48 protein-coding genes, 3 tRNA genes, 1 other RNA gene and 1 pseudogene (1 of these 53 running past the window's edge) are annotated in these 57,671 nt (G+C 40.4%); 24 read left to right on the forward strand and 29 right to left on the reverse strand.

What is annotated here, in order from left to right; genetic code table 11:
• Positions 1-406 precede the first annotated feature (406 nt).
• Positions 407-601: non-coding RNA, 6S RNA (gene ssrS, locus FHK89_RS01870), on the forward strand.
• A 214-nt stretch (positions 602-815) separates the two neighbouring features.
• On the opposite strand, the gene FHK89_RS01875 is transcribed toward ssrS, so the two are convergent.
• Entirely contained in the window at positions 816-1,448 is a 633-nt protein-coding gene (locus tag FHK89_RS01875) for an FxsA family protein (RefSeq protein WP_230656049.1), read from the reverse strand.
• 286 nt (positions 1,449-1,734) lie between these two features.
• Here FHK89_RS01875 and ruvC point away from each other — a divergent pair, with 286 nt between their 5' ends.
• The gene (gene ruvC, locus FHK89_RS01880; RefSeq protein ID WP_230656051.1) at positions 1,735-2,319 is read left to right on the forward strand and encodes a crossover junction endodeoxyribonuclease RuvC; all 585 of its coding nucleotides are present in this window, start codon (positions 1,735-1,737) and stop codon (positions 2,317-2,319) included.
• Between the two features lie 349 nt (positions 2,320-2,668).
• On the opposite strand, the gene FHK89_RS01885 is transcribed toward ruvC, so the two are convergent.
• The 5 genes from FHK89_RS01885 to FHK89_RS01905 all read right to left on the reverse strand — a co-directional run bounded on the left by FHK89_RS01885 (position 2,669) and on the right by FHK89_RS01905 (position 6,768).
• Entirely contained in the window at positions 2,669-3,502 is an 834-nt protein-coding gene (locus tag FHK89_RS01885) for a DUF4377 domain-containing protein (protein WP_230656053.1), read from the reverse strand.
• Positions 3,503-3,815: 313 nt separating this feature from the next.
• Positions 3,816-4,460, reverse strand: a complete 645-nt coding sequence (locus FHK89_RS01890) for a glutathione S-transferase family protein (protein ID WP_230656055.1) — start codon at positions 4,458-4,460, stop codon at positions 3,816-3,818.
• A gap of 272 nt (positions 4,461-4,732) precedes the next feature.
• Complete coding sequence (locus FHK89_RS01895) at positions 4,733-5,371, reverse strand: peroxiredoxin (protein WP_230656057.1); 639 nt, start codon at positions 5,369-5,371, stop codon at positions 4,733-4,735.
• Between the two features lie 319 nt (positions 5,372-5,690).
• Positions 5,691-6,311: a GNAT family N-acetyltransferase gene (locus tag FHK89_RS01900; RefSeq protein WP_230656059.1), complete on the reverse strand. Its 621-nt coding sequence runs from the start codon at positions 6,309-6,311 to the stop codon at positions 5,691-5,693.
• Between the two features lie 46 nt (positions 6,312-6,357).
• Entirely contained in the window at positions 6,358-6,768 is a 411-nt protein-coding gene (locus tag FHK89_RS01905; protein ID WP_230656061.1) for a rhodanese-like domain-containing protein, read from the reverse strand.
• Between the two features lie 196 nt (positions 6,769-6,964).
• On the opposite strand from FHK89_RS01905, the gene FHK89_RS01910 reads away from it, so the two are divergent.
• The 3 genes from FHK89_RS01910 to FHK89_RS01920 all read left to right on the forward strand — a co-directional run bounded on the left by FHK89_RS01910 (position 6,965) and on the right by FHK89_RS01920 (position 11,941).
• Positions 6,965-8,113: a CPBP family intramembrane glutamic endopeptidase gene (locus FHK89_RS01910; protein WP_230656063.1), complete on the forward strand. Its 1,149-nt coding sequence runs from the start codon at positions 6,965-6,967 to the stop codon at positions 8,111-8,113.
• A 116-nt stretch (positions 8,114-8,229) separates the two neighbouring features.
• Positions 8,230-9,939, forward strand: coding sequence for a molecular chaperone HscC (locus FHK89_RS01915; protein ID WP_230656065.1), 1,710 nt, complete (start codon positions 8,230-8,232; stop codon positions 9,937-9,939).
• Positions 9,940-10,000: 61 nt separating this feature from the next.
• Positions 10,001-11,941 carry a J domain-containing protein gene (locus tag FHK89_RS01920; RefSeq protein WP_230656067.1) on the forward strand — a complete coding sequence of 647 codons (1,941 nt, stop codon included), beginning with the start codon at positions 10,001-10,003 and terminating at the stop codon, positions 11,939-11,941.
• Positions 11,942-11,991: 50 nt separating this feature from the next.
• Here the strand turns inward: FHK89_RS01920 and FHK89_RS01925 are convergent, their stop codons facing one another.
• On the reverse strand, positions 11,992-13,002 hold the full coding sequence (locus FHK89_RS01925) for an alpha/beta hydrolase (protein WP_230656069.1): 1,011 nt from the start codon (positions 13,000-13,002) through the stop codon (positions 11,992-11,994).
• Positions 13,003-13,368: 366 nt separating this feature from the next.
• Between FHK89_RS01925 and FHK89_RS01930 the strand changes: the two genes are divergently transcribed.
• The 4 genes from FHK89_RS01930 to FHK89_RS01945 all read left to right on the forward strand — a co-directional run bounded on the left by FHK89_RS01930 (position 13,369) and on the right by FHK89_RS01945 (position 21,240).
• Positions 13,369-14,145, forward strand: a complete 777-nt coding sequence (locus FHK89_RS01930) for a hypothetical protein (protein WP_230656071.1) — start codon at positions 13,369-13,371, stop codon at positions 14,143-14,145.
• A 640-nt stretch (positions 14,146-14,785) separates the two neighbouring features.
• Positions 14,786-17,092 (forward strand): TonB-dependent receptor, encoded by a 2,307-nt coding sequence (locus FHK89_RS01935; protein WP_230656073.1) that lies wholly within the window; start codon positions 14,786-14,788, stop codon positions 17,090-17,092.
• Positions 17,093-17,142: 50 nt separating this feature from the next.
• A complete protein-coding gene (locus tag FHK89_RS01940) occupies positions 17,143-19,689 on the forward strand; it encodes a leucine-rich repeat domain-containing protein (protein ID WP_230656075.1) in 2,547 nt (848 codons plus the stop codon).
• Positions 19,690-19,803: 114 nt separating this feature from the next.
• Positions 19,804-21,240, forward strand: coding sequence for a hypothetical protein (locus FHK89_RS01945; RefSeq protein ID WP_230656077.1), 1,437 nt, complete (start codon positions 19,804-19,806; stop codon positions 21,238-21,240).
• A 331-nt stretch (positions 21,241-21,571) separates the two neighbouring features.
• Here the strand turns inward: FHK89_RS01945 and ureG are convergent, their stop codons facing one another.
• The 3 genes and pseudogenes from ureG to ureE all read right to left on the reverse strand — a co-directional run.
• Positions 21,572-22,228: an urease accessory protein UreG gene (ureG, locus tag FHK89_RS01950; protein ID WP_230656079.1), complete on the reverse strand. Its 657-nt coding sequence runs from the start codon at positions 22,226-22,228 to the stop codon at positions 21,572-21,574.
• A gap of 104 nt (positions 22,229-22,332) precedes the next feature.
• The gene (locus tag FHK89_RS01955) at positions 22,333-23,142 is read right to left on the reverse strand and encodes an urease accessory protein UreF (protein WP_230656082.1); all 810 of its coding nucleotides are present in this window, start codon (positions 23,140-23,142) and stop codon (positions 22,333-22,335) included.
• Positions 23,143-23,291: 149 nt separating this feature from the next.
• Positions 23,292-23,798 (reverse strand): annotated as a pseudogene (gene ureE, locus FHK89_RS01960) (urease accessory protein UreE); the annotation flags it as partial.
• 212 nt (positions 23,799-24,010) lie between these two features.
• Here ureE and FHK89_RS01965 point away from each other — a divergent pair.
• The gene (locus FHK89_RS01965; RefSeq protein WP_230656085.1) at positions 24,011-24,607 is read left to right on the forward strand and encodes a DUF4291 domain-containing protein; all 597 of its coding nucleotides are present in this window, start codon (positions 24,011-24,013) and stop codon (positions 24,605-24,607) included.
• A 289-nt stretch (positions 24,608-24,896) separates the two neighbouring features.
• On the opposite strand, the gene FHK89_RS01970 is transcribed toward FHK89_RS01965, so the two are convergent.
• The 7 genes from FHK89_RS01970 to FHK89_RS02000 form a co-directional block, all read right to left on the reverse strand.
• Entirely contained in the window at positions 24,897-25,502 is a 606-nt protein-coding gene (locus FHK89_RS01970; protein ID WP_230656357.1) for a DUF2238 domain-containing protein, read from the reverse strand.
• 150 nt (positions 25,503-25,652) lie between these two features.
• Positions 25,653-26,927, reverse strand: a complete 1,275-nt coding sequence (gene pncB / locus FHK89_RS01975; protein WP_268992910.1) for a nicotinate phosphoribosyltransferase — start codon at positions 26,925-26,927, stop codon at positions 25,653-25,655.
• A 220-nt stretch (positions 26,928-27,147) separates the two neighbouring features.
• A complete protein-coding gene (gene ureC, locus FHK89_RS01980) occupies positions 27,148-29,295 on the reverse strand; it encodes an urease subunit alpha (RefSeq protein ID WP_230656360.1) in 2,148 nt (715 codons plus the stop codon).
• Between the two features lie 118 nt (positions 29,296-29,413).
• A complete protein-coding gene (gene ureA / locus FHK89_RS01985) occupies positions 29,414-29,716 on the reverse strand; it encodes an urease subunit gamma (protein ID WP_227430045.1) in 303 nt (100 codons plus the stop codon).
• 226 nt (positions 29,717-29,942) lie between these two features.
• Complete coding sequence (locus tag FHK89_RS01990) at positions 29,943-30,911, reverse strand: urease accessory protein UreD (RefSeq protein WP_230656087.1); 969 nt, start codon at positions 30,909-30,911, stop codon at positions 29,943-29,945.
• 184 nt (positions 30,912-31,095) lie between these two features.
• Complete coding sequence (locus FHK89_RS01995) at positions 31,096-32,775, reverse strand: purine-cytosine permease family protein (protein ID WP_230656090.1); 1,680 nt, start codon at positions 32,773-32,775, stop codon at positions 31,096-31,098.
• Positions 32,776-33,057: 282 nt separating this feature from the next.
• Complete coding sequence (locus FHK89_RS02000) at positions 33,058-34,071, reverse strand: GNAT family N-acetyltransferase (protein WP_230656094.1); 1,014 nt, start codon at positions 34,069-34,071, stop codon at positions 33,058-33,060.
• Positions 34,072-34,263: 192 nt separating this feature from the next.
• On the opposite strand from FHK89_RS02000, the gene hflX reads away from it, so the two are divergent.
• The 3 genes from hflX to FHK89_RS02015 are packed head-to-tail and all read left to right on the forward strand — an operon-like array spanning position 34,264 to position 36,880.
• The gene (gene hflX, locus FHK89_RS02005) at positions 34,264-35,670 is read left to right on the forward strand and encodes a ribosome rescue GTPase HflX (protein WP_230656097.1); all 1,407 of its coding nucleotides are present in this window, start codon (positions 34,264-34,266) and stop codon (positions 35,668-35,670) included.
• 46 nt (positions 35,671-35,716) lie between these two features.
• Positions 35,717-36,175: a CidA/LrgA family protein gene (locus tag FHK89_RS02010; RefSeq protein ID WP_230656100.1), complete on the forward strand. Its 459-nt coding sequence runs from the start codon at positions 35,717-35,719 to the stop codon at positions 36,173-36,175.
• Between the two features lie 12 nt (positions 36,176-36,187).
• Positions 36,188-36,880, forward strand: a complete 693-nt coding sequence (locus FHK89_RS02015) for an LrgB family protein (protein ID WP_230656103.1) — start codon at positions 36,188-36,190, stop codon at positions 36,878-36,880.
• 62 nt (positions 36,881-36,942) lie between these two features.
• Here FHK89_RS02015 and FHK89_RS02020 read toward each other — a convergent pair whose 3' ends face one another.
• Both FHK89_RS02020 and FHK89_RS02025 read right to left on the reverse strand, forming a co-directional pair.
• The gene (locus FHK89_RS02020; protein ID WP_230656106.1) at positions 36,943-37,500 is read right to left on the reverse strand and encodes a DUF2059 domain-containing protein; all 558 of its coding nucleotides are present in this window, start codon (positions 37,498-37,500) and stop codon (positions 36,943-36,945) included.
• Positions 37,501-37,686: 186 nt separating this feature from the next.
• A complete protein-coding gene (locus FHK89_RS02025; protein ID WP_230656109.1) occupies positions 37,687-38,232 on the reverse strand; it encodes an acyl-CoA thioesterase in 546 nt (181 codons plus the stop codon).
• A 290-nt stretch (positions 38,233-38,522) separates the two neighbouring features.
• Here FHK89_RS02025 and FHK89_RS02030 point away from each other — a divergent pair.
• From FHK89_RS02030 to FHK89_RS02040, 3 genes are all read left to right on the forward strand, one after another.
• Positions 38,523-38,598, forward strand: a tRNA-Asn gene (locus FHK89_RS02030).
• 330 nt (positions 38,599-38,928) lie between these two features.
• A tRNA-Asn gene (locus FHK89_RS02035) sits at positions 38,929-39,004 on the forward strand.
• 218 nt (positions 39,005-39,222) lie between these two features.
• A complete protein-coding gene (locus tag FHK89_RS02040; RefSeq protein ID WP_230656111.1) occupies positions 39,223-39,543 on the forward strand; it encodes a CopG family transcriptional regulator in 321 nt (106 codons plus the stop codon).
• 195 nt (positions 39,544-39,738) lie between these two features.
• On the opposite strand, the gene FHK89_RS02045 is transcribed toward FHK89_RS02040, so the two are convergent.
• From FHK89_RS02045 to FHK89_RS02060, 4 genes are all read right to left on the reverse strand, one after another.
• Positions 39,739-40,008: a Uma2 family endonuclease gene (locus FHK89_RS02045; protein WP_230656114.1), complete on the reverse strand. Its 270-nt coding sequence runs from the start codon at positions 40,006-40,008 to the stop codon at positions 39,739-39,741.
• Entirely contained in the window at positions 40,005-41,786 is a 1,782-nt protein-coding gene (locus FHK89_RS02050) for a PepSY-associated TM helix domain-containing protein (RefSeq protein ID WP_230656118.1), read from the reverse strand. The genes FHK89_RS02045 and FHK89_RS02050 overlap by 4 nt, the downstream gene beginning before the upstream one ends.
• An 89-nt stretch (positions 41,787-41,875) precedes the next feature.
• The gene (locus tag FHK89_RS02055; RefSeq protein WP_230656121.1) at positions 41,876-42,145 is read right to left on the reverse strand and encodes a hypothetical protein; all 270 of its coding nucleotides are present in this window, start codon (positions 42,143-42,145) and stop codon (positions 41,876-41,878) included.
• A gap of 103 nt (positions 42,146-42,248) precedes the next feature.
• Complete coding sequence (locus FHK89_RS02060; protein WP_230656124.1) at positions 42,249-44,441, reverse strand: TonB-dependent receptor; 2,193 nt, start codon at positions 44,439-44,441, stop codon at positions 42,249-42,251.
• A gap of 275 nt (positions 44,442-44,716) precedes the next feature.
• Here FHK89_RS02060 and FHK89_RS02065 point away from each other — a divergent pair, with 275 nt between their 5' ends.
• Positions 44,717-45,463, forward strand: coding sequence for a hypothetical protein (locus FHK89_RS02065; protein WP_230656128.1), 747 nt, complete (start codon positions 44,717-44,719; stop codon positions 45,461-45,463).
• A gap of 135 nt (positions 45,464-45,598) precedes the next feature.
• A tRNA-Ser gene (locus tag FHK89_RS02070) sits at positions 45,599-45,689 on the forward strand.
• Between the two features lie 81 nt (positions 45,690-45,770).
• Here FHK89_RS02070 and FHK89_RS02075 read toward each other — a convergent pair.
• The 5 genes from FHK89_RS02075 to FHK89_RS02095 form a co-directional block, all read right to left on the reverse strand.
• Complete coding sequence (locus FHK89_RS02075; protein WP_230656131.1) at positions 45,771-46,346, reverse strand: hypothetical protein; 576 nt, start codon at positions 46,344-46,346, stop codon at positions 45,771-45,773.
• A 93-nt stretch (positions 46,347-46,439) separates the two neighbouring features.
• Complete coding sequence (locus FHK89_RS02080; RefSeq protein ID WP_230656134.1) at positions 46,440-47,444, reverse strand: hypothetical protein; 1,005 nt, start codon at positions 47,442-47,444, stop codon at positions 46,440-46,442.
• A 185-nt stretch (positions 47,445-47,629) separates the two neighbouring features.
• A complete protein-coding gene (locus FHK89_RS02085) occupies positions 47,630-48,307 on the reverse strand; it encodes a hypothetical protein (protein ID WP_230656137.1) in 678 nt (225 codons plus the stop codon).
• Positions 48,308-48,624: 317 nt separating this feature from the next.
• Entirely contained in the window at positions 48,625-49,785 is a 1,161-nt protein-coding gene (locus FHK89_RS02090) for a type I glyceraldehyde-3-phosphate dehydrogenase (protein ID WP_230656363.1), read from the reverse strand.
• Between the two features lie 256 nt (positions 49,786-50,041).
• The gene (locus FHK89_RS02095; protein WP_230656140.1) at positions 50,042-51,859 is read right to left on the reverse strand and encodes an AAA family ATPase; all 1,818 of its coding nucleotides are present in this window, start codon (positions 51,857-51,859) and stop codon (positions 50,042-50,044) included.
• Positions 51,860-52,194: 335 nt separating this feature from the next.
• Between FHK89_RS02095 and FHK89_RS02100 the strand changes: the two genes are divergently transcribed.
• The 5 genes from FHK89_RS02100 (at position 52,195) to FHK89_RS02120 (ending at position 56,293) form a co-directional block, all read left to right on the forward strand.
• Positions 52,195-53,361 (forward strand): hypothetical protein, encoded by a 1,167-nt coding sequence (locus FHK89_RS02100; protein ID WP_230656143.1) that lies wholly within the window; start codon positions 52,195-52,197, stop codon positions 53,359-53,361.
• A gap of 105 nt (positions 53,362-53,466) precedes the next feature.
• The gene (folP, locus tag FHK89_RS02105; protein ID WP_442966548.1) at positions 53,467-54,366 is read left to right on the forward strand and encodes a dihydropteroate synthase; all 900 of its coding nucleotides are present in this window, start codon (positions 53,467-53,469) and stop codon (positions 54,364-54,366) included.
• 133 nt (positions 54,367-54,499) lie between these two features.
• Complete coding sequence (locus tag FHK89_RS02110; protein WP_230656148.1) at positions 54,500-54,775, forward strand: FAD assembly factor SdhE; 276 nt, start codon at positions 54,500-54,502, stop codon at positions 54,773-54,775.
• Positions 54,776-54,782: 7 nt separating this feature from the next.
• Complete coding sequence (locus tag FHK89_RS02115) at positions 54,783-55,265, forward strand: hypothetical protein (protein WP_230656151.1); 483 nt, start codon at positions 54,783-54,785, stop codon at positions 55,263-55,265.
• 356 nt (positions 55,266-55,621) lie between these two features.
• Positions 55,622-56,293, forward strand: coding sequence for a YidB family protein (locus FHK89_RS02120; RefSeq protein ID WP_230656154.1), 672 nt, complete (start codon positions 55,622-55,624; stop codon positions 56,291-56,293).
• A 222-nt stretch (positions 56,294-56,515) separates the two neighbouring features.
• Here FHK89_RS02120 and FHK89_RS02125 read toward each other — a convergent pair whose 3' ends face one another.
• Positions 56,516-57,310, reverse strand: a complete 795-nt coding sequence (locus tag FHK89_RS02125; RefSeq protein WP_230656157.1) for an MBL fold metallo-hydrolase — start codon at positions 57,308-57,310, stop codon at positions 56,516-56,518.
• A 291-nt stretch (positions 57,311-57,601) separates the two neighbouring features.
• On the opposite strand from FHK89_RS02125, the gene tsaB reads away from it, so the two are divergent.
• Positions 57,602-57,671, forward strand: the 5' portion of a protein-coding gene (gene tsaB / locus FHK89_RS02130; RefSeq protein ID WP_230656160.1) for a tRNA (adenosine(37)-N6)-threonylcarbamoyltransferase complex dimerization subunit type 1 TsaB. The gene runs 611 nt beyond the window's last position; the window shows 70 of its 681 coding nt (coding positions 1-70); it begins with the start codon at positions 57,602-57,604; the stop codon falls past the right edge of the window.

Genomic DNA, 57,671 nt, shown 5'->3' on the forward strand with positions numbered 1-57,671 from the left:
TAATAATACCTCACTCTCAACTTATTTTACTAATTTGATATATGACCCCTCCCATACCCTCCCCTTGAAGTAAGGGGAGGACTTAAAAGCCAGTTTCTCCCTCTTTTTTAAGAAGAAGGCTAGGAGGGGGTTGAAGTTGAGAGTGAGGTTAATAATAGAAATATAAGGTGCTAATTCTACCACAGAACAGCCATTTTTTATAAAATAGACACGTTTAGGCGACACAATATAGCGTCATCGCAGCGTGTGGGTAAAAATTTATCTATCAATTTAATTAATACATACAAAAAGATAGGTGATAATAATAAAATCAATAACAGAAACAATGGGTTGTTTTGATATGGCTAGCAAAACCCGTACCCATAAAGCAACAGTTGCAATTATGGTTATTTTTCGCTAACATAATATTAATCTGGAGTGTTCGCCAGTGGATGATATTCCCTGAGCCGATAATGTAACACATGGATGCGCTGACTACCGTTTTAACAGATAGGTCTGCGCTGCTTGCAGCGTTTCAGAAAATCTAATGAAGCGGTGACGTATCCGCCCTGAACTTCACGGTTCATGGGTTCCCATCCAACAGCGGCACTCTGGTGCTTATATTCAACGTATATATTAACCACAAAGTACCAATAAAAAAGCCCTTTATTTATAAAGGGCTTTTTTATTGGCTATACTATATCTATTTGTACAACTCAATTATTAACACTTTAATAACGCTACTAACGCTCTCTTAGCATCTATATACATAATCCAGAATTAGGATTTTTCTAAGCAAAAAGCCACCATTCATTGTAAATTGTTCATACAGATTCTTATTCATCATTGGCAGGTTTGGCAATTTTTTTGACATCTTTGGGTACAGGTTTGGCAGACCCATCAACGGTGGTATGCTGCTTAAACATATCGCCAAAGGAACTGGTATTACCGCCACTAGCACCACCAAATGGGTTTTGACCACCAAACGGATTGCTATCACCAAATGGGTTTTGTGCATTGCCACCCATGCCGCCCATACCACCAAATGGATTTTGTCCACCCATCTGTTTTGCCATCATCTCCATCATTTTTTGTTGATTGTTCATAACATAGTTGTTTGCCATCTCTTTAAGCTTTTTTTGCACAGGTGGCAAAATAACCAACAAGGCTAATATATCTGACAAAATACCAGGAATTAATAGCAAAAATCCAGCCACTGCCATAGCAACTGATTTAATGAGGGTATCTTCTGGAGGACGCATCGCAGGATTCATCATCCCACCCGCTTTCATTTGCTGTGCCATTGGGTTGAGTGTCGCTATACCACGGCGAAGTAAAGTTACCCCGATGATGGCTGCCACAACAAACCATGCAAATACCCACCAACCACTGATATACTGAGCAATCAGATACCACAGTAACATCTCAATGATAAACCATACGATGGCAATGCCAACTATCTGACCCATAAAACATCATCCTATATGTATTAAAAATAAAAAATTATCCATTAAAATCAATCAGGTTTGAAATGCTTACAAAATTATTTTCACAAACCCTTCATACCTATCATCTCTATAATCTTGTATATCCCATCATAATGTCAGTTTAACCACATCGTGCCATAACTGTCTATTATTTTTGCACTCTACTGCTATATATGGGGATAGCTTGTTATACTATCAAATAAAATAAGGATTTTTAAATTGATACTCAATGCTAAGTCATTAATATAGTAAATAATAGGTAACATATATGGCAATTATCATCGGTATTGACCCTGGCTCACGTATGACTGGCTATGGCATTATCCACCAAGCAGGTGACAAATTACGTTATCTAGACGCAGGAACTATTCGCACTGAAACTAAGCAGATGCCTGAGCGTCTCAAACGGATATTTAACGGCATCACTCGCATCACTGAATATCATCTTAAATATGCCAATGAGCCTATCCATGCAGCCATTGAACAAGTATTTATGGCAGAAAATCCCGATTCTGCCCTCAAACTTGGTCAAGCCCGTGGTGCTGCCATTGCAGCATTGGTTGCGCTTGATTTGGAAGTATCCGAATATACAGCACGTCAAATTAAGCAATCAGTCTGTGGCTATGGTGCTGCTAGTAAAGAGCAAGTACAAGAGATGGTATGCCGTATTCTACAGCTCGATGTCACCCCTCAAGCGGATGCCGCTGATGGTCTAGCATGTGCCATTTGTCATGCCCACTCTAGCCACTCAATGAACAAACTGTTAATGAATAACGCCTTGCGTGGTCGAGGCAGCTCTAAGAAAAAAGGACGCTGGCGACTTACTGAGGAGGATGTGGCTAATCTACGCTAGGGTCTGTTGAACATTCATCTTCATAGGAAAAATTGAGAAAAATTTGTCTTAGTCAAGGCAATGAACGCAGGTAGCTTTTGTTAATAACAGCAGGATATTAACCAGTTCATTAACGCAGAATAAGGCAAATTTAGCCAATTTTTACATGAAAGCAAAAAACAGCTGTATACCTTGTGGATATTAGCCTTACGGGGTGAAAGTTCAACAGACCCTAGTTTGAAGTATAAAAAAAGACGCTGACTATAAATTGGCAAACAGGTTACAGGTTACCAATTTATGCCGAGCGTCTTTTAGTTTTAAATGGCCTAAAACTTAAATCTTGATTGGCTTAATTCAACTCATGGCTTGCTTATTGTGCTACTGAACTTTCAATAACAGAGTCTAGTACATAAGCATACTGCTTACCTTTAACATGCGGTGCATTCACCACATAACGGGTCAATCGTAATACTTGATCGTTGCCTTGATTATGCTCATAACCCTCAATGGTGCCATTAAACAATTGCCATTGTCCTTGAGCGGTTTTTTGTCCTTGCTGATTATAGCTAAGTGGCTGAATTTGTAGGCAAGGTTTTGTGCCACCAAAACCATCTGCACACGTTTTAGTATTGCCTTTGACTGCCCAATATACTGTATCACCTTGCTGATTGTACTTCGCTTGTGCTGTTAGCTCACCTTGCCATGTCAATGTGGTATGATTCGCCGTCACTTGGGTCAAAATAGGCGTATTACCTGACTGCCAGCTTAACTGACTACTCCCTTGCATGAGTGTATTCAATAACCGTTCAGCTGAGTCTAAATCTTGGCACAGCATTTGGGTACTCATCACATCATTAACTTTTATGACATTATTTGCTAATTGATAACCAGCACCCATTGTATTACAGCCCACACTAAAATTGAGTAATTGGGTATTTTTTTGCTGAGTAAACTTCAACTGTACTTGATTTTTAATAGCAGTTAATGGCTTTAATTGTCGATTTTGAGAATCTGTCGCCTGCACCAATGTCCAGTTATAACGCTGTAACTCAGCTACAGTGATATTTTGTGACTGACTGACACTTGGCTGCGTGGCGGTTTGCTTGGTCTGATTACCTGTTTGGTTCATGGTATTTTGACACCCTGTAATGGTAGCGGCAGCAGCAATCATTGTTGTCAGCAATAAAGCTTTAGAATGTCTCATAATAAGACCTCCTCAAATAAAAAAGTGTTAAATTAAATTTTATTAGCCAATTAACTTTATCTGTAAACGATACCAGCAAAAGTAATAACACAACACTTTAAGCTTTAAGAATAGAAACCTATCTTCCACAGCATCAAGCGTTTTGTCACCTTTAACTAAAACTAAGTTAACCCCTAAAACTTTAGGGCGTGTTAACTATAAGTAGTCAAGTAGTCGTTTGGTTTTAATACAGATAAAGCTATTTGTTTAATACGCTGACTATAACGCTTTTTTGATTTATCTTTTATTTATCATTGTTATGAATGACGTATCTTTATGTTGCAGGATTCATTTTTTTTAAACCAAACTGTTCATTCATACGTTGATAGAATCGAGCCAGTCCTTCACCCTGTGCTGTGGGATCAACTTTAAGCACTTTACTAAAGTCTAATGCCAGATAAAGGACAATATCAGCATAGCTGAGCTGATTATCTACCAAATAATCTTGGTCTTTGAGCACATTTTCAAAATATGTTAGCGCATTTACTGCCCACTGTACGGATTTAGGCGCAAACTCAGGTACTTGATCAACCCGATGTGCTTTAGATGGGTGACTGTGTTGAAACGCCATCATCAATGGATACAATACTTCCAACTCTGCAGCGCGGCGCATTGAGCAGATTTTGGCACGTTGCACCACATCATTACCCATCACTGAACGCTCACCATAGACACGGTCAAGATATTCGCAAATTGCTTGTGAGTCATTTAATACTGTGCCATCTTCTAACACCAACACGGGCACAAGCTTTAGCGGATTAATCTTGGCAAACTCTTCACTCATCTGCTCCCCTTTAGAAAAATCCACCTCAATCACTTCAATATCATGAACTTCATCAATATTGATACCTTTGGCTGCCATAAGTATGATTGGTTTACGAGGGTTTGGTGCCATACGTGATAAATATAATTTTTTCATTACTGTTTCCTTTTGTTAGTTATTTGCTTGTTCCTTTACATTTGCATTGGCTTTACACTTGTACTGAAATTTTGTAGATATTCTGGGCTGTATAAACCCTAAATTTCTATCATTTTTCATCATAGCAAATGATTGAATAGGATTACTTAGTATAAACGTAAAAAAACCCTACAAAATATGTTTGTAGGGTTTTTTAATTTAAATAACACAGTTGTCTATCTATGTTAGAAAAAAAGACACCACTGTAGGTTATGAATACAGGTTCTTATATATTACTTATTAGGCGCAGGTGTTGTACGTAAATAAGGTTTGATTTCTGTATGCCCTTTAGGATAGTTGGCAGGGATATCTTCATTTTTCACACTGGGTGGAATAATCACATCATCACCATCTTGCCAATCTACTGGTGTGGCAATATTGTATTCATCAGATAGTTGTAGGGCATCAATCACTCGTAAGATTTCATTGAAATTACGACCACAGCTGGCAGGATAAGTCAGCGTTAAACGTACTTTTTTATTTGGGTCAATAATAAAGACGCTACGCACAGTTGCGGTATTATCTGCATTTGGGTGAATCATGTCATAAAGTTCAGCGACTTTACGATTTTCATCAGCAATGATTGGAAAGTTCATTTCTGTACCTTGTGTCTCGCCAATATCTTTACACCATTCTTTGTGGTCTTCAAGGTTATCGACTGAGATACAAATGGGTTTTACTCCACGCTTTTGAAATTCGCCATTGAGTGCAGCTGCACGACCAAGCTCAGTTGTACAAACTGGCGTAAAATCAGCAGGGTGTGAAAATAAAACTACCCAATTATCACCCGCCCACTCATGGAAATTAATATCCCCTTCAGTGGTTGCCGCATCAAAATTAGGGGCGGTGTCACCTAAACGTAAATGTGCCATAATTCATATCCTTGTTTTTGTGTTGTTTATTAGTAGTGGTTAACTATTAAGTAGAGTGACTAATCTATATAAGATAATTAACTATATATAGAATAAAAAGTAAATTAGTGATATTTATCAACTAATTGACTCATCAGCCCTACCAATCGCTACCTATACTACCAAACTTAATACAGGATAATATGTGAAGGTTTGCATATTCAATATTCTATTTTTGAATATTAGAAAGCTTGTACTGGCTAATTTTTGACTACCTTATTCTTGCGTAATTTTATTTTAGCAACAATGATATCTCCAATATCAGCATATCAATACGTTATCATTTAGCCAATACCATTAACTTTAGTCCTTGTTGTAATGGTTCGCCATTGTTACCATCTTCAGGGAATGGGACAGTCTTGCCTGTGAGTTGATAGCCCCGACGCTGATAGTAGGCAAGTAATTCGGGACGTTGCTCAAGCACGCTCATTTGTAATTGATAGGCTGGCTTGCCCTTGCCCTTGCCCTTGCCCTTGCCCTTGCTATCATTATGACCATTGCCGAGATGTCGGTGGGCAAAGGTTTCTACCGCTTGTAGTAAGGTATTACCCACCCCTTGCCCTTGATGCTCAGGGTGGACGGCAAACATACCAATATAGGCAATGGACAAATTTTCAGAGTTTTTTGTAGCAGGCTCAAACTTTACACCAATACATGCCAATATCTCACCTGTTTCAACGCCATCTCGCTGTCCATTATGCGTTTTGGGATAGACAAACAAATAGTGGTTGGCTTCATCTATAACTTGCTGTAGCTGCACTTGGGTAGTACGAATACCTGCTATTAGATGCGCTTCATTTGTCCAACCTTGGTCACTGCGATAGCATTGATTTAACAACACTTCGATAGCAGCAATGTCTGCATGAGTGGCAGTGCGTAAAAATACGGGCATAACGGACATAATAAATCACCTCTGCTGACTACTTGTAGTTTATACAACCAACCCATTAATCGTCTTGACTGTCCTCACTATCATCACTATTGTCATTGTCATCACTCACTTTGACCGCACCAGTCTCTGCCAAATCATCAAATCCACCTAAATTTTGCACATCAGTATAGCCTGCGTTCAATAATGACTGTCTGGCAATGCCTGCACGATGCCCCGAGCGGCAATACAATAATAAGGTATCATCTTTAGCATAGCCTTGGGTGGTGGCAAGACTAACGATGTCTTCATGCGGTAGATTGTCGGCACCCAGCACATGACCTGTGGCAAACTCTTCTGGACTACGCACATCTACCCATACTGTTTGGGCATAGGCAGTTAGGGTGGTACTGGTAATGGCAATCATACTACTGACTAACAGTGTACTTTTTAAGGCTTGTTTTAAAGCAGATGCTGTGGCTATTTTCATACCATTCTCCTGTGTTTACTAAATAGGTTTATCTATTTGATATTTATAGTTAATTTTTGCATAAGCACAAGGGTAAAAATACATTATTACACCTTGCCTATCCTCTGTATTATAAACGACAATACTAAACATTATGAGTATAAAATATTAATTTTAATCAATGGATTTATACGTTGATATCCAAACTGGGGCAAATATGAAAACAACTACTAAACAAAGCACCAATATTAATATCAATCCCCATCAATATACCCCTTATCCACTGATTAACTGGCTACGTCTGTATCGTCGTGCGACGATTCACCCCATTGTTGCTTGTATTTTGACTTTTGTTTGGTCGATAGTGGGTGGTTTTGCTTATATGCTCACTTTTTTGTTACCCCTTCCTGATAGTGATATTGGTCGTGGTTGGCTATTTTATACTGGTCCTATCCTACAGTTTATAACACAGTTACTGCTGTTATGGCTTTGGTGGCAAGGTTGGATCTGGCTACGTAGCAGAAAAAGCCAGTCACTACTTGGCAATCCACCAACAAAACCCTCAATAGACACTGCTAAGATGACACATTCTGCCAACCATAGTCATTCTGCTGGCATACCGCGGTATCTCACTCAACCTCGTATTGACTTTTTACAGCGCATTGGTTTGTCTCCACTCAGACCGATGTCTACAAAATATCGGCGTAAGCCTTATGGACGCTTACCAAAGTTTTTACTTGGAGCCGTATTAGGCTTTGTTAGTTTGAGTATCCCACTGATAATATTACTTGTTATTTATGGTAGTGAGGCGGTATATTTTACTAGCAATTTACCAGTACTTACTGGCTCTTGGTGGATACTACTGGCATTTACTCTGGTGATGTTTATCTTTCAAGGTGGCGTGGAAGAGGTTATCAGTCGTGGATTTTTATTGCCTGAGATTGCCAGCCGTTGGGGCGTCATTGCAGGGGTAATTGGCAATGCGTTGCTATTTGTGCTGTTTCACCTTGCCAATCCTGATTTGAACTGGATACCACTGCTGAATATTTTTTTGGCTGGAGTGCTATTCTCCTTGCTATATTTGCGTTTTAATAGTTTATGGGTCAGTATTGGCTTTCATGGGCTATGGAACTGGACACAAGCGAGTCTTTATGGCTTTGCGGTCAGTGGTATCGCCATGCCTGTGAGTGTGCTGAATGCCAACGTCAACCCTGACTTGCCAGCTTGGCTAACGGGTGGACACTTTGGGCTAGAAGGCAGTATATTAAGCTTGTTGGTACTGGCTGCGCTGATTGTGTGGTTATTGTGGTCGATACGTGGTTATAGCCACAATACGGCATCATTCAAAAACCATCGAACTATTTAATTTAGTTAACGTATGTAATAACATTTAAGTGACTTCAAATATTAAAATAAACTTAAAATCTAGCAAAAATAAAGTTAATATTACCTTTCTAACCTTGTGTATATTTGGATATTGTTATGATTATTGGCATTGACCTTGGTACAACCAACAGTTTGGTGGCTATTTGGCAAAACGGACAAGCCACCTTGATTCCTAACTCACTTGGTGAAAAACTAACACCATCGGTGGTGAGTGTTGATAAAGATGGGGCGATATTGGTCGGGCAATCTGCCAAAGAACGCTTAATTAGTCACCCCGAACAAACTGCCAGTGTGTTTAAACGCTTTATGAGCAGTCAAAAAAACTTCCGTTTGGGTACATCGCATCAATTTAGTGCAGAAGAATTATCTGCATTGGTACTAAAATCGCTCAAAGCCGATGCCGAAGCCTATTTGGGCGAGGTTGTGACTGATGCAGTGATTACCGTACCTGCCTATTTTAATGACCACCAACGTCAAGCCACCAAAAATGCGGCACAAATGGCAGGATTAACGGTACGCCGCCTACTCAATGAACCCACCGCTGCTGCCATGGCGTATGGACTACACGAACAAAACGATGATTGTAAATTTTTGGTGTTAGATTTAGGTGGTGGCACCTTTGATGTCACCTTGTTAGAGTTGTTCTCAGGCATTATGGAAGTGCGTGCCAGTGCAGGCGATAACAGCTTAGGCGGGGAGGATTTCACTGAGCTGTTAATACAAGGTTTTATTAAGCAGCAACAAGATACAGATGCTGCATTTTGGCAGCCTTATTTATCCTTATTGCATGGTGAAGCTGAAGCCTGCAAACGCAGCTTAACGCACAATAAACAAGCCACCATGTCCATCACCATTGATGAGACACTGTATTCGTGGCAAATAACGGATAGCAAATTTGAAAAATTATGTGAGCCTTTATTCCAACGCTTTCGTGACCCCATTGAGCGTGCCATTCGTGATGCTAAGCTACGCATTAAATCACTCGATGAGGTGGTGTTGGTCGGTGGCGCGACCCGTATGCCCGTGTTTCGTCAGTTAATGACCCGCTTACTAGGGCGGTTTCCTGCGGTCAATCTCAATCCTGATGAAACCATTGCCATTGGTGCAGCCATTCAAGCAGGTTTGGTAGCAGAAGATGCTGCCCTTGACGAAGTGATTTTGACCGATGTTGCTCCCTATTCTATGGGAGTTGATACCACGTTAGAAATCCGTGAAAATCAATATCAGCATGGGGTATTCTCCCCCATCATTGAGCGCAATACGGTAATTCCGACCAGTAAAGTACACACCTTTTATCCGATGCAGGATAATCAGACCGAAGTACAGTTTAATATTTATCAAGGCGAAGCACGGCTAACCCGTGACAATATTAAGCTTGGTGAATTAACGGTTGCCATTCCTGCCAGTCATCGTGGTAAAGCACGACAACTGCCCATTGATGTGCGCTTCTCTTATGATGTTAATGGTCTGCTTGAAGTCGATATTAATCTTAGCGACAGTCAAGAGAACTATAATCTGCTGATTCAAAATGGGGCAAAACAACTAAGCAGCAAAGAGATTGAAAACTCTCGTGATAAGCTTGCCAATCTAAAAACCCACCCACGTGACCAAGCACAAAACCGCAGTATTTTGGCTCGTGCTGAGCGTCTGTATGCACAGCGTCTTGGCTTTGAACGTGACCAACTTGCGCGCCTGATTGGGTGGTATGAGACGGTGTTAGATAGTCAAGACCCACAACAAATTCGTAAAGCCAATAGTGAGATTAGCAAAAGCTTAGAGCAGTTTGAACGTGATGACTGGTTTTAATGCTGGTTTTGGCAGTGGTTTTTGGCGCTATTTAGCAGCTATTGAATAATAGGTATGATTTATGAGTAATGACTCTTGTTGGCAAACACTGGGAATTGAGCCAACCAATGATGAATCGGTCATCAAAAAAGCCTATGCCAAACAACTCAAGCATAATAAACCTGATAAAAATCCTGAAGGTTTTCGGCAACTGCGCGCTGCCTATGAGCAAGCACTAGAAGCTCGCTATTGGTATGACTTTGCAGATGAAGAATATGATGATGAGTTTGATAATGAGTTTGGTGATGAGACAAACAATGCAGTTAGTGACGAGATTAGTGAAGATATAAACAATCATCTCAACAATAGCAATCCAGATAAGATAGCCTATGATGGTGATGGTATTGCTAACACTGACAATGTTTACACTCATATTGAGACAATAGATGACCGTTTATTAATTAATGAGCACAGCAGCCATCATCATAATGACCCTGCTGATAATGACAGTCCTGAGATTTATAATGCAACGCTAACTGACGATACCAACGCTGATTATCAAACCATTCCTAATACGGCTCACTGGCAACAAGCATGGCAACACATTGTTGCTAAGCAAACAACTTCCGATACCCCTTCTTATAGTTCGCTTGACCAACAGCTACAGCAATTATTAATTGAGCAATTAAATGAACTGCAACAGCAGCCGCTAGATATGCAAACTGAGTTTGAAGAGGATTTATTAATTTGGTTTTCTGAGCAATCAATTATCTTTGCTGACAGTTACCAATTGGCAAAATCACACTTTGCTTGGGACAAGCATCTCAATGAGTGGCAAAATTTTGAATATCCTTGGTTTCACTTATCCTATATTGATAGGCAATATCAACAGTTCACCAACTTTCAAACCCCTGGCAATTGGCTAAAATATTTAGCCAGTTATTATCCAGACGTTTATCAACATTGGGAGTTAAAGCCAAATGGAGAATTTCGTGCGCCCAATCGTTTGATATTTATGGATATCATGCATTTTCCTTATAAAATACAACCACTTGCAATACAGCTTGAAGCGCTAAATAACGAGCTACAAATATACCAACAACAAGAGAGCGAACAAGAATTTAAAATCAGCTCAAACTCTTCTGAGATGGCTGTGTTGACCGCCTCTTATTGGCTGGAACACCCACAAATGCAAGCGTTGAATCGTTGGACATTTGGGTGGGTGATACGCCCCTATGATTTTATCATTTTAGCAACGATAAGCATTGGGGTGCTGATGCTGATTTGTCTATTGGTTAATAGCCAGTGGCAGCAGCCGTATTTTTACGATGGCATTGGTGTATTTTTAACGATTGCCACCACCTATCTATTTTGGCAATTTTTAATTGGCTTTTTTGCACAACCACAGCGTTTTTTTCATAAAAATCACTTTGCTTATGGCTGGCTAGCGTCCAGTATTATGCTGTACCTTGTTTTTTATTCATTATGGATTCAGCTTACTGCTGATATCACAGCCAGCGACATGCTATATCAGCACACGGCAACTTATCTTGCCTGCCACCTTGCTGGGTTTAATTTATTTTTAGCCAGCAATAATCAAGAAGAAAACTCAGTCATTACCTTTCTTACTTGCAATTTTTCTTTATTATTGTTGGTTGCTGCACTCATATTGCCAGTCTTTACCACCATCATTACGTCAATGACACTTATTGATGAAGAGGCCATTGCCTTTAGCCCGATATTTTGGTTATTGCCTGTTGCCCCAACTTTAATTATTGCGGCGGGTGAAAGGCTGACAAAAATCCATTCTATTTTTGCTTTTATTGACAAAATTGGTTATTTCTTCTTAGGCATTTTAGCGCCGTGGGGTGTACTGTTGCTAAGTTTTATTATATACGCCTACTGTGTAGACATATTACCTGATATTCATTTTGGCTTTACTGCCATCGCTATTCTTATTTGTTTTGGCATACCTTTATTAGTCAATTACTTTATGACACTAAATAAGCATTTTAATACTTAGCTACTTTAACATTAGTCATTTAAAACCATCACAGTCTGCTCTCTTTACATTTAAAAATCACTGAGCATATCTAGTAACCCTGTATTAAACAATTGTCCATGTGACTGCTGATATACCTGATAGCTACACCTTGCTTTACTAGCTGCTGTGCTGTCCTGTTGATGGTTATGGTGATTTATTGTCTGCCAGTCACGACACAGCATGTTGCCAAAATCTTCTTTGCTATTGCTGTTTGCCTGACGCACCGCACTGTCACTAAATGTCAGCCGTAAATAGAGCATCTCATCTTGGGTAGACAGCTTTTGTTTTGCTGTTTGGTACTGCTTAATAATTTCACCCTCTTGCCACCATAGCGAGGGGTCAACACTGTAATAACGATTAAATGCCTCAGGGTGGTGGAACAAAGTATATAACACAAATAAACCACCATAAGAGTGTCCCCACAATGCTTGCTGACTTGGTGTATACCCAAGCTGCTCATTGACCCACGGTTTAATTTTGCTTTGTAACTGCTGATAAAATTGCTCTGCACCGCCATTAAGCCGTTCTCTATTTTGCTCTTTAAATGCCTGAGCCATTGCCAAATTATCTGTACCACCTTGTCCCTCAGTTTCCTTTATTTTACTTAAAATCGGCGGTGTGTAGTCATACGCTCTGGCAGCCACATCAAAGCGATACGGGGTTTGATAGCCAATAAATACTAAAACAGGCGGTGTGGACTGCGCTGATGCTTGGCTAATTGCTGCTAACTGATTTGAATCCAAATCATCAAGCACGCCATTACCATCAAGCATATATACCACAGAGGTAGCTGCATGAGGCTGGGGTTGAGATTGAGAGTTGGACGGATTCGATTTTAGGCTGTTTGGAATACCTAGCCATACTTGATAATGGCGGGGTTTGGCATACACCTCATCACCTTTGGCAACCAAAGTAGCAGCAGGGGCAGGGGCAGAAAATTGCTGGGTAACAAAGTGATACCCTGAAACAGGGTCATGTAGCAGACTCATGTCTATGGGGGTGGTCAAATCTGGCTTAGCAAAGCTAGGTTGAGTCATCATAATTGTGCTAGATAAAAAGATAGATAATGATGAAAGAAGTGAGAGAATGGGTGCATAAGATTTTATCATAAGACAATCCAGATAAATAAAAATAAACAATATATTTAAATATTACTTAATATATAAAACCATTAACAAAATGCTAAATAATAAAAAGTTATTGTTTATAATAATTCCCAATATTTTAAAAATACTATAAACTATTGTTTATAAACAATAAATTAATTACACAAACGCTAAAAACAGACATTGACAGCCACTTTTTTTAGGATAATAATAAGACAAATAGTTATTATTATCAATATATTAGCATGGTTAATCACCATGCTTTTATATTTTCATTCACTTCTCATTAAGGTTTTTATAATGACTAAAATGACAGCTAAACTTTCTAAAAGTCTACCAATTGTTGCCCTATCTGTGACCGCATTCACCGCCACCTTAGGTTTAAGCGGTTGTAATAACGCCACTGCATTAGAAAATGCTACCGTTGTGCAAACCAGCAAAACCATACCTACCGCGATTGCACAAACCAATAGTCAATATGCTAATCAGCGTTTTTTAACCATTAATAATCAAAACATGCCTATTAGTGAAACTTCGGCTCGATTATTAACGACGCCAACAGGTAATGCGCCTGCGCTTGTTAGTGATATTTATGCAGGTAAAGCCAATGTTGCTGTTCCAGGCTATAAGATTATGGTCATTAACCGCACCAGTTCACTCGCTGCTGAAGGAAGAGTGCGTGATGGTAAAATTATTGATAATCGCATGATTCATCGAGGTAGCAAATCACTGATTGGCATCCCTGTAGTGAATAATCAACCACAGCTTAACCGTGCTGTATTACTTGACTTTGATGTGATTTATGACGACCCAAATCAGCCATTGGCAGAGGGTGAAGTGGTCAAGCCACGTGGTGAAAAATTGACTAAAAACGATGTGCCAGTCACTAACAAGCAAGTGCGGGTGCAGTCTTTGACCCTACCTAACTTTGCCAGTGGCGAAAATGCAGGTGGTGGTATTGTGTTTGAAGCCAGTGCTACGGTCAATGGTCAGCCTATCAAGACAGGGGCAAACAGTGCTTTCCAAATTTTTGATACTGCCACACCTGATAATGCACGTGGCTTTGGTTTAGATTAATCACTATTTAGTTTAATAATCTTTTACTGATATACCATTATAAACAACGCCACTCTCAACTTTAGTTTCTAAAGTTATATATAACCCCTCCCAAGCCCTCCCCTTGAGTTAAGGGGAGAGCTTAACAGACAGTTCCTCCCACTTTTTTAAGTGAGAGGTTAAAAAAAGGGGGATAGTTTGAATGTTTTGAAAGTAATGTTTTGAAAGTGACGTGCTAACAGTATTATCAAAGCTATCCCATGACATCAAGTTTGGGATAGCTTTTTTATTTTGCTGTAGCTTTACCCTGTCAACTGTCATTATGGTTATTATGGTTATTATGGTTATTATGGTTATTATGGTTATTATGGTTATTATGGTTATTATGGTTATTATGGTTATTATGGTTATTATTTTATTAAGTAATAGCCTACAGACATATTAATATAGACTATATATCACTGTTATTAATCAGTTTTTTTGCCCTAATTTTCTAAAATATGGTTGTAATGTTATATTATTGCATTTATAATCAGGTTGCTAAATTGTTATGTTATATCATTTATATTCTACACAGATATTGCTTTGATGACATTGTTCTATACAAAGTTCATTGTTCATCAAAGCACCACAATTAAACTGACATATTAGGAGTGAGACTTTGCTACCTTTTGGCTATTTACACCGACCTACCCCATTGGCTTTGGCAATGACGGCATGCACAACAGTGACAGCCATGACTGTGGGTATTCTTCCTTCTATGGCATTGGCACAAACCAGCGACAATATAGAAGTGTATCTTCCATCTACCACCGTTGATACCATCGTGGTCACCGCCAGCCCACTACAAGCTCAGGCAGGTGAGATGGCAACGGCAACCAGTATTTTGACCGAAAGCGACCTTGAGCAACAGCCCGCCAGCACGTTGGGCGATATGATTGCTGGTGAAGCGGGTGTGTCTTCAGATACTTTTGGACAAGGGGCAAGTCGTCCGATTATTCGTGGGCAAACAGCACCAAGAGTCGCTGTGGTACAAAATGGCTTGACGGTACAAGATGCGTCACAAATTTCGCCAGACCATCAGGTGTCTGTACCTGTGGTTGGGGCAAAGCAAGTGGAGGTGATTAAAGGCACTTCGGCATTGATGTATGGTGGCGGCGCCATTGGTGGGGTGGTGAATGTGGTTGATGACAGCATTCGCAGTAGCCTACCCCCTGCCCGTTTTAATGGTAAAGCAACTGTGGTTGGGCAGCAGGCAACTGATGGCTATTTGGCTTATGGTGAACTGGTTGGCAGTATTGGTGATATTGTGCTGACCAGTAGTGTGCAAAAGACTGACCAAGGTAATATTCAAGTACCGCATTGGGATACCAAAGAGATTAATAACAGTTGGTACACCCAAGATAATGCCAGTGTTGGGGCGTCTTATGTGCTAGATGATGGCAGTTATTTTGGCGCATCATACCAAAAGCAAGCGTCCGAATATGGTCTACCTTTTCATGTGCATAATCAATGTAGCCCTGACAAAAACAACCAAACCAAACTAAGCTGTGCAGGTGGACATCATCACCATCATGAACACGGTCAGCCCCCCTATGTCGATTTAAAATCCAATGTCTATCAGCTTTATGGTGAAAAGCAAACACCGATGATTGGGGTAGATAAGGTCACTGCCAAAGCCAGCTATACTGATTACAAACATGATGAGATTGATGAGGGCGTGGCAGGAACAACCTTTGCTAATAAAGCGTTAAGTGGTCGAGTCGATGCTACCCATGCGACATTTAAGACAGGCAATTTGGGCTTTATGAAAGGAATTGTTGGCGTTGATCTCAATCGCAGTGAGTTTTCAGCAGTGGGCTTAGAAGGCTATCTGCCCAAAACTGATAGTAAGCAAATGGGGATATATTTTGTTGAGCGTTTAGCCCCGACTTATTATGCCAGCGATATTAATAACAGCAACGAAGATAAATTTGCCAATAACAACAGCGATAACAACCACGTCGGGCACAGCCATTCTGTTCAAAATACCACCGCACCGGCTGATAATAAACTTGCTTTGCCTGCAAACCAAGCACCGTGGTATGTGGAATTTGGTGGACGCCAAGAGTTTAAAGATATCAAAGATACCCAAAATAACATCAGTAAGTCTTTTTCAGGCACTTCTGTAAGCGTTGAGGGCGGCAAATATCTTAGCCCCAATAGCCAAATATCAGCACGCATTAGCCATACGCAACGCTTGCCTGCCCCTCAAGAGCTGTTTGCTGATGGCGCGCATTTAGCAACCAATACATGGGAGCGGGGTAATCTGAATCTCAACCCTGAAAAAACCAATGGCGTAGAGCTGACCTATCGCTTTAACAATCGTAATACCAATCAAACAGCAAGCAATACTAACTCTAACAACCGTTCGGGTTTTGATGCCAGTGTCACCGGATTTTATAACCAGACTGATGATTATATCTATGCCAAAACCCAAGATGTGGTGACCTCTGGAGAATCAGCAGGCTTTAAACTGGTAGATTATAGTCAAACAAACGCTAAGCATTATGGCGGTGAAGTCAAAGCCCGCTACCATTTTAATAATATGTTGAGTGTTGGTGGTTTTGCTGACTTGGCATTGATTGAGCTTGAAGACAACAGTTTACAGCGTAAATATGCGCCGCGCCTAGTTGCACCTAGAGTTGGTGGCGATATTACCGCCCAAGTTGGGCAGTTTGACATGGTGCTATCAGGTTATCACCGCTTTGAGCAAGATAAGATTGCCGATTTTGAGACCAAAACCCCTAGCTATAACATGTTAGATGCCAAATTAGTCTATCACAGTCCCAGTGTGCATGATTACACTGCCTTTGTGAAGGTATCAAACATCTTAAATGAGCTGGCATATAACCACGCTTCATATTTAGTAGAGCATGTGCCCATGCCTGAGCGTTCAGTCAATGCAGGGATTACTTATCGTTTTTAGTGATTTGTTTAATTGTCTATCTACTCATATCAAAATTATAGGAAATTATGATGACATTTCGCCATTCTATTTTATATCGCTCATTAGCCTTTGCCATGACTGCAACCCTTGCCAGTGTTAGCTTGACAGGCTGTGGCGGTAGCGCAGATGAACGTAAAGAAAGTTTGTATGCTCCCAGTCATGACCACCATCATGACCATGACCACGATGGACACGAACATGACGGACACGACCATGACCATGACCACGATGGTCACGAACACGATGGACACAACCATGACCATGATGGACATGATTATGGTGATGCGGCAGGCTCAGTTAGTGCAAATAAACGCTATCCTTATAAAGGCAATTATCCTTTATCTGCGCGCGCACTCACCCCTAATAGACTGTTAGCATTTTCTAAACTCACCAGTAATCCAGCCCTTCCCGTTATCATGGGCATGGCGAATCAACAGCCTTATTATGCCGTCAATATTACCGATGAAAGTATTACCAATCCTATCAAACCATTAGATGATTGGATTGCTGATGCCAATGTGGTAGATATGGTCAGTCTTGGACTGTTGGTGTATGTGCTTGATGATAAAAACCGCTTATCTACCTTTGGCAGTCATGGCGACCATTTTCATGGACATGGCAATCCCAGTACCTTAACCACAGTAGCAACAAACAGCCACTTAAGCCTTGTTACCAATCCCAATCAAAAATTGCCTTATATTTTTGACAGCACCCAAGGGCAGCTATTGCAAGTTGTGCAAGACAAAAATTTTAATAGTCAAGCGGTAGCAACCAATATCGGCGGTCAGCAGTCAATTTTAGACTTTACCCCAGAGCATGTGACATGGGTCGGTGCGATGGTCGATGAAACAGTCAAAAAAGAAACCCTTGCTCACCACCCAGACTCTGGTACACAGTTTGACAACTTAGAGCAAGGACGCTGGGTTGTGGCAGGTAAAACCAATGCAGGTGAACAGAAACTGGCAGTAATCAAAGCCAATCGTGTAGGCAATGCGCCGCTTACAAAGGCTGATATCATTAGTAGTACCACCGTTGATTATCCCATTACTGCGTTAGCCAGCAGTGCCAATCATCGTTATGCCGTCATTGTCAGCGATACTGATAATGATGCAAAAGACAAATTAACCTTTTTAGACAGTGGGCTATATTTACAATCGCATGGCGACCACAGTGACCCTGTGATTGCACCACCGAATTGGTCACCGCAAACCATCAAAAAACCCAATCCAATGCCAAGTAGCTATCGCAATAGCCTTGAAAAATACAGCACCAGTTCAGCGATTGCCTTTGCGGGCGATAACAATACAGCTGCTGGATTTGTGGTGTTTGATGAGCATGAATTGGGGCACTCAAAAGCCATCGACTATCATCAATTAACTGACATTAAAACCGCTGGCAAGCCTACTCAAACCCATATTGTTGTTGAACCCACAGGCTCACAAGTATTGGTGGCAATTTCAGGTCAGTTATTAGGATATGAGAAAAAAGAGGGGCATTATCAACAGCTTAAGCAAACTGCGCTCACTTGCTCTACCCCACAATCATTGTTATCGCACCGCAATGGCACGCTACTTAGCTGTGATGATGGCTTATACGATGTGCAGTTGGGCTATGACAAAGCGCAATTAAAAACATTGGCATTTAAAGACGCCGGCATTGATAACCAATCATTGCTTGATAGCCTGCAACATGCCCCATCAACGGTTGAATTTGATTATAACAATCCCAGCCCAGCCAACGTACAAAAATATCTGGCAGGCGTGACAACCTTAACCTTATATGATGACAGCAATCCTTTACAGCTCAACGGTTTACAGTATTTTACTGGGGTTAAAGAGTTGTATTTAGATTATGCCCCTGTGCCTGATACCTCATTGATTGTCAGTAAATTCCCTAATCTTGAAACCTTAAGTGTGGCGGGTACAGGTATTCGTAACTATGACTTTTTGGCACAACTGCCCAAGCTTACCAATATCAATTTATCTGATAACTTTATTGACCATGCAAAGGAAAATGCAGCGACAGACGATACAGCAACAAAACCTGAGCAACCCGCCACTGATTTAAGCTTTTTAAGTCGTTATCCCAACTTAACTCACGTTGCCGCTGATGCCAATAATGTCAAAGACATGCACTTTGTCAAAAGTTTGCCCAAACTAAAAGTGCTAAACCTTAACTACAACAGCATCAGCGATGCCAGTGCCCTATCAAGCCTAAACCATTTAACCGAGCTTGGCTTGATGGAAAACAAACTCACCACCTTACCAACATTGAGCCAAAACGCTGAGTTAACAACGGTATATTTAACGGGCAATAAATTAACCAATTTATCCGCCTTTGCTAACTTGCCCAAATTAGAGCTTATCAAAGCCGATTATAACCAAATCAATAGTTTGGCAACCTTAGTACAAGTGCCAATGCTCAAAACCTTAGAATTGGCGTCCAATCAATTGACTGATAATAGCAAGGCTGATATTGACCGCTTGGCTCAGGCAAATACCCACACAACCATTACTATCTATGGTAACCCTGTTGCTAAGACTTATGGAAAAGATGTCATTGGTGGCAAATCATAGATTTTATATTCAACAATGTGCAAGGAATACAGTTGTTTATAACCAGCAGATTTAAAAACTGGCATTAAAAAACTAGCACTAAAAAACTGGTTCACCAACAAAAAGGAGCGTATCATGTTAAACACCGTTTTAAATAACCTATTGAATAAACCGCTTAAGCATAAATTACTTAAGCAAAACCCACTTACCAAAGCCATTGTCTTTGCCTTATTTGGTGGCTTAACCATCAGCACATTAACCGCTTGTGGCTCATCAGATGACCGAGCCAATGCGGCTGCCAATCAAGCACATCATCATGACCATGACCACCATCACGAACATGATGATAAAGTCGATGCTGAAGTGGCACAAGGTCGATTGTTTATCGCTGACCACGATAACAACAAAGCTTATGTGTATAGCCTTGCGCAAAACAAGATTATTCAAACCCTTGATGACACAGGACATATTGACACCCTACAAACCAGCCCACAAGGTAAATATGCCCTAGCATTAAACCGTGAAGACAATAAAGTGAGCTTTTATCACAGTGGTTTACGGGTCGAAGACCACGGTGACCACAGCCATAACTATGCAAACGAAGTCCGTAAAGTCTTACTTCAGCTTAACTATGCCACCCCCAATCACTATCAAATACATGGTAAACAAGCAGGGTTATTCTTTGATGGTAAAGGGGAAAAAGGCAATCCTGTGGACAAATTTGTTGAGCCAGCAGGCTTTGCCCTTATCACTGATAGCGACATAGATGCAGGCAAACTACCTTATCAAAAACTTACCCCCAACATGCATGGCACAGCAGAGGCTCAAGGCGATTATGTCATTACCACCGCTCGCCTAGAAAGTACAGGCAGCTCGCTTGCCGATAGAGTCGTGGTCTATCAACAGCACCATGACCATTATCACAAGCATCAAGATCTACCCACCGCTTGCCCAAGCCTGCATGGTAGCGGTAGCGCAGGTGATTACAGTGTCTTTGCCTGTGGTGATGGTGTGGTCAGTGTCCATAAAGTAGGTGATAAATTTACCTCAGAAAAACTACCAAACCCAATGAGTATCGCCAATGCCCAATGTCAGCGTCCCAACCGACCTGCCAGCCCTGCTCGTATCGGCTCATTTGCCACCAGTCCACACCATGAGTTTTTGGTGGGTACTGCCTGTGGTCAGCCACACTTAATCAACCCCACTACCAAAGCCTTTACCCCCATCACTTGGACAAGCGATGCCAGCCGCAAAGTATTAAGCTATGAATTTGACAGTAGTGGCAACTATCTATTGTTGCTTGATGACTTAGGTAAAGTCACCATTTTGGACGTTGCACAAAACTTTAAACCCATCAAAACCCTTGATGTCATCGCAAATAGTGTTGCTGATGGTGGACATGGTGGACCGGCACTGGTGGTCAATCCCAATAGCGATAACGTCTATGTACTAGATGCCAGCAAAAAGCAAATTGTGGTCATTGACCCCAAAACAGCCAGTTTAAAACCTGCGATTGGTTTAAACTTTACGCCCTCAGAGATAACATGGTTTGGCGTGAAGAAAGAAAAATAACAACAATAAATAAAAATAAAAGTAACTTAAAAATAATAATAAACAATTCTAACAATGAAAAAATTAACCAGCTCTCGGGCTGGTTTTTTATTGCTTAGAACCTGTATTCACAACCAACAATGGTCGCTTTTTGCCTAAGATAGACATACTACTGCGTTAAATTTTGGATTAAATAGAATGACTATTCGCCCCAAAATTTGCCTTGTATTACGCCATTTTAGTCTAAAAATCCCCTAATTTTGGATTATGAATACAGGTTCTTAAAATTGGCGTGGTTATCACTTATAAAGCGAACCCACCATTTATAAAAAACACAAATAAAAAATACAAATTAAGCCAACATACCTCTATCTTTAATAAAGGCAATAATCTGCTCAAGCCCCTCGCCAGTTTTCATATTACTAAATACAAACGGTTTATCACCGCGCATCTTTTTAGCATCTCGTGCCATGACCTCAAGCGATGCGCCCACCATCGGTGCCAAATCCGTTTTATTAATAATCAACAAATCTGACTTGGTAATACCCGGTCCGCCTTTGCGTGGGATTTTATCGCCTGCCGACACATCAATCACATATAAGGTCAAATCAGACAACTCTGGGCTAAAGGTCGCCGCCAAGTTATCACCACCCGACTCAATAATAATCAGCTCAAGCCCTGCAAATTTGGCTTGCAATTCATCAATGGCAGTCAGATTAATTGAGGCATCTTCACGAATCGCCGTATGTGGACAGCCGCCTGTTTCTACGCCAACAATACGCTCGGCAGGCATGGCATCATGACGGGTTAAAAACTCCGAATCCTCTTTGGTATAAATGTCATTGGTCACCACCGCCATATTATATTGCTCACGCAGATTTTGGCACAGTCGTAACGTCAACGCAGTTTTACCCGAACCCACAGGACCACCAATACCAAGACGTAACGGTGATAATGTGGCAGTGGTTTGGGTTGTGCTATTAGCAGATTTGGCAGTAAGTTGGCTCATGGATTTTCCTTTTTTCCTTTTATGCTTAGGTTTCATGGTTTTATGTTTATCTAATGGCGGTTTGCCCATTGTATGTTAGCTGTTTGGCTAATAACAAGCGGTGTTTATGAACGAAATAAACGACTGTATTGCATTTCATGTTGACACGATAACATAGCAAGATTGGGTAAGCTTGCTGCTGGACAAAGCTGGGTTATTAACTCAGATAAATTATTGATTAATTCACTAGGTTGATTAAGTTGATGCTTATTGAGCCATTTGGCTAATATGGTGTCCACTTGTAACTCTAGCTCATTGATAACAGACTGTAATTTAGCTTGTAGTTGCCATAAGATACGTTGCCCTGCCATCTGCCCCAGTGGTACAGTTTTAACCGCAGCCAATACCATGTTTTCTAACTGCCCAAAAGCATAAGTCATGGCAGTGGTTTGAGCATCTAGCTGACTGTGCTGACACACATGCACAAATAATGGCAAAAAACCTTGCTGACTAATCGAATCAGGAACGGATAATTGTAATACCGCATCTACCCATGCAGATAATGCATGTGCCAATTGACTGGCTTCTAAGGCAAACTCATGGCTTTCACGACTTGCCATATAATGCTCGGCAAGCGCATCGGCAATGGCTAACTGGTCATACTCTAATAAATAGAAATGTGCCAATAATAACGGTAGCTCAAAGCCTAGCAAAGCCAACTGCAAATAATCTTGCAACCATGCCAATGTTGTTGACTCATCAATAACAAGCCCAGCTTCGATGGCAGCCTCTACTCCTTGCGAGTAAGTATAACTACCAATGGGCAGATTGCTTGAGGCAAGCATCAATACTGCGCCATAAGGCACTGGTTCAGCACTTTTTATACTTAGGCTATTTTGTTGGATATTGTCGCTAACCTTGCTAACTGGGTTCATATAGTTTACTACTTATCACAATGGACATGGCTGTGGTTATCTGTATCACTGTGGTGGTGGTTGGAACTAGGACTGAGGCTATGAGCATGGAAATGTTCACCACTGTTATGATGCGCATGTGAATGGTGCTCATGCGAATGGCTATGATTGTGACTATGATTGTGGCTATGTCCGTGGCTATGGTCATGATTATGGTGGCTATGTCCGCCATGCTGTTGATATGCCCCTGTTTCTGGCTCAAACGCGGCTTCTACCGTCTTGGTTTGCACATCCAAACGCTGTAGCATATCGCTTAATACATGGTCAGGCTCAAAATATAACGCTGTGGGCGTAAGCATTAACGGCACATGGCGATTGCCCAAATGATAAGCCGCTTTCATCAATGCAAAGAAATCATCATCAGGAGCAGTCACTTGCGTCAAGGTTTGCTTGGCAGCACAAACTTCAAGCAAATTACCCTGTGTATCCGTCAAAATACAGCCATCTTTTAGGGTATCGGTACGCGGTAAATCAATACCCACTTGCCTGCCTGCTTGAGTTGAGGCTTTAAAGCGTGAGCGTTGGCGAGTGTCATAATCTAAGCTAAGATAATCACCTGTTTGTTTTTGCTGGGCAATTTGTTTTGTTATTTGTTCACGTTGCTGATGAGTTGGCATCTCTGTGTTTAAACGCTGAGTAAAGAGGGGTAATTTTTGTGGCATGGTGAGTACTTCCTTGCTTGGATTTTATAAAATTTACCAGTGATAAAACAGATAGGATAAGTGTAGCGGTTTGTCAAAGCTTCTACTATAGTAAGACTGATATTATTTATAATTCATTTTCATTCTAAAATACGTTACAAAAACTTAAGACACTGATGGAGCATATTATGCTGACTAAACCTCCCGAAAAACAAATCAGAGCATTTTACACGCCAGAATTTATCAGGGTATATCAGGCTTATGGTGATGCTATTGTAAAAGACATTGAGAAAAATGGCACTTTTTCACCACCCAGCTTTTCTTTGACACGTATGACGTGGATTAAACCCTCATTTTGTTGGATGATGTATCGTAGTGGCTGGGGTTATAAAGATGCGAAACAAAATAATATTCTAGCCATAGATATAACTCACGAAGGATTTTTATGGTGCTTGCAACATGCCATGTTGAGCAAACAACATCCGAATTTAAGTGCAGAAGAATTTGCGAAGTTAAAAGAACATAGCCCTGTCGTGATTCAATGGGACCCCGAGCGTGATATCCAGCTTAATAAACTGGATTATCGCTCTATTCAAATTGGCATCAAAAATGAAGCCGTAGAAAAATATGTAAATGAATGGATCGTTAATATCACCAATATCACGAGCGAATGTCAGCATATCAAAGCGTTGGTGGATAAGGGCGAAATTGAGAGGGCAAAGCTCCTATTGCCTGATGAGCAAATTTATCCTATTAACCAATATGATTATCCCTATCTTTTTTAATTTTAATAGGAAGTTTTTAACAAACTGTTTTTTAATAAATAATGCAGAGGTATATTTAGGGTCTGTTGAACTTTCACCCCGTCAGGCTAATATCTACAAGGGATACAGCTACTTTTTACTTTCATGTAAAAATTGGCTAAATTTGCCTTATTCTGCGTTAATGAACTGGTTAATATCTAGATATTACCTGCGTTCATTGCCTTGACTAAGACAAATTGCCCTCAATTTTTCCTATGAAGTTGAATCTTCAACAGACCCTTAGTCATTTTGCTATTAGCTAAACTCATTTTTACTCACCTTGCACTGTCTTTTGAATACTTAAATCCTGCCATTTGCGAAAAAATATTAAAAATACAATCGAGCCAATGAGCGCCATAAACATATCAGATTGCGTATCCCACACATAACCTTGTGTACCCAAAAATGCCTCTGCATCTTCACCAATTACCAACGCTGTCCACCACTCTATCATCTCATAAAAAGCACTAAACGCCAGACAAAAGGACACCACAAACACACAGCGCCAGCGTTCATTTTTGACCACATTCAAACGAAGTAACAACTCTCTGGCAATACACGCAGGCACAAATCCTTGGATAAAATGCCCCACTTTATCATAGTGATTGCGACTCCAACCAAACCAATCGGCAAAGGTATCAAACAAAGGCACTTGGGCATAAGTATAATGACCACCGACCATTAATATACAGCAATGCAGTAAGATAAAAGCATAGGTGAGCCTAGATAAAGGAAACTTTGCATAAGTCATCGCCAACACAGCCAAACCAATCAACGCAGGTATGACTTCCAAAAACCATGTCAAATAGCTTTTGGGAGCAATACCTGACCAAATCAGCACTGTAAAAAATACAACCAACCAAACGATTTTATACAAACCATGATGGTTGTTCCCACTTGGCTTTTTATCACTTAACTTTTTATTATTTAGCAGGGTCAAAGTATAGATACTCTTAATCACTGTAGCGGATAGCAGGATTGGCTATTCATAAATAACTTTGAGAAAAATTCAATTATTCCCTAGTCCCTAATTCTCATCTTCAATATCAAAAACTTGGCGTAAATAGGCTAAGTAAGTGTCGTTGTTTATCATGGTTTTACCGGGGCTGTCAGAGAGTTTGGCGACCGGCTGCCCATTACATTCGACCAGTTTAAGCACAATGTTAAGCTGGGTTAAGCCCATGTCATTGGTAAGATTGGTGCCGATGCCAAAGCTGGTTTTTATGCGCTCTTTAAAGTATTGGTGTAGCTCCCATGCTTTGTTGATGGTCAGTCCATCGCTAAAGGTGAGAATTTTGGTTTTGGGGTCGATTTTGAGTTTTTGGTAGTGGGCAATGGCTTTTTCGCCCCAGACATATGGGTCACCACTGTCATGGCGTAGCCCATCAAAGAGCTTGGCAAAATACAAGTCAAAGTCTTTTAAAAAAGCATCCATACCGACCACATCGGTAAGCGCAATACCCAAATCACCTCGGTATTCATGTACCCATGCCTCTAAGGCGGCTTTTTGTGAATCACGTAGGCGCACATCTAAGGCTTGGAAAGCCTGCATAAACTCATGAGCCATCGTACCAATCGGGGTCATTTTTAGAGTCTTGGCAAGATAGACGTTGGATGTACCACGCACGATGCTGGGCTCAGCTTTGTGCAAAGTTTTGACCACATGCGCTTGCCAGCTTTTACTAAATCGACGCCGAGTACCAAAATCAGCAATGATAAACGGTGGGTGGTTGCGTTGTTGTTGCCCTGCCAGCTCATGCAGGCGTTCAACTTTTTGTTGTAGTCGCTGCTCGCCTTCTGCCAGCACGGCTGGGGTGCTCAGACGTTGATAATACAGCTCATTGACGATGGCTAAGACAAATATTTCAAAAAACATCGCTTGTATCATTGGTCCTTCGATGTCGATACATAGCCTGTCTTTGCTATCAATACTCACTGTAATAAATCGGCGTTTCAGCTGGAATAGCTCCAAATAATCGACAAAATCTGAGCCAATAAAGCGCAGACTACGCAGATAATCCAGCTCATCTTGACTAAAACGCAATTCACACAGATGGTCAAGTTGTTGCTCTAAGTCGGTTTGAATGTCTTTTAACGGGTAAGTAGTCTCTTTATAGTTACGACAGCGAAAGCGATACACACCATGGGTTTGTGGAAACTGATGTAACATGGCTTGTAACATGGTGAATTTGTACAAGTCATTATCAAGTAGTGAGGTAATAATAGGGGTGCTTGTTTGTGGCTGAGTGCTGTTTTTGTTAGGGCTGTTATCAGCATTATTATTATCGATATTGTTTGTCATAAACATTCCTTTTAAAGCGAATAAACTGTTGAGTAAATAAACAGGATTGAGTTGTTTTTATTTTTTGAATCTAAGTTTAAGTTAATAAATAAAATCCAAAATCAAGCCAAAGTTTACCACTGTTTACTCACATTGGCTAAGACAAAACTTAGCCATACCAAAATGACCAAAACACTCATCTACGACAATTAAGCTCGCCTAAATGTAAACTTGTATAACCTTAAAACAAAAAGTATCGCTGTGCCATCGGCACAACATCTACAGGCTCACACGTCAGCAGTTCACCATCGGCTCGCACTTCATAAGTTTCGGGGTTGATGTCCATTTTTGGGCAATAGTTATTCAGACGCATATCGGCTTTACGAATTTGGCGAATACCATGCACAGGCTTGATGATTTTATTAAGTCCTAGCTCTTTTGCTACGCCTTCATCGACCGCCATTTGTGACACAAAGGTAATGCAAGTATCATGTACGCCGTTGGTAAAGCTGGCAAACATCGGGCGATAATGTACGGGCTGTGGAGTGGGAATAGAGGCATTAATATCCCCCATCGGAGCATTGGCAATCAGTCCACCTTTGATGATGCAGTCTGGTTTTACCCCAAAAAAGGCGGGCGACCACAGTACCAAATCTGCCCATTTACCCACCTCTACTGAGCCAACTTCATCGCTAATGCCATGAGTAATGGCAGGGTTGATGGTATATTTGGCAATGTAGCGTTTGATGCGAAAGTTATCATTATCGCTGTCTTGGTCAGCTTGAGTCAGGCAAATTTGCCCTGCTTGTGCTTGCTGATTGGCAGAGTTGTCAGGGGCAAGGTGTCCTCGTTGCATTTTCATTTTATCTGCGGTTTGCCATGTACGCATAATCACTTCACCGACTCGCCCCATCGCTTGTGAGTCACTGCTCATCATCGAAATTGCCCCAAGGTCATGCAAAATATCTTCAGCCGCGATGGTTTCTTGACGGATACGGCTTTCTGCAAAGGCGACATCTTCACTAATAGCAGGGCTTAGATGGTGACACACCATCAACATATCCAAATGCTCATCAATGGTGTTGATGGTAAAAGGTCGGGTGGGATTGGTTGAAGACGGCAAAACGTGCGGTTCACCAATGGCTTTAAGAATATCAGGGGCGTGTCCACCGCCTGCCCCTTCGGTATGAAAGGTATGGATACAACGCTGTTTAAATGCCCCTAAGGTACTTTGTAGATAGCCACTTTCATTAAGGGTGTCGGTATGAATGGCGACCTGCACATCATGCTTATCGGCAACGCTTAAACAGTTATCAATGGCTTGCGGGGTCGTCCCCCAGTCTTCATGCAGTTTTAGCCCGATAGCCCCTGCTTTGATTTGGCTCAGTATCGGCTCGGGCAAACTGACATTACCCTTACCCAATAAACCAATATTCATCGGCACATCGTCTAAGGCTTTGAGCATATTTTGGATATGATAAGCCCCGGGTGTGCAAGTGGTGGCAAGCGTGCCTTGTGCAGGTCCTGTACCACCACCGAGCATGGTGGTAACCCCCGACATCAATGCGGTTTCACACTGCTGAGGGGCGATAAAGTGAATATGACTATCAATGCCCCCTGCGGTCAAGATTTTGCCTTCGCCAGCGATAATCTCTGTACCTGCCCCGATATGAATAGTGACATCAGGCTGAATATCAGCATTACCCGCTTTGCCAATACCACTAATGCAACCTGCTTTGATGGCAACGTCAGCTTTGATAATGCCTGTATAGTCCACAATTAATGCATTGGTAATCACTGTATCAGCAACTTTTTCATCACTGAGCTGTCCTTGCCCCATGCCATCACGAATGACTTTACCCCCACCAAATTTTACTTCTTCACCATAATGGGTAAAGTCTTTTTCAACTTTGAGCCATAAATTGGTATCGGCAAGGCGGACTTTATCGCCTATGGTTGCACCGAAATGTTCGACATAGACTTGACGAGGAATGCGTTTGTTAGAAATACCTGTTGTACTTTTTTCGCCATTTTTATTTTGGCTATCAGAACTATCAGGATTATCAGAACTGTCAGGCAATACCCCCATGACATCACCACGAAAGCCATAGACTTCACGCTTGCCTGCCAATGCCACTAGCTCGACTTCTCGAGACTGCCCCGGCTCAAAACGAACAGCCGTACCCGAGATGATATTTAACCGAAATCCTGTCGCCAGTTTGCGGTCAAATTCAAGCGCGTTATTGACCTCAGCAAAATGATAATGTGAACCAATTTGAATTGGTCTGTCGCCTGTATTGGTGACGGTCAATGTCAGCGTTTGCCGTCCTGCATTGATAATAATATCCTCTTCGACAAGCTGATAACCGCCAATCTTAGTGGTATCAATCACATCAGGTTTTGGTTGCTGACTACTGGCAAGTTTGGGTGTTGTGTCTGTTGTCTGTGAATTATGGTTATCTTGGCTCATACGGATAGTCCTTTATTTTATTTTATTTGCTTTATTTTTATACAATAGGGTCATGTACCGTCACCAGCTTTGTCCCATCAGGAAAGGTTGCCTCAACCTGCACATCATGTATCATCTCAGGTACACCCTCCATGACCTCATCACGACTCAGATACGTATTACCCTCACTCATCAGCTCGGCTACGGTTTTGCCATCTCTTGCCCCTTCTAATAGCATCATACTGATATAGGCGACAGCTTCGGGATAATTGAGTTTTACCCCTCGATTTTTACGGCGTTCGGCAACCATGCCAGCACTAAATAATAGCAATTTGTCTTTTTCGGTCGGGGTTAATTGCATAACTTGTCCTTAGTAATTTGTTAGGTGGTGTTTCAAAAAATATAGTATGACTATTTTTAATATGGTTTCTAGCCCCCTCCTTGTAGGAATTTCTTTAAATAGAAATTCCTACAAGGAGGGGGCTAAAATTGCAGTGCAATTTTCTAACGCCTCTCAGGGAGGGGGAACAGTTCTCTTTGCCTTTAGACGGAGGGTTTGAGCTAGTTATCTAGGACAGCCCCTTAGCTTAAGTTGCCCAAATACGCGGGTTATGTTCGGCTAATTGCCACCACTGCTTACGTAATAGATGACGTAATTGACTAAATGCCGAAAAACAACCTGCCACATCATCACCCAAATAACGAATGCAAATCGCATGTGGCGTATGGGTACAATAGACGTCTAGTTCTTCAGAATCAATATAAGCTCTTAACTGCTTAACCATCTCTGCCAAATCTAGCGTAGCATTTGCAGGTACTGCCCAAAACGTACCCATCACATGTTTACCATTCATCGCTAATGGCGATGCAAACCAGCGAGAGTCAGCTGATTGATTGACCTGCTCATAAACAATTAACTTACCTTCTCGATAAATCCGCAGTTGATTATGATACTGTCCTTGCACAAACTTTTCTTGATACGCTTGCCTGCCAAACACCACAATATCCCACGTTAGCAAACTGCTGTTTTCTGCCAAATCAAACTGCGTCTGTGCTTGTAAATACGCCTGATTATACACAATGCTCTCTTGAGGTAGCCATTCACAGCGGGCATGTTTATCAAGGTTTATCTGTACTTTTTGGCTGGCATACTGCTCACTAGCATGGCTTTCACTGGCATTTTCTTTGTTATTTTCTCTATCACTATTTTCACCACTTCCCCGACCATACCACTTACCTGCCCCTGTGGTGGTTAATAAGGCATGAGTATTTTCAGCCAAATCAATATTTATCTTTAGATGGTCACCCGTAGCAATGCCTGCTGGGGGATATAACACCATCACATGACAAATCCCCGTTTGTTTTGTTGATAAAGTAGAGGACTCATCATTCTGGGACTCGGGATACTGTGGTTCGGGATACTGGGGCTCAGGATATAATGCCCGTTGTACCCGCAACGCCCCTGTATGCTGACGCTGGGTGAGTTGGGTGGTTTGCTGACGATTGATAAACCCTAGCGTTAGCTGTGAATGCCAGTCATTTGCACGCTTATTCACAATCATGCCATTTGTCATTCATATTTTCTTGCCTTACACCTTAATAATTTTTTAATAATTTGCTAAAAACAGTTTAAATCGTAAGCAATACTATAAAGTAATTTGTGGCTAAAAACCAAAAAAAACCATCAAATATCGTATCTTGATGGCTGTTTAAAAAAGATCGATTAAACTAAGCTTATTATTATTTTTCCAAAGTTTTACATAGTGAGCAGATAACCCCACTATGAGCAGTAGAGTACATCACATCAGGGCGCTCATAATTCTCATTACAATCCACACAATGATATAGCGTTGCCACTGGTGTGCCTTCACTATCAAAACGCGGCTCATCAATACCATCATCGCCTTGCTTGATATAGTATTTACCGCCAGTGATTAATCCCATGATTGGTGTCATCACAAAGCCAACAACCAAGGCTATCAAAGGTGAGTATGAAGCTAAAAACTCACCCAACAGTCCAAAGAATGCCGCTATAGATAGCCCTGCTGCTAGTCCAAATGATACCAGACCAACTGGGTTAAAGTCATAGAGCATTTCACGGCGAAACTCTGGCTCTTTGGGTGATAGTTTTAGCAGATATTTATTAATAGCAATGTCAGTGGCGACCACCACGACCCATGCAATGGCAAAGTTAGAATAAAAGCCTAAGATACTGTTTAAGAAAGAAAACATATCCATTTCCATCATCAACAATGCCAAGCCCACATTCATAATCACAAACACAATGCGACCGGGGTAATGTTTGGTGACTCGGGCATAAGCACTCGTCCATGATAGTGAGCCAGAATAGGCGTTGGTGACGTTGATTTTAATTTGAGAAATCACCACCAATACGACTGCCAAGCCAATGGCAAAGCTACCGGGGATAAAGCTTTGGAATACGGAGGTAAATTGCTGTACTGGCTCAGTAATCACGTTATCAGGTAGCATTTGTGCCATAAGGTAAAAGGCTAAGAACGCACCGACCATTTGTTTAATTGCACCCAATACCACCCAACCTGGTCCTGCTGATAGCATGGCAATCCACCATGAAGTGCTGTTTTCTTTGGTTTTGGCGGGCATAAAACGTAGATAGTCAATTTGTTCCCCAATTTGCATAATCAATGCCAGACACACCCCAGCCCCAAGCATCACAGCACCCATGTCATAGGCTTGATAAGCACCATTGCCAGTAAATTGACTCCAGTCACTCACCAAAGCAGGGTTTTGCAAAATCACATAACCTACAGGACACACCATCAGTATTAGCCATATTGGCGTCGTCCAAACTTGCAAGGTACTTAATACCTTCATACCATAAATCACCAGTGGTATCACCATAAAGCTAGACACCAAATAGCCAATCCATAGCGGAACGCCAAGCCCCATCTTTAAACCCTGTGCCATGATGGCGCCTTCTAGGGCAAAAAAGATAAAGGTAAAACTGGCAAAAATAATACTGGTAATTACCGTCCCATAATAGCCAAAGCCTGCCCCACGTGAGATTAAATCCAAATCAATGTTGTAACGGGCGGCATAATAAGATACTGGAATGCCGGTTAAAAAGATAATCATGGCAGCAAAAAGAATGGATAACACCGCATTGGTGGTGCCATAAGCCAAACCAATACTTGCGCCAATGGAAAAATCTGCTAAGTAAGCAATACCACCAAGTGCGGTAATAGCGACCACTCGAGGTGTCCATTTACGAAAGCTGTGCGGTGCATAACGTAGGGTGTAATCTTCTAAGGTTTCATTGACCACTTTGTTTTGGTCAGGAATGGCGTCGGTAGGAAGTACGTGTACGCCGGTGCTAACACCTGTAGGTACGGTATTAGCAGCAATGGGGAGATTATCAAGCGGGCTTTTATGTGCAGGCATGGCATGATCCTTATAGGTTAGTAATATGATGAATGCCAGTTTAAAGATAAAGAAAGGTTAAATTATCTTTAAAACCAGAAATATCTTTTCTTACTAACAACAGATACAAGTAACATGCCAGCCAATAAAAGTAACAAAAACACTAAAATGCCCTAAAATGGTGCTAAAACTCAACTAAAAAAGGTAAAATAACTAAAACTGCACTCAATCTGGTCGCTATTCAGTGCATTCGCACTCTCTTTAATGGTGCAATTCACACTATGATGACAACCATCATTATTTTTATTGCAACAAATGCTGATATGCTGGTTTGATCTGCTCAAAGGGCATCCAAATAAAAATATCAGCACAATGAAAGCTGACATCAAAACACGCTTGTTCTGCCACACTTGCGCCCATTTTGAGATATGTGCGCAATAAAGGTGGGATTTTTGGTGGCTGTTGCAGCACGCTAGGCGGCAAGCGATATTTGGGTCTTGCTTGTACTTTGGGTACATTATGTAGCTGTGCCAACCAAGTATTGATATCACCTGCGCCAATCGGTATAGAACAACAACCCATAAACGCATTCACCGACAATGCCTGCGCCATCATCGCTACCCCTTGCCATAGCTGTGCTAAGACCTTACTGCCACGATATTTTTGCTGAATACAAGTACGCCCAATCTCTAGTACATTGTAAGGATAGTGTGGCAGCAATGTAGATAAATCAAACTCATTTTCACTATAAAAACGCCCCACTCTACTGGCACGATGGCTATCTAATAAACGCGTGGTGGCAATGATCTGATCTGCTTGAGTAACCACAATATGAATACATTCCTCATCAAATTCATCATGGTCTATACCTTGATTAAAGGTTGCGCCAAATCCTTCAGCAAAGCACTGTGCACGTAGTCGCTTTGCCGCTTGTAGGTAGTCTTTAGCTGTCTTATCCGCTATCTTGTATTGTGATGGTAAATATGACAAAGTATTTTGGTATGGTTTTGCTTCATACAAAAATAATGACTCATAAATTGCCATCATTGCTTGCTTAGGGCTCAGTACAGTAGGCGGTGTTTCTGTTAAGATAAAACAAGTATCACGCCCATCAATCAATAAACACTGTAATGCTTGGCTGGCAGATTTTTTTTGTGAAAAAGTATGGCAGTCATTTTCATTGGCGTGTAGAATCCTACGTTTATCTATTGACTGTATATTGCTATCATGATAGGCAGCATCAAGTAATGCTGCATTATTCGTATCACTGAGCAAAGTGTGGGAATTAGTAACGCTCAACATTAGCGATGTACTCATAATCAATCTCGATAACCATTTGTATGCAGTACTCAAGTATGAAAACGTAGAATGTCGGTTATGTGACAAATAGATGGCAAAATAATGATAACTTCTGCCAAAATTGTTACGGTTTTACACATTTATCAGTAGCTATTGCACCAACATAACCACTAAGCAAACCTAATAAACTGACAGCACAGGGGATAATTTTTGGAATATTTTGATCGGTACGAAGGCGGCGAAAAAGCCATACTGGTACACCTAGACATCAGACAGATGCGAGATCCTGATGATTTAGAAGAATTTCAACTACTGGTAGACTCGGCAGGCGCACAAGAGCTGGCATTGGTCACAGGTTCACGCCTAAAACCTGATGCCAAATATTTTGTCGGTACGGGTAAAGCCGAAGAAATTGCTGAACAAGTACGCCTACATGATGCCGATATCGTTATTTTTAATCACAGTCTATCACCTTCACAAGAGCGTAATCTTGAAGCATTATTCCAATGCCGAGTACTGGATCGTACAGGGCTGATTTTGGATATTTTTGCCCAGCGTGCTCGCACCTATGAAGGTAAACTGCAAGTAGAATTAGCACAGCTCAACCACTTATCGACCAGACTTGTGCGTGGTTGGACGCATTTGGAGCGGCAAAAAGGTGGGATTGGTCTGCGAGGACCGGGTGAGACACAGCTAGAAACTGACCGCCGTTTATTACAAACCCGAGTCACTCAGCTCAAAGCCCGCCTTGATAAAGTAAAACAAACCCGAGCACAAGGTCGTGCCAAACGGCAAAAGTCCGATGTATTGACCATCTCACTGGTCGGTTATACCAATGCGGGTAAATCTACCTTATTTAACCGTCTGGTCGATGAAAACATCTATGCCGCTGATCAACTGTTTGCTACCCTAGACCCCACCTTACGCCGTTTAGATTGGCAAGGCTTAGGTCGGGTGGTATTGGTTGATACCGTCGGTTTTGTACGCCATCTGCCCCATGAATTGGTTGAGTCATTTCATGCCACCCTAGAAGAAACACTTGAGGCGGATTTACTGCTACACGTTATCGACTCAGCCAGTGAAGACATGCACGAACAAATCAAAGCGGTACAAGCTGTATTGGCTGAGATAAATAACGACGTACCTGTGCTCAATGTCTATAACAAAATTGACCTTACAGACGAGCCACCTCATATTGGCTATGCCAGTGAAGGTGTGCCCAATCGTGTCTATGTGTCTGCGCAAAAAGATCTGGGTATTGATAAGCTTTATGATGCCGTACAGCAGCTATTATCAGGGCGACTACATACTTATGATCTCACCCTACCCTTTGATGCAGGTCAGTTAAAAAATGCGTTGTATAAATTGGACGTTATTTTGAGTGAAGATTTTGATGAAGCAGGGCACGAACAGCTCAAAATCAAACTGCCTAATGACAAACTGCTACAATTACTCGGGCAAGCCGATATTGACCCTTATGATGTACTGCCCAAAGCGCAAGCCGATAAATTAACGCCAACACTTGAGGCATTTGAGCAAACTCAAAACCAATCCGAAACAGTGGCAACTGATACACAAACTCAAAGCTCTGATATACTACAAACGGATACTGACTAGCACATAAATCATTAGCCCATAGAACCTATAGCGGAATGTTAAACAAATGACGCAAATTCAGCCACCACAATCCTCACAACTATCGCTGCCCATCGCCATTGTATTGACTTTATTGATGGTTATTATCATTCGTGAAGGAGCGGTACTGGTTTGCCGAGCTTTGGATATTGAAAGTGCAGCCAATATCGTTGGCATGATTGTGATGTTTATCATCTTGATGGTTTGGCGACTCACCAAAGGACTTCCTGAATGGATTAGCCGTGCCAGTAACCGTCTATTAGTCGATAGTGGGTTTGCATTTCTGCCCGTATCAGCAGGTGCAGGACTATTACTATTTGCCCTAGGTGATGAGTTTTGGGGCATTGTTATTACCATCATTGTCAGCACGTTGATTCCTTTGTGGGGGCTTGCAAAACTTGCCAACCACTGGCTAAAAGACACCCCTGACAATAGCATCAACACCCACCCTACTGCTTCTCAAAACGACACCACAAGTAGCCAATAGGACACCAAAAAGATGACAGACTACTTTGCTAATGCCCCTTTTATGGCAGTGTTTGCAGCCATACTATTGACACTTGTGGCGCATGTTATCGCACGCTTAATCGCCATACGTGTACGTGGTGTTCCTTTGGTTATTACAGCCATGATATTGGTCATTGCCTTTTTATTCCTACTAAATTGGCAATATGAAGCCTACTATGCGGTTGCCAAACCCATTTTTGACCATCTATTAGGCTATGTAACAGTAATGTTGGCTATTCCCTTAGCAGCAATGAACTTTAAAGGACTGCCACTGAAACGGCTGTCTATTATCGTCATTATTGCCAGTCTAGTCGGTGCATTATTGCCAATGTCGATGGCATATTTATTTTCACTTAGCCAAGAGACGCTACTCTCCTTTGCGACTCGCTCAGTAACGACACCGATTGGACTTAGCGTTGCTGCCATTATTGATGCGCCTTTAGCCATGGCAAACTTAATCATCATTGTCTCAGGTTTATTGGGGGCTGGGGTTGCTCGCTTTTTATTTCGCGGCATAGAAGATGATCGTGCCAAAGGTTTGGCATTAGGGCTAGCTGCACATGCCTTTGGTACCGTAGAAGCATGGCAGATGAGTGAAACAGCAGGGCGTTATGCCGCTTTTGGATTGGCGGTGAATGGTATTATCACCGCCATTTGGATACCGATATTTTTAAGTATTTTTTAGCTCAAAGGTGCACAAAATGCAGCCAATGGGCTATTAACAACATTACTAGCTAAAACCGCCCACTATTTTTGTGGTATAACGGCATCAAGCTCTTTTATCATCACAGGCATGGTTACCTGCATTTGCTTGTCCATAATGCCCATAATCTCAGGCATAATATTAACCATATAAGCTTGCATCACCTCTGGTTGCTTTTCAACAATACTTTGCCCCACTGCACTACTATAAAACTCAATCTGTGCATCTACCTCTTGTTGCGTATAATATTGTTTTGCTGCATCAATAAAACCTTTTTGTGCCAATTGATTCACTTGTGGTTCTATTTTAGCCAACATCTGACTGATATTTTTATCCACAATATTATTGATTTGTTGCCGCTGGGCAGGGGTTATCGGTGTCGTATCTGATTTTTGTATCTGTGCTTGTACCATGCTTTGAATCATATCGCTCTTTGAACCCAGCATGTGCTCCATCATCTCAGACATATGCATTACTTGCATAAGCTTTGTAATAGAAGCATCTGTTGGCGTTGCTGCTTGTGCAGACACCGAACCCATACCAAACACAATCGCTGTCGCCAACACACCACTTTGCAATGTTTTTTGTAATAGCAAACGCATGCTCATTTCTCCTATTCAGTTATAATTTATAAATTTATCAGCCTATCTGTGTATACACACACTTTAACATCATAAAATATGAACTATTATTGTTAGCTTGTAAACTTATCATACAATTCGATTAAAACAGTTGCTATTTAATTAGCTTTAATCCTACAGCCATTATTTTTTATATTTTTACGATTTTTATTCCTCTCTACTTTCATCAAGCTCTCCCACAAACTCACTGATATCACAGCTTGGACGCTTAGACTCTTGCATACGGATTTTTTTGCGCTCAGTGGCCGCATCAAAGCGACATTTTTGTAGTGGCGTTTTAATCTCAAGCGGTGGGACTGGGGTTGGCTTACCATTATCATCAATGGCAACCATGGTAAAATAGCAACTATTGGTATGGCGTATGGTACGAGCTTGGATATTCTCTGCTTCTACTCGAATACCCACCTCCATTGAAGTACGCCCAACATGATTGATACTGGCAGCAAATGTCACCAACTCGCCAACATAAATCGGTTCACGAAACATCACCTGATCTACAGATAGTGTCACCACATGCGAACCACTATAACGGCTAGCACACGCATACGCCACTTGATCAAGCATTTTAAGTAAGTCACCACCATGCACATTACCAATAAAATTAGCCATATCTGGTGTCATCAAAATGGACATATACAGTTCGTGTTTAACGGGTGCTTTTTTGACAGTAGCTTGAGTATTATGTTCAGTCATGGTAATCCTTAGTGATCAAAAGTGATAAAGGTTGCTACAAGCAAATAGTTTATTTTTGTGATTGTTGCATTATAGCGTTAAATCTGTTGTGTGCAGGGCTATTTGACTAACTTGACAGTATTTAAATAAGCCTACAAAACAGTTTTTTGACCCTCATTTGATAAAATTAAGAAAAAAATAGCTAAAAATTAAAAAAAAGCTTGCAGTTTCTGTCAACTTTGCTAGAATACGCTCCACTTAAGACAAATGCAGAATATAAACATAGTCTGTTATTATTTAAGACCAACTATTCTCCAATAGCTCAGTTGGTAGAGCATCGGACTGTTAATCCGTGTGTCCCTGGTTCGAGCCCAGGTTGGAGAGCCATATTTTAGCTTAATGAATTATCTGGATATCAAGTACAAATATCAGCTGATAAATTAAGCTACTTACAAAACAAATCAATATTCTTGATTAATTAATAACATAAAGTTATCACGTTTTGTAAAGCCAAGTTATTGGCAAATGCCAAAAGCCCTGATCTTCCAAGATTAGGGCTTTTTTTATCGACAACATGTATCAAACATTTATTTTATATAGATAAATACCGATAAAATTAAATATCAGGGTTGACAGACTCACAAACCTTGGCTAAAATACGCCCCACTTAACGCAAATGCAGTACCTTATTATACTGTTTTGTTTAAGACAACTTATTCCCCAATAACTCAGTTGGTAGAGTAGCGGACTGTTAATCCGTATGTCCCTGGTTCGAGCCCAGGTTGGGGAGCCATATTTGTACTTACTAAGAGTACTAAATAAGCCCTTACTTCAATTGTAAGGGCTTTTTTTGTGGCCAAACAAAAATATCATGCAAATAAATAGTTTTTCTTATATGAGAAAAGTTTGAGTTATTATTGATTTCACTTATAATAAATTAGATGGCTTTTAGCAAATTAACTTACTATTTAGAATGGGTATAGCTGCCCTCTCTGACATTTGGTTACCACTATGTTACCTCCCCATATCAAAAATAAATTTTCTAACCACCCACAGCAAATCAGCCGTCCTATCAGTATTCGACTGTCAGAAGATTTGATTGCCATGCTTGAAACTACGTCACAAGAATTTGGTTTTCAGCGCATTCAAGGGCTGATACGTCTATATATACGTCAAGGCTTAGATAGAGACAATGATAAGTATACACTGGCTCATGATGAAGTGTTTTTAGAAACATTACGCCAAAAAGGGGTCAGTCAAAAAGTAATCGATGAAGCGATTGCCGATGCCAGTGGTGAATGCCCAAACACCCCATTAAGTGGTGAGTTGTAACCCCTATCTGTCTGGGTTATAAGCAAACCTTAACCACTGTATATCAAGCAAGTATAGTCTGCCTACTATAAAACCACCACGCTGTTAATCTCGCTAGCTGTACTACATGTACTATCTGCACTCGGTTACTTTGTGGTGAAATTATATTAGATTAACTATAAATACTAAAGATTAATTGCCCAGTCCACAATATAGTTAATGCTGTGGTGGTCTCGCCGCTAGCATCCAGCCTAACATACAAATTCCAATTAGCCATAAAGTGAGTGCTGTAAAATTATTGCATAAAAGCAAAATGATACAGGGTAATGCAACCAATCCCCATAATCTACGCCGATACCTCTGTACCCAAGGTTGTGGTGATTTCAGCCTATAAGCTCTTAAGCGTTTGGCATCATTATCTACCAGCAGCTTAAGTATAACACCACTAAATATTAGGCTAATAAAGGTTAAAATCAGTGTTTTCATGGTTTTGACTGCTTACTTAAAGCTAAATTTGAGTCACTTAGTTTAAGCCATCTTATCAATGTTACTAATGCCACACTCAAAAAAAACATATCAATCACTATCACTGCACCCTGATGGTTAAGCATAAGTTGATACCAACCTTGCCCAGAGACTTGCCATCGTATCAGCGGCATCAATAATGCAAATGCAATGATAAAGGTGCGTAAATACTGCTTAATTAACCATAATGTATGTGCAATATCTGTTGCTGTCTTTTGCAGGTACTGTAATACAAAACAAAATCCTAAGCTACCCAAACTAATTAACCAGCCTATCCAAAACCCCATCCAAATTGCATCTATTTCACTACTACTTGTGCCCCCTGAGTAAGCCACAAAATAGCCAAAAGCAGCACTCATCAAGGCAATGGGGAAACCATAAGCCAAAATAGGCACACTGACATAAAGTCGCTGCCAACTTGGCTGCTTAATACGTCTTTCAAACCATAAGTTAAAGCCAGTGATAATCACATAACATAAGATTAAAGTAGATAAAAACCATATCACCTTGGCAATCCAACCTGAAAAATCCCCAAAATGTAAGGCATACATAAGTCGTAAGGCTTTTGAGCTCACAGTTGGCTCAAACCCAACCCGTGCTACCTCGCGGATAAACTCGCCATTGTTACCATTAAATAATAAAGTATATGGCAACATCGAATTGTCCATCTGCACTGACGGATGAGATAAGGTAACTATTGTCTGCTCGGCACCATAGCCATCAATAATAATCTGATCTGGAGTCGTCGTTGCTCGGCTACTGGCATCGGCGATGATTTTATCAAGGTTATAAAGGTCATTAAGCTGCTCACTGCCCTGCCCACCCTGTCCACTACTTGCTCTGGCAACCTCATCGACACTGGGCTCATGTAATAATGTCGCAACTGCTTCTTTTGCATCACCATCAAAAGCCGTTAATACCACTACAGGAAGTCCCACACGAGTATCAAAGCAAATAAATGCCCCTGTAAATGCCAATAAAAAAGCAAACGGCAAACTCCATGTACCTGCTAAATTATGGGCATCCCGTTGTTTAAGAAGTTCACTAGAACGTCTGCGAGGTGCTAAAAACAAATCCCTAATCAGATGGCGATGTAATAAAAACCCTGATATGGTCACTATCAGTAACATCATGCCAAATAATCCTACTACCCAGCGGCTGATACCTAGTGGCAAATATAAGTCTGTGTGCAGGTTGCGAATAAAGCGCACCCAACTACTGGTAGAAGTATCTATCAGTTGCTCAGGATCAGTATTCACCTGTAATATTTGTCGTTTTACAGGATCAACAAGATATTGCATGATTTGTTTTTTTTGCAATACCTGTGCAATTGCCTCATCGGTAGAATTTGCCTGCTTACTTTTATCTGCTGTTTTATTATTTATTGCTTGATCTGCCTCAAAAGTGATACGCAGGAAGCCTTGATAAGATTCTCGAATCTCAATTTTGTGGTGATATCGCTTTGGTGTCTGTGCGGCAAGTTGACTAATAATGCTATCTATAGATTCTACTTGTGTGGGTGCTGCATCTTGTGACAGACCCAACTCAGCATTAGCCGCCATACTCATTAATGGGTGATGCTGCCCGTGGGTGCTGACTGACCACTGGCTAAGCTCTTCTTCAAAAACAACGATTCCCCCTGTTAATACAATCACATACAGTAAAAAGCCAAATAGCAAGCTAATCCAGCCATGTATCGACAGTTGACGCTTAGTGTTGTCAGTAGATAATTTAATCATAATAGACAGTCAATAAATCAGCAGCAGAAGCAATATACCCAAATAAAGGTAAACGGCGATTATAAGAATAAAGACAGGGGTAAAACAGGTTAACGCATAAGAAAAATAATCACGCTACTCAAAAATAACAGTCCTAACATGATGCTACTGGCACGTTTGAGGTTACTATCAAGCAGTGGATAAAAAAAACATCCTGCCCAAATAAGTGGGAATAGGATGGTTGGAAATATCATGTGATACAGTTGGCTATCACTCAGCCCATTATTACCTTGATGCGGCAAACAAAGAATCAGTACCGCCATCAAACACAGTGACAATATAAAAGCCAAAGGCCCTGCCAGCCAGAACCTAATAGGCAAATACTTTTTGAACCCAATAAACGCCTTCTTTAGTAGCAAAGAAGGCGTTTTTGAAATTGAAATTGACTTTAGCATACAGATAACAGACTTATAAAATCCATCATTACCATTTATAGTTAACGGTCACACCAACGCTGCGAGGCTCACCTAATGTATACTGCTTACGTCCACTATACTCCCACTCATTTACAATATAATTGGTGTCAAAAAGATTATTGACATGGGCATAAGCACCCCAAGTATCCGCCTCATAGCCTGCTTTTAAGTTAACCAAAGTATATGGTTTTAGCTCTTGGGTATTTGCCAAATCACTCCATGCTTTGCCCTGATAATTGGCAAAGCCACCAAAATACCAGCCATCCGCATTAAGATAAGTCGCTCCTAGATTGGCAGTAACTTTGCGGGCATCGGTAAACTCTTTACCACTATAATCGGTGCCATTGTCATTAAATTTATCAAACTTCGTTTTGACAAAGCCCAGTCCACCGGATAATAGCCAGTCAGCATTCAATATATAGTTACCTTCGACTTCCAAACCATACAAACGTGATTTGCCTGCATTGGTGGTATAGCTATCATAAGGGATAATACTCTCGCTCACCAATACTTGTTGGTCTTTCCAGTTGGTATAAAATAGATTGCTGGTCAATGACAGCTTTTTATCTGCACTACGATGACGTACAGACAGCTCATAGTTATCGGTAAATTCTGGGTCATATTTTTTGACAGTACGCTTAATCGGGTTGGTAGATGCGCCGCCACTGCGATAGCCTCTTTGATATAAAAACCCTGTGCTTAAGTCATCATTCCACTCATAATCAACCCCAAGCTTTGGTAGCCAAACTTTATTGACATTATCCCCTTCTGCCTCACCATTAGCGAGGTTTAAAAAGCCATTAATTTTTTGGTCAATCGCTGGCACACCTGTACTTTTTGCCAGTTTTGCATTACTGGGCTTATTGTGCTCTGAGCGTTGGTCATAATCAAAACGTAGTCCTGATAGCACTGTTAATTGTGGAGTAAGCTTATAATCGGCATTAAAAAATACGGCAAGGTTTTTGTAGCCATCACCATTATCAGCATCATAATTCACCCGAACCGATTGTCCTTTTAGGCTAAAAGGCACTTCTTTTGCTTGTAAATGATTGTCATAGCCTCCTTTTGCCGCATACAATCCTACTACCGCTTTTAGATTATTGTTATTATCGTAGTTTAAGAGAGCCTCTTGCGATATATTATGCTGGGTTCGCTGATTGTTCCATTGTGCATTGCCTGTACTCCCATCATAATCAAGGTGCCGTTCTAATTTTTGGTGTGTATAACCCGTCGTTGATTGCAACTGCCAGTTATTACCAAAGTCTTTATTATACTGTACGCTAACATCATTAATTTTATTAATATTTTTTGAAGCCTCATTATCATCGTTAATATTTTTCTCTTTATATAAGCTATTATCCGTACCATGCTCTTCTAAATTGCTATGGGTAAGCGTCAGTAACATATTGCTATCAGCATCAAGGTTATAAAGTAGCTTGCCACGAATTTTATCATCGGTACGTTTAGCCCAATCATCAGCGTTATAAGTGGTGTTGGTAGTAAAGCCATCAGTATGTTTACGTTCAGCACTGAGTCGATACGCCAAATCCTCTGTAATCGGTCCTGTACTTACCCCTGCTAACTGGTAAGTATTGTCAGTACCGTAACCAAGCTGCACTTTACCACTGGGGGTAAACTCTGGGTCTTTACTTTTAATAATCACCGCCCCTGCTAACGCATTCTGCCCGATGGTGCTAGACTGTGCCCCACGTAATACTTCCACCTGCTGTACATCCCATGTTGACTGGCTATCTTTGTACATACCGCCCGCTGTTTGCGGAACCCCATCAACAATCACACTATAGGTATCTGCTCCGCTACCCCCTGTCGCACCAATGCGGCTAATACCACGAATGCTAAAGTTATAACCTGTATTTATTGAGACATTAGCAGTATTGGCTAGTACATCGGTAAAATCCCTAAGAGCAGGATTTTCATCAATTTCAGCAGATGTGGTGATTTTGACACTACCGACCGTCTCTTCGGCAGTTCGTCCCATCTTTTGACCAGTGACTACAATGGGGGCTACCGTTGTCGATGGTAATATATCTTCTTGCAAAGTAATAGCTTCATCTTCTGCGAGAGGCACGATTGCTATCTCTGCCATTGATGACATAGATGCACCTGCAAAAGAGACAGCAACAATAGCTTGTGTAAGATAAGACAAGCGGTGAGTGGTGTTAATACGATGTGGAGACATACGCTGCGCCTTTATATTACGACTTATATATCAAAAGTCTGATGAGAATTTATCCCTATCTTGCTATATCAATTATTACTTTACTTACACATACTTACTACGATGGGCAGTTAAGTTAAATATAGAATAGAGATGAGCTAAAAAAAATACAGCGTAATATAGCAGCATATTCATTTAATGTAAATGATAATTGTTATTAATATCATTAAAAACACTGCTCCTTAAATAGTGATGACCTCCTTAAATCCAATTTTACCTAATAAGGACTTATGGTTATGCACCCACATAACTTTCTGCATACTTATATTCACAAGTATATTCTTTTTTTATCACTTTGTTTCAGTCTTAGCCTTACAGGGTGTGACGTCCAAAGTACCCATAATAGTATTTTAGATATCCCATTATCAGCTCAATTAGTAAATGATGACCAAGCAACACTACAAAATATTGCTTCACAACTACCAGCAAAACAGCGCACCCTACTACACCGCTATCTTATCAGAGTACAACCATCATCAACTCAAGCTCAAAGTTCTGTAGCCATAACCATTGGTCAAGCAATTGCAGCACAGCAACAATACGAACAACCACCTTCTCATGATCCGATCGATACCAAAACAGCCAAAGCAGCCACAAAACCGCAGCTACCCTACTCGATTGAGTTAATACCCATACAAATACCACCCGCCTTAAACCAAAATACAGATCAGATAAATATCCGCATCAAATCACCCAATTTTGATGTGTATTTAGCCAATCATACTGACAATCCAATACACACATTTACTGGTACATTGGTGTTTGATGCTGCAAGCTTTTCCCAACCACAAGCCATATCAATCCCGCTAACTCAGTTTGAGCCTGCCATTGCCCACGGCAGCAGTGGGCAGCTTGTTATCAATCGCAGTATGAAAAATGCAGATATTCTAGAAAAAATTACTGACGTACAGACCGCTACTGCTAAGATTGTCTCAGGTGAAATCACCCTAACCAATGGTCAACACATCACCATAAAAGAGTGAATCATGCTAAGAAGCTCAATTTACTCACTATCCAGGTGCTAACATGCGCCAAAAGACTGTTTTACCATATTTTTTGCAAAAATTAGAGAAATATGCTTGCATTATCTTTCAACTTGTATATAATACTGCACCTACGGAAGCGTGGCAGAGCGGTTGAATGCACCGGTCTTGAAAACCGGCGTGGGTTCATAGCCCACCGAGAGTTCGAATCTCTCCGCTTCCGCCATATTCAAAAAACCAGCAATTTTTATTGTTGGTTTTTTTATGGGTGATGATTTTATATAATGAAAGCTGTAAGATAAAACTGCTAAACGACAACTTGCATGGCAATGATTGATTTTGGCACACTGTCATCTTTCCACAGTAACGCACCCCCAGTAAACAATCCACTCTCAACCACACTAAACTTCCAAACTTCATTAGCAATAGCATTAGTAGCGGCAGCATGACTATCCACACTATCATCAACATTTATACTTGTATTTGCAAACACACTGATGCGGCACTGATTAAGTCCATCACTGCTATATATTATATGCTGCGTGGCAATTTTTACCCCTTGATAAGGCTGCACCTGTTGATAAACCAGCTCAGGTTTAATATTCATCGCTTCTGCTAAAGATGTTATATTTTCTTGCTCAGTTTCATGCTTAGTTTTTGGGCGAAAAGCTAGTTTATTGATGGCTTGATAGTCATCATCTGTTAACCAATCAGCAATAACCAAAGGTAATACTGCATCGCTATTGTTAACAAAATAGATATCTTCTTCATATTGCTCCTCGGTATTTATCACGGTCAAATAGTATTTTGGCTGTTTTACAGAAGTGATTTGTGGTAGGTTTGACTTACCGCTCCACTGCATATCATTCATACGCTTTTGCATAATTTCACCTTATTTATGGTTGTTAACTGATTTTGTTGAGCCATTTTTATGTAATGACATTTAGATCATTTAGATATTAAAAATTAAAACTATTTAATACATACCACTGTCCATTACATCTTGTATCAACTGCTTAGATAGTCTGGCAGGTAGGTTATAGGGTGGGAAATAAAGCTGATGCTGCACAAGATCATGCACAGGGCTTAAATTGCTAAAAAACTCAATGCTATCCAAAAAATCCGCATATTTTGTGCAAGGAACTTCATATCCAATGACATGACTTATCTGATTAAATAGCAATCGATGATTGATAAGATAGTGTTTTTTGATAAGGGTGATTAAAGCAGACTCATAACTTGAGAAATCCAACTCATTCACAACATCTTCATCCATATCATCGTCATCAACCTCATAATAATCACGAATATAAGTCTCTAGAGTACGATACCCACTAAAATCTTGAGGTTGCAAAAACGCACCACGACTCATTAGCTGTATGTACTGCTCACTTGAAACTTCATTATCAAGTTGCCACCACTGCATAAAACGATAGCAGGAAAGTGGTTGTAACCCATACCCATCTAGAATGTTTCTTAACTTCAGATATTTTTGTGTATCTTGCAGATAGCTGTCCACATTTTGACAAATCTCTCCTGATGTTTCGCTATCTATCCCATGTGCTTGATAAAGCTTATCTTGCACATACGCATAAGCTGGATCTAAATCAAGCACATAATTCAATCGTTTAATAAATGCATCATGACTACAAGCTGAGATATCCACACCAATCAGCGCTTGTATCTCACTAAACATCTGGTTATGTGACGCTGGCAACCACAATCGCACAATTTGATGTAACTGCTGAGCAACCTGTGGCTGTAAAAGCAACTGTAATAAAGGCTTATCACAAGCAGTTGCATAATTTTTTTGCATATAGTCACTAATGACACTGGCAACGCTAGCAACATTAACGTCCTTGTTTTGGTTTTGGCTTTTTGCATCATAAAACCAATGCATAAACGTATTCACTGGTAATGCACGTAAGCAGTGATATTGATTGGCATAACTGTCTAATATGCAACGAATGTTATCGTCCATAAGTTATCCTTTTTAGGTGAATCGGTTAATGATTTTGTGGTATGGCTGTTGTTTGCCAAATATAGACAATCTAATATAATTTCACCACAAGGCAACCGAGTGCAGATAGTACAAGTAGCACATTGAGTGAGGTTAACACCGTGGTGGATTTATATTAGGCAGACTATATAAGAGACTAAAACTGATTAAAAATCAGCAGCAATATAAAGTGTGTGCGTCGCTCCACGCTCAACGCCATTTTCATCTGTCAAGAGCACCCGATAGCCCTTGATAACCCCATCAAAGGGAATGCTGTCTTGCAACTTGGCATGGTGTTGTTTGATTTGCTGATAAATAACTTGTAACTGCTGCTCCCTATCTAATAAGCGTATGCCATCAGCAAGTGGTACATGAGTGTATTTTGACACTGCCATTGTATTAAAAAACGAAGGGGTAAAATTATCATTAAAGTGAATATCAGCATAGACCACAGGTTTAACTGCATGTAGCACCTTGTCTGCATACTGTTTTAATGGCTGTAGTAATGGCTGATACTCAGCCTGAGCAATCCCTAATACCTGACATAAGACTTGAATAAATTCAGTCGTTGAATATTTAAAATCGTAACTGGGCTTAGTTAGACCTAAATATGGTGAAGATAATACTTGGGCTAAACGCCTTAAAGCTTTGTTATGTTTTAAAGTTTTGTATGGTTGCAGGTTGGATTGACTGGATTGATGGAGCTGATAACCCATAGCAATAAGAATTTGTGTATGGCTAAGGTGTTGTTGCTCAATCTGTTTTAAGATAAGTGTTTGTAATGAGTTGCCATTATCTTCAAGGAAATGAGTGCTATGTTGACTAGAATGACTAGAAAAAGTCATGGGGGATACTCCTTATACTTTGACTGTGCTTATGTTTATATCTAGAAAATCAAGCACAGACACCATACTCAAGGTATTAAGTGATAAGGTGTTGTGCGTTTTACCAGTGGTTGTTTTGCATCGTGCTGGAAGTAGCGATAAACCCACGATGTACGGCTATATTAGCAATTCAATTTTTTGCTGTCTAGAGGTAACAACATACTATGCGACATTGAATGTCGCATAGTATCTGGCATAGTATCTGGCATAGTGTCTATAAGTTGAATACTGGATAAATTAAAGCAGAATATAGCTTAGTGGTATAAGAGCACATCAAACTAATCCTGAGCATTAATCTCACTTAAAAACAAACACATATCCAATAAGCGATTGGCATAACCCCACTCATTATCATACCAAGCAAAAACCTTAAACTGATTGCCCACTTGCATCAGCTGCTGCCCATCAATGATCAGCGACTGCGGCTGATGAATAAAATCACTGGAGACCAATGGCTCATCGGTATAATCCATAATACCTGCCAGTCTGCCTTTTTTATCTTCACAAGACTGTTTTAGAGTCTGCTCAAGCTGTGCCAAAGTTACCTGTTTTTGGAACACAAAAGTCACATCAATCGCTGCCACATCAATGGTAGGCACACGAATAGAATGACCATTAATTCGTCCTTGCATCTGCGGTAATACCCGCTCAGTAGCCGCAATGCTACTTGAGGTAGTTGGGATAATATTATGCCCTGAGGCTCGAGCACGGCGTAAATCTCGATGCGCCTGATCAAGTACGGTCTGATCGGCAGTAACTGCATGAATCTCTGTCATCATCACCGAGTCTATACCAAAGGCTTTATCTAAGACATCAATCAAGGGTACTAAGGCTTGGGTAGTGCAAGATACGCTAGAGATGATAGGTAGTCTACGCGTCAGTAGCTCATCATTAACCCCCATCACGATACAAGCATCGACATGATCAAAGGGAGCTGCACCAATAATTACCTGCTTTGCCCCTGCTTTAAGATGACGCTTGGCATCTTGGTAACTACGAAAATGCCCTGTACATTCTAATACCACATCAATATCCAATAGCTGCCACGGCAATTGCTCTGGCTGCCTAATATGTAGCATCTGGATATCATAATACTTATCCACCTTACTAAGGCGCAGCACTTCATTAGGCTGCACAGCAGTATTTTGCTGCGATACCTCTTTTTTCATCTGTACTATCTGTGCTTGCACCCCAAGTTTGCTTAAACGTCCATGCGCACTATCAAACTTGAGTAGATGCAACAAAGTCTCGCTGTCTGCCACATCATTAATGGCAACAATTTGTAGCGATTTGTCTAATATTTCAAAACGCTCAATTAATGCCCGCACTACATTACGACCAATACGACCAAAGCCGTTAATGGCAACTTTAAGTGTGGGTTTGGCATTTATGCTAGTACTATGCGTATTGGCTATGGATAAATTATCTGCTCGCACCATCTGGCTGGCTGATGAATGCTCGCTATTTGATGATACTGGATCAATTTGATTATCAGACAAGGGGGACTCTCTACAAAATGCTTTTAAAATCTAAGAACCTGTATTCATAATCCAAAATCAGGGGAGTTTTAAACTAAAATTGCGTAATACAAGGCAAATTTGGGGGTGAATAGTCACTCTATTTAACTCAAAATTTAACGCCGTAGTACGTCTATTTTAGGCAAAAAGCCACCATTATGGGTTGTGAATACAGCTTCTAAGGGCCAATAAAAATTAATGCTAAACGAATGCTATTATAATCAATACGTTCACGCAAATAATCAAAGATGGGTTTGAGTTTGACATTACCTTTATCATCAAAATCATTGGGATCATTGGCAGCTTTAATGGCAATATAGGCAGTACCTACCTGTGTCATCACTTCATCACTTGGGCGTAGATGCTCACAAGCGAGACTTGGATCTTGTTTTTTAAGCTCACTTAAATGGCGCATAATGGTGGCTTGTGATAGCTCCCGAGCTTGTGCGATCTCTGCAATACTGAGACTTTCTTCTAATAATAACCGAGTCTCTAGTAAGGTGCTGCTTGATTTATCTGTCACTTGATTACCAAGTTTTTCTTTTTTCTCATTTTGCTGCTTAAGACGCTCTTGACGTTTTTTGCGTATCTTTTCATAAGATTCGATCACAGCTTGGCTCAGTGTACCACCAGATTTTAAAATAAAGTTATTGTGTGCTTTATCTAGACTGTCTTCATCAAGTTTGGCATGACTGGCGACCATCTCCTCAGACAGCTCATGGAAACGGCGATCTGCACCTCTTGCCAATGGGTCAAGCTTTAGACTCATTTCATTCATACCAAGTAACTGTAAGCCTGAGAGTGATTTTAACCGTGACAACGCCACATAGCCCTGTCCAAGCTCAAAGGTCTTGGACAAATCGATCTCGGCTGCCTCAAGGGTCATGCCTTGCGATTTATGAATGGTTATCGCCCATGCCAATGCCAAAGGTATCTGGCTGTAGCTTGCCAACACTTCACCATTTTCATCCTCAATCACCCACTCTTCTGCCTCTGCCATGACTTTATCACCATCATTAAGCTGAATCACAGGCAGTTTAATGCCTTCGGGTTTATCTGCTTTGAGTGGCTTAAAATCCACCACCACACCCATGCTGCCATTAGAGACACCAAGCTCACTATTATTTTTGATAAACATCACTTTTGCACCCACTTTTAATACCAACTCATCACAGGTGCGCACATTTTTTTTCAGTGTCTCAACCAATTTATCATCGCCAAAAGTCGTGGCAGAAAATTTAACAGGTGTGCCAGGGAGCGCATCTAACTCACGCTCATTGACTTGATTGATATTCATTTTATGCGTATATAAGCGAGTACGATTTTGCTTGATATCCTGCATCTGTGTTGCTTGCAGTGCATCGATGGCATCATAAGTAATGGTTTGCTGACGTATTTGATTTAATATGCTATCTAATGTCAATCCATACTCAGAACCACTACTATCATCAGCAACATCTTGACGATGCTGCTCGGTCAAATAGCAAATATGGAAATCTGCCTCCAACCATGCCGCCGACATAAACGCAAATTTATCACGATTTGTCTCAGTACGCGCCCCCACTGGTGGCAATTGAAAGAAATCACCTGCCACCACCACTTGTATACCACCAAATGCTGCCTCACTTTGGCGTACATGCTTTAGCACAGTATTCACCAAATCTAGTTGTTTGGCATGTAGCATCGAGATTTCATCAATAATCAATACGGCAGTATCTTTTATGCGTTCAGTTAAGTAGCGTTTACGACTTAAATTGCTTAAATCACGCTCACTTAGCTCGTCTTTAATGCCAATACCAGACCAACTATGAATGGTCACCCCACTCATGTGTGTTGCTGCAATACCTGTACTTGCGGTTACTGCCACAGGCACACGCCGAGCTCGCAAATAGTGTATATACTGGTTTAGGGTATAGGTTTTACCTGAGCCTGCTGAGCCTGTTAAAAAGACATTGTTACCAGTTTTTAGAATATCAAGAGCAGTAGATTGATGCATACAAATTACAACCAAATAATTTAATTTATGATTTTCCCTGCTAATGTTTCATCACTTAATGAAGAAAGGGTTAGCTTTTTTGCTATTTTCTTAAAGTCCTTATTATGACAGGTAGAATAAGTTTGTTCTATTTGTATCTTAATAGAGTTAGCCATTCAATTTTAAAACCTACCAAACTTGAGTAAAAATGCTATTTTAGCATCTATATTATCATTATAATTTAAAATTAGTTTATTTTTTATTTATAAAAAGGTATATTAAAGCAGCTATCTAACTATTAATTTATGACTAATACTACATGGATAATATAGTCTGCCTACTATAAAACAAATGATATGGACAATCTAAAGCAAGATAATGTTCAACACAAGCCAAAAAAAGACAATAAAAATAGCGATTTGTTTAAGCGATGGTTTGCCAATATCGGCTATGACTGTCCGCATACTCATTGTGGTCAGCACTTTACTTTTCCGATTAATAAAAAAGGTATTTTATTTTGTCCTCATTGTCAGCAAAGTATTTTATTAAATGATCCTAATAACGAGTTGAAGCTAGTAGACATAAAAATAAGGAAGTTTAACTTCCAATTTGAATGGAAATATTTAACCAAGCCTAAATATTGGCTGCTTTGTATCATATTTTTATTCATATTAGTTTTATTCCGTTGGATTCAATCACATATCTTAGATGAAGGTTTCTACTTAATATTAACATGTCTATATCTTTCTTATATCTTTTTGATTTTATTAAAAAGTTACTTAGCAAGAGGATATAGAGATTTTTTACTTATTTTTACACATTATAATAAGCCTATTTATGCAGGCGTCGATAATTTAGTAACAGTTACAAAATATCCATTTACTTATGTTGCTCCAAATGGTTATTTAATTGTCAATCAGCCCACCAATCGAGATATCTTCTCCAGTTATGATGACATCAACTGTTGTCTACAATGTCACTCACAACAATTGATTAACTTAAACACTGTACTAATTTTAGATTCTAAGTTTTTTGAAACCCATCACATACCTCGACCCAAACAATTTCCCAAAAGTGGTTTTAACTTTGCGACTAAAACTTATGTCAACATGAATAAATCAAAATATATTGTATGTTTAAACTGTCTTTCTTACTTTCAATGGAAAAAACTAAAACCTTCTATAGCAAATAAAAATATTCTATTTTACATCATTAAAATATTTAAAATAATTTTGAACATAATATTCTTTATGGCATTATTAATTTTTTATCTGGCAATTATAGCTATATTTTCTCTATGTATTGATATGGCAATGTTTTATATCATGTCAAATCTTCCCACATCAGATTTAGCACTATTTAGTTTGGCGTGGTGGAAGCGCAGTATGACTGCACTGGCCTACTTTTTAGTCACCAGCATATATTTGCAATTTATATTTTTCATTATTTTCTCTGCTAAGTGGGACAAAATTAAATTTAATAAAAATAAGATAACACTCCAACAGCTTAAGATGGATTATTAAAATATATGTGGCTACGCTTCACTTTACTCACCTGATTTAAACTTTAGCACTGGCGTTTTGATGCTATCATAGAGGTATGTTGTTATTGATAAGATGTGAGATATGATGAAGTTACATGCGTTACCTAAAGTATGTTTGAGCTCTAAAACTGCTAAAAGAAATGATGACTTAAAAAAACTGGATTTAAGCTGCCCACAGATCATGGGGATATTAAATGTCACCCCTGACTCGTTTTCAGATGGTGGGCAATTTAATGCAGTAGATAAAGCAGTCACACATGCGCAGGCAATGATAGACGCTGGCGCAAGTATTATTGATGTGGGCGGTGAATCCACTCGTCCTAATGCCACTCCTGTCAGCATTGAGCAAGAGATGCAGCGGGTCGTGCCTGTGGTACAAGCATTGCGAGCGCAATGTGACCCGAATGTATGGATTTCGATTGATACCAGCACGCCTGAGGTAATGCAAGCTTGTGTAGAGGCAGGTGCAGATATTTGGAATGATGTGCGTGCACTGCGCCGAGAGGGTGCGCTTGCAATGGCGGTTAAGCTTGATATACCAGTAATTTTGATGCACATACGCGGTGAGCCAACGACGATGGATGGCTTGGCGGTCTATGAGGATGTGGTCAGTGAAGTCATGGATGAGTTGTCTACCACCGTAAAGATGGCACTAAATGCTGGAGTACATCGTAAGCATATTATTATTGATCCCGGGTTTGGCTTTGCCAAGGGTTATGAGCATCATCGCCAACTGTTATCACAACTATACCACTTACATACACTAAACCTACCAATTTTGTTTGGGGTATCACGTAAACGATTTTTGGGTGAAGTACTAAGTAAAACAGGTTTGCCAGCATTTGCCAATAATACCGCCAATGAGCGTGATGCAGTAGGTATGGCAGCAGCACTATTGGCGGTACAACAAGGAGCCAGCATCATTCGCACTCACAATGTGGCAATGACCAAGCAAGCGTTAGCGTTATGGCAGCAAATAGGATAGTAGTACAATTGGGAAAATAGTTTCCCAATTGCTTTCGAATTAAACGAGGGATTTAAAATCCCCTGTTGTTTCACTATTAAAAAACTACTCTATGATTTATATATTTAAAAACTAAGATTATTAGGAGAATGAGATGTCTGATTTTCAACCTACTGATGAACAACGCCGTATCATTTATCAAGCCCGCCGTGGGTTAAAAGAACTTGATTTTTATATCGATCCGTATGTCAAAAATCATTATTTGACCGCCGATGCCACCGAGCAAGCCACGTTTGCAAAACTGCTGTCTTATGAAGATCCTGATTTGTTAAACTTTTTTATGAACCAAGACACACCTGATGATGCCCAAGTAGCTGAGTTAATTGCAAAGTTAAAAGCGTATCAACATTCACCTGACTCTGCTCATTAGAACGACAGTGGATACACACATACTAAACAATGATGGTAGTGATGCGAGTCGTATAGATGCACCTGTACGCAGGGTAAGTCATTGGCAGATAGTGGTAATGGCGGCTTATCTGCTAACCCTTGGACTAATTTCCCTATTTATCCATGTGCGGTGGTGGATCTTCATATTACTGGTTATACTTAGCTTTATGGTATTACTGTGGATGTATGTGCGTCATTCGCCATTGATTCACCTCACCTCCCCTCAGCTTTATCATCAAGAGCATAACCAACAAAACCAGAGCCATAAGCTATGGCAGCTACTATTTGATAAACCTGAGCATCACGAGCTTTGGGAAGCCAAGCTTGTACAATGTCGAGACTTTGGTAAATGTATCCAACTGAATTTTACCATTTCACACCCCATGCCCGAGACGTTGCTAATTATGTTGTGGCAAGATCAGTTAGATGCTCATTCATGGCGACGACTCAAAGCATTGGCAAAATGGTAGTGGACATGTTGCTAGCTAAGTTGCTATAAATTATTAGATATATAAGTTACTGGTATTATAGTCAATCTAATATAAATCCACCACGGTGTTAACCTTGCTAGATGTACTATCTGCACTCGGTTGCCTTGTGGTGAAATTATATTAGATTGACTATAGCAAAGCTTTTTATCTTGATTAATACCATAAATATCCCGTTTAACAATTTGCACCTTCAAATTTAAAGCAGATTTGTTATAGTAATTAAAGACCATGCGTGATTCGCACAAATAATGAATCATGAGCTTGTTTGTGCAAACCGCCATACTTCTATAAACTTTATCCAAACAATGCAATACATTTTATAATAAGGAACAAATATGAGTCTTTTAGGAAACTTAATTACCCAAGTTGCTAGCAGTGCCCTAAGCCCTGATAACCAACAACATCAGCAAAACAACCAATCCCAAGCCAGCTCAAGTGGTATGGGTGGTATGTTAGGTAGTGTTTTGGGTGGCTTAAGTGGTGGCAATGCCCCGCAAGCACAAAGCAATCAAGGTGGACTCGGTGGTATGCTCGGCAGTGTTTTGGGTGGGGCTAGTAGCAACAATATGAATATGGGTGGTGCAGGTGGTTTGGGTTCAGTTTTAGGCAGTGTACTTGGCGCACGTACTGGTGGTGGAAAGGGCATGCTATTGGCAGCCTTAATGCCTATGGTATTGGGCTGGATTCAACGTAATGGTGGTCTATCAGGTGCATTAGGAAAAATCAAGGAGTTGGGGTTTGATAATCAAGTCAATTCTTGGATGAGTACCCAGACAAATGAAAACTTGAATCCTAATGAAGTGAATCGTTTGTTTGGTGAGGACGAAATTCGTCAAGTAGCAGAGCAAACAGGAACAGATGAAAATGAAGTAAAACAAGGCATTTCTGAGCTATTGCCTGAAGTATTTAATCAGTTAACACCCAACGGTGACCTAGATACTGAAAATGAAGCCAATCAAGAGATTGATGAAATTTTAAAACAAATTTCTGGTGCATTGACCAAATAAATCTTATTGCGCCTAAAAAATAATTAGGCACATAAAAAAGGTCATACAAAGATGACCTTTTTTATTATCTATACCTAGCAATTAGGTATCTAAGAACCTGTATTCACAACCCATAATGGTGGCTTTTTGCCTAAAATAGACGTACTACGGCGTTAAATTTTGGCTTATGAATACAGGTTCTAAATACTAAGTCTCAATACTATACACTATGATATACCATGACTATGGCAAAAGGTGATGGCAAGCGTAATCTTCGGCGGTAAATAAGTCAATACCACAATCTAGCTCACTAATCCAGTCCAAAAATTGGTGAAACATCTCTGTACCATCAAAACGCATGCCATGTTGGGGTAACATCATCCTAACATCCAACTGACGTACAGATTGCGCCCAAAGAGATGTTACTTTTTTAGATACCATATAACGACGATGAAAACCTATCATATTGCTGATATGGTTATCAAAATCAGTCACAGCAACGCTAGAGTCTTTAGCCAACGATGCCCCCATATCACCAGAAAATAAGATACCACTAACAGGATCATAAAACTGCAAATTACCAACCGAATGCAAAAAGTGGGCAGGTATGGCGATTAATCCTGCACTACCAAGTGGAATATAGCCACCTGTATCAGGAATACCAATAATACGATCAGAAAGGCTTTGTTTGAGTCGTCCTCTGGTAAAAGCAGAGTTATAATGTGGCAAAAACCGCTGCCAAAGACTGGGCATAATTAGCTTTGCATCTTCTGTATGCACTAACCATCGTGGCATTGAAGCTAAAATATCGGGGTCTTGATGCGAGCCAATGACATAACGGATTTGCTCCATGGTAATAAAGTGACTCAAGCGTAAGGTAAGCGGAGCAAAAGTCAAATCCCCACCAGGATCTAAAATAGCGGCTTCTTCTCCATCAATAATCAAAAATTGATTGGAAGGAATACTTTCATCTTCAAAAGGGATGGAGATGGCAATACATTTGTGATTGCCATCATCAAAAAGCACATGATGCTTCATAGATAATTATCCAATAATAAAATTGTAAAAATATGGTTAGAAATATCGTGTCTCGCTCTAACAAGAAACGTAACTAAATAAAGTTGTTTATGCGTTAAGATATTATTTTTATAACACTACTACTTTTATAATATTTATTAACATAACGGTAATAGTCAACAAGAAAGAAACATTATTGTTATATTAAAACATAAAACATACAATTTATATTGTAGCTTATACCTGCTCTAAAGTCCTAACTTTTTAGTATTTTGTCTAGATTTTATTTATAAAAAAACAGTGAGGGTCATTATGTTTTTGGCAATTGATAGCGTTTTTGGACAATGCTCAGTGGCATTGATAAATACGCAAGGTGATGTGT

The organism is Psychrobacter sp. I-STPA10, from assembly GCF_021012795.1.
Classification (GTDB): Bacteria; Pseudomonadota; Gammaproteobacteria; order Pseudomonadales; family Moraxellaceae; genus Psychrobacter.

Coding starts and splice junctions, on each gene's coding strand:
- FHK89_RS01875 (WP_230656049.1), bottom strand. CDS start 1,448: ATGGGTCAGATAGTTGGCATTGCCATCGTATGGTTTATCATTGAGATG.
- ruvC (WP_230656051.1), top strand. CDS start 1,735: ATGGCAATTATCATCGGTATTGACCCTGGCTCACGTATGACTGGCTAT.
- FHK89_RS01885 (WP_230656053.1), bottom strand. CDS start 3,502: ATGAGACATTCTAAAGCTTTATTGCTGACAACAATGATTGCTGCTGCC.
- FHK89_RS01890 (WP_230656055.1), bottom strand. CDS start 4,460: ATGAAAAAATTATATTTATCACGTATGGCACCAAACCCTCGTAAACCA.
- FHK89_RS01895 (WP_230656057.1), bottom strand. CDS start 5,371: ATGGCACATTTACGTTTAGGTGACACCGCCCCTAATTTTGATGCGGCA.
- FHK89_RS01900 (WP_230656059.1), bottom strand. CDS start 6,311: ATGTCCGTTATGCCCGTATTTTTACGCACTGCCACTCATGCAGACATT.
- FHK89_RS01905 (WP_230656061.1), bottom strand. CDS start 6,768: ATGAAAATAGCCACAGCATCTGCTTTAAAACAAGCCTTAAAAAGTACA.
- FHK89_RS01910 (WP_230656063.1), top strand. CDS start 6,965: ATGAAAACAACTACTAAACAAAGCACCAATATTAATATCAATCCCCAT.
- FHK89_RS01915 (WP_230656065.1), top strand. CDS start 8,230: ATGATTATTGGCATTGACCTTGGTACAACCAACAGTTTGGTGGCTATT.
- FHK89_RS01920 (WP_230656067.1), top strand. CDS start 10,001: ATGAGTAATGACTCTTGTTGGCAAACACTGGGAATTGAGCCAACCAAT.
- FHK89_RS01925 (WP_230656069.1), bottom strand. CDS start 13,002: ATGATGACTCAACCTAGCTTTGCTAAGCCAGATTTGACCACCCCCATA.
- FHK89_RS01930 (WP_230656071.1), top strand. CDS start 13,369: ATGACTAAAATGACAGCTAAACTTTCTAAAAGTCTACCAATTGTTGCC.
- FHK89_RS01940 (WP_230656075.1), top strand. CDS start 17,143: ATGACATTTCGCCATTCTATTTTATATCGCTCATTAGCCTTTGCCATG.
- FHK89_RS01945 (WP_230656077.1), top strand. CDS start 19,804: ATGTTAAACACCGTTTTAAATAACCTATTGAATAAACCGCTTAAGCAT.
- ureG (WP_230656079.1), bottom strand. CDS start 22,228: ATGAGCCAACTTACTGCCAAATCTGCTAATAGCACAACCCAAACCACT.
- FHK89_RS01955 (WP_230656082.1), bottom strand. CDS start 23,142: ATGAACCCAGTTAGCAAGGTTAGCGACAATATCCAACAAAATAGCCTA.
- FHK89_RS01965 (WP_230656085.1), top strand. CDS start 24,011: ATGCTGACTAAACCTCCCGAAAAACAAATCAGAGCATTTTACACGCCA.
- pncB (WP_268992910.1), bottom strand. CDS start 26,927: ATGACAAACAATATCGATAATAATAATGCTGATAACAGCCCTAACAAA.
- ureA (WP_227430045.1), bottom strand. CDS start 29,716: ATGCAATTAACCCCGACCGAAAAAGACAAATTGCTATTATTTAGTGCT.
- FHK89_RS01995 (WP_230656090.1), bottom strand. CDS start 32,775: ATGCCTGCACATAAAAGCCCGCTTGATAATCTCCCCATTGCTGCTAAT.
- FHK89_RS02000 (WP_230656094.1), bottom strand. CDS start 34,071: ATGAGTACATCGCTAATGTTGAGCGTTACTAATTCCCACACTTTGCTC.
- FHK89_RS02010 (WP_230656100.1), top strand. CDS start 35,717: ATGACGCAAATTCAGCCACCACAATCCTCACAACTATCGCTGCCCATC.
- FHK89_RS02015 (WP_230656103.1), top strand. CDS start 36,188: ATGACAGACTACTTTGCTAATGCCCCTTTTATGGCAGTGTTTGCAGCC.
- FHK89_RS02020 (WP_230656106.1), bottom strand. CDS start 37,500: ATGCGTTTGCTATTACAAAAAACATTGCAAAGTGGTGTGTTGGCGACA.
- FHK89_RS02025 (WP_230656109.1), bottom strand. CDS start 38,232: ATGACTGAACATAATACTCAAGCTACTGTCAAAAAAGCACCCGTTAAA.
- FHK89_RS02040 (WP_230656111.1), top strand. CDS start 39,223: ATGTTACCTCCCCATATCAAAAATAAATTTTCTAACCACCCACAGCAA.
- FHK89_RS02045 (WP_230656114.1), bottom strand. CDS start 40,008: ATGAAAACACTGATTTTAACCTTTATTAGCCTAATATTTAGTGGTGTT.
- FHK89_RS02050 (WP_230656118.1), bottom strand. CDS start 41,786: ATGATTAAATTATCTACTGACAACACTAAGCGTCAACTGTCGATACAT.
- FHK89_RS02060 (WP_230656124.1), bottom strand. CDS start 44,441: ATGTCTCCACATCGTATTAACACCACTCACCGCTTGTCTTATCTTACA.
- FHK89_RS02065 (WP_230656128.1), top strand. CDS start 44,717: ATGCACCCACATAACTTTCTGCATACTTATATTCACAAGTATATTCTT.
- FHK89_RS02075 (WP_230656131.1), bottom strand. CDS start 46,346: ATGCAAAAGCGTATGAATGATATGCAGTGGAGCGGTAAGTCAAACCTA.
- FHK89_RS02080 (WP_230656134.1), bottom strand. CDS start 47,444: ATGGACGATAACATTCGTTGCATATTAGACAGTTATGCCAATCAATAT.
- FHK89_RS02085 (WP_230656137.1), bottom strand. CDS start 48,307: ATGACTTTTTCTAGTCATTCTAGTCAACATAGCACTCATTTCCTTGAA.
- FHK89_RS02090 (WP_230656363.1), bottom strand. CDS start 49,785: ATGGTGCGAGCAGATAATTTATCCATAGCCAATACGCATAGTACTAGC.
- FHK89_RS02095 (WP_230656140.1), bottom strand. CDS start 51,859: ATGCATCAATCTACTGCTCTTGATATTCTAAAAACTGGTAACAATGTC.
- FHK89_RS02100 (WP_230656143.1), top strand. CDS start 52,195: ATGGACAATCTAAAGCAAGATAATGTTCAACACAAGCCAAAAAAAGAC.
- folP (WP_442966548.1), top strand. CDS start 53,467: ATGAAGTTACATGCGTTACCTAAAGTATGTTTGAGCTCTAAAACTGCT.
- FHK89_RS02110 (WP_230656148.1), top strand. CDS start 54,500: ATGTCTGATTTTCAACCTACTGATGAACAACGCCGTATCATTTATCAA.
- FHK89_RS02120 (WP_230656154.1), top strand. CDS start 55,622: ATGAGTCTTTTAGGAAACTTAATTACCCAAGTTGCTAGCAGTGCCCTA.
- FHK89_RS02125 (WP_230656157.1), bottom strand. CDS start 57,310: ATGAAGCATCATGTGCTTTTTGATGATGGCAATCACAAATGTATTGCC.